Consider the following 57,671-nt stretch of genomic DNA (forward strand, 5'->3'; position numbering starts at 1 on the left):
CCAGCGTCCGCATCGCTTCATGATGGCGGTACAGGCTGCCGCCCAGAAATCGCGCTTTAAGGAGAGCCGCTTTTTTCCTGTAAGAAGCTCCATGCCTGTGATCGATCACCCGATCGAGAAGCGAGAGGATCGAATCTCCTTCGACCGGCGAATACTCCCCCTCCCTGTCATACTGATCCAATCGTGATTCAGCCGCCAGAAGCATTACCTGGGGAACCATCGGTGACTGCGGATATCTATATATGAATCCATTGAGGAATCTTCCGACGAACTCGTTATACTTCTCCGTCGGTGACCTGTCGCCGGCGTTGAAAAGGATCTGCGTAAAATATAAAGCCTCGCTGTCGGTCAGTCCCACATCTTCGATCATCGAACCGGCTTCTTCGTAATCACCATTTTCAACATGAAGCAGCGCGAGGATGATCCTGAAATACCTTCCGTTTTTTTCCGAAACGAGCGAAAGAGAATCTACGGCTGAAAAATGATCTTCCCGGCACCCCGCCCTTCTGAATGAATCGAGAAGGAAATCTATCCTTTCCGACGCCGGATCCTTGTCCGCTTCCAGCAGGGCGAGGCCATCCCTGAAAGCGGAATCATGATATTCCAGAATTGTCTCATACCTGATCAGCTTTCTCAGTGCCTGCTGAAGATATTCAGCGTGTCTGCTCCCTTCGCGCAGGGTCGCTATCGCGTTTTCGAAAAGCCCCTCTGACCATTCAAGGTCCGCGATTATTGAATAATTGACCGGGTTGGAGCTCTTTTCGCCGAGGATACCGTGCCAGACCTCGACTGCTTTTTCCCTTTGTCCCATATCAAGATAGGCTTTCCCGAGCAAGGTGACAAACCCGGTCCTTCCGGGAGTCTTTCCAAGCTCTTCTTCCAGAAGAAAAACGGCTTTTTCCGGCGCGCGTATCTCTATATATGCCCTGGCGAGAAGTTCAGCCAGGTCGTGGAACCCGGGAGCTTTTTCCCGAAGTTCCTCGAGAAGGATTATCGCGTCGTTGAAATTCCCATCCCTGATCAGTTCCCTTGCCCTGGTACGCTCACGGTTTATTGATTTCGCGTCTACCGGCACCATCGCTGCGCGGGATCTTTCCTGCCCCATCCCAACCCGGGGAATCGCCATGAAGACGATGAGAACCAGGATCATATTGATTTTTTCCAGTCTGCTCGTCATCTTCCCGCACCTTCCCTTGCCTTCCTCGAAAGCGCCCTGAAATACGCCTGTATCAATTCCTCATACTCGACAGGTCCCTTTTCCTGCATCCCCTTTCGGATCTTCTCAAGCAAAAGATCGAGGTCATCGCCGGGGCCGTCGATCTCCCCCCCTTTTTCCGCATTGATATTTTCCGCTGTCCTGCTTATACGTTCCCTCTTGTAGTCACGTCTCTTAAGCGATTTATTCGATTCGAGCATCCTGCTGAGGATCCTCTCCTCCCTGTCTATCAGGTCCCGATCAAGCTTTCCGTCTTCAAGGCTCTCAGCGACCTCTTTCATCTCATCACCGATATCGTCGAGCCTTCCGAGGACTTCTCCTGTTCCATAGCTTTCTTTTGATATCTGCCTTAACAATTCCTCCATTTTTCTCTGTTCTGCCGCCATCCTTGACATACGGGCTCTCGATTCAAGGGAAAAACTGTCTTCTCCGCCTCCGGCCATCTCCTTCAACTGCTTGTCGATCGACGTCTGGCCTCTTAACATATTCTCCATTTTCTGCCCGGTGCTTCCACCGCTTCCTCCCGATGCCGAACTGACTTTCAACAGCTCTATCACCGCCCGGTTCAGTCCGGCGGTGACCCGCGTCGATATCCCCGCCGCTTCGCCGAACCTGCGGTCCTGGGTCCGCGCGATGACACTCTCCATATCGATCAGAGCCCCGGAGAGATGGCTGAACGTATCTCTCGAGATCCCCAGCCTCATCCTTGCCGCCTTGAGGATGCCGGCAAGTATCTTTCTGATCGCGTCTCTTATCACCGCTTCTTCTTCAAGCAGATATTCCAGTCTGGCCGGCGCGTTCCTTTCTCCGAGCGCGCCGGAGAACCTTTCGGAGAGTTTCGAGACTTCGACCAGCTCCCAGGCAGCTTTTTCGACAGCTTTTACAGCTTCCGCGTCGACCGCCATATTCATGCTCATCTGGCATCGCCCGAGGCTTGTATAGAGACTGAGCATCTCGCTGATCGTCTTGTTTTCCGTCGATCGCGCTTCATTTCTCCTGTCCGATTCCATCTGGGCTGCCGCCTCCCGCATCAGCGAATCGATTTGAGACTTCTTCAGGTCATCGATCATCTCCCCGGTCGCATTCTCTTTTTCTTCAGCAGCGCTTCTGTCGCTGAACTCTTCAAGATCCTTTTCGAGCCTGTTATATTCCTCGCGCAGCTCATTCTCCTTGACGGCAAGCCTTTCGAGGTCTCCCTTTTCCGTTTCATCTCTCATCTCTTTCTGCCGCTCGATGACATCTTCCATCCTGCGCAGAAGCTCTTCCATCTTCTCTTCTCTCATTATCCTGTTGAGAAGTTCGATCGTCCTGTCGAGTCTCTCCGCCAGATCATCAGCCTGCATGTCGATTTCGTCCATCGCGTCGGAGATCTCATTGTCCGGAATATCGCGCATCATTTTCTGGAATTTTTCCATCGCTTCAAGAAGATCCTCGTTCTCTATCTTTTTAAGGAGATCCTGGATCTCCTCGATTTTTTTGCCTATTTCCATCGAGGTCATCCTGTTTTCCTCGAATTCCCGCAGCGTGTTCTCAAGGCTTCCTGCCGCTTCCTGGATCTTCTCTTTGAGTCTTTCCTGCATTTCGAGAAGTTCTTTGCCTTTTTCCCTGCTTTCCCAATCCATTTTACCTGTTGCTCTGAATTCGTCGGAAAGTTCTTTCATCCTGTCACGTATTTCCCTGCTTTCGTCGACGATCTCGTCAAAGGCCCTGTCTCTGAGTTGTTCCTCCTTCCGCGCCTCGACGTAGAGATCGGCAAGGGAAGGAACGGTCAGCACTCTCGTCTCCGTCCTGGCGTACCCCTGCTGATCCGCTGAGTTGTTATCACGAGCTTCCATATAATAAAGGATCCGGTCTCCGGGAAAGACCCTCTCTCCTTCCAGCGACCATTCATAGTCATTTTCAATCACCCTCGGAGCTTCTCCGGCACCTTTTTTAACGTCTATCGATAAGAACCTGCTGTCCCTGCCTTCTTTCATGAATCTCAGATTCAGTTCCACGATCCCGTAATCGTCCGCAGCCCTGAACAAGACCCGCGTCCTGAGGGAACGGGGGAGGACATCCGGGTCAGGGGGGGAGAATATCTCGACGGCCGGAGGCCTGTCGCTTCTGCAGATAAAAGGATAACTGATCGACGACTCGTTCGACAGCCCCGCGGAATCGATGACCGCGAGAGTCATCGTATCGCTTTTTATAACCTTGAATTCTCCGTAAAATCTTTTTCCCGCGGGTTTAAAATCGATTCTCTCGCCCGAAGAGAACTCCGCCGCGGCCACCATGACAGATTTGCTCACCTCTCCGGAAAGAAGCACTTTCGTTCCGGACAGGACTGATCTCTTTCCGGAAAGAAAAGACAGCGTGTCGGGAACCTTTCCCGTATATGGCGGATATTCCAGGACCGCTTCAACAACATTGATGACAGGCCTGTGCATGACCGCTATATGCCGGCTCGCTGACTTTTCTCCCCCCGCTTTGAAGTAATAATCGACATCTTCCCTTATCTCCCTGAACTGGTAAGTAAACGACCGGAACGTATTCCCGCCTTCCGGGCCGGCAGCAGTCATCGTCTTGAAGCTTTTCCACACACCCGGGACCGTTGAGAATCTTATTTCGACATCTCCCCGTGCCGATCCCATCCTGACCGCCCCGACCGTAACATCCTCTCCGGCAAGTACCGTCTGATCGACTTCCGTGACAATAAGATTATTAGCCGGTGATGAGGCAAAGCTCAGGCCCGGATCGAGTATAGCTCCCGCCAGCTGAGCGGCATCCCTGTTTCCAAATATGACAACGGCCAGCATCATCACACCAAGGACTGATCCGGATATCAGCCACCCCGGCTTTCCCTCGCCTCCGAAGATCTCAAGCGCTGAGACTGTCTCGAGTCTTCTTGCCCCTCTTCTTGCCGTTTCTTTCATAAGATAGGGAGAATAATTCCCGAGTCTTTTTTCTTTTCCCGTAAACTCCAGCGCAGCCGCGAAGAGGCTTCCGTTGCCCGTGCTTCTCCCGATATCTTCAGCGATATATTCGATCGGTCTGAACAGGCGCCACAATCTGAATCCGATATAGATTACAGCTATGATTGTTCCGGCCCAGAAACAGACAAAACCAGCCAGCGGCCAGTACCTCCACTGGCCCAAAACGAAACTGATGCCGAAAAGGAATAAAAACAGCCCCATCTCGGATGAGACGAGAAAGGTAAAAAGACCCCTCATAATGAAGCGTCTGCGCGAGGAAGACAGGGAACGAAGCGCGGAAAGCAGCTCGTTAAAAATATTGTCATTCAGTAAGAGCATAATAGAGAATATTCACCGCCATCCTGATCGCCGCCTCCCTTTTTCCCGGCGGATCCCCATGCACATCAGGATCTTCAAGCCCGTCGCCGATATCACTTTCATATGTATAGAATATCATAAGCCGCTCTCCGTCGAAGACTCCAAGACCCTGTGGAGGCGATCCGTTATGTTCGTGGATCTTGGGAGGGCCATCGAGATGGTAGAAAGAATGATATATGGGATGATCGAGAGATACGGCCACAAGTTCCCTTTCCGGAAAAAGCTCTCTGACCATCGAACGGAAAGATTCATCCATGCCGTAATTGTCATCGGCATAGAGGAACCCTCCGGCAAGAAGATGCCCGCGGAGATTTACAAATTCCTCACGATCCAGTGAGATATTCCCATGACCGGTCATATACAGAAAGGGGAATGAAAATAACCCGGGATCAAGCAGAGAGACGACCGTCTCATTTGCCGCCGTCCTGATACCTGTTCTTTTATTGAACTCTCTCAACAGGTTTGGTATCGACGACGGGTCCCCATACCAGTCCCCGCCCCCTCCATATTTGATCCTGCCTACGCCTGTCCTGGACCTTTCGATATTTATCCGGTCCTCTTTTCCTTCCCCGGCATCATCAGCCGCCTTTTCCGGCCTCTGATATCCCTGGCTCCTCGCCGAGACTGCCGGAAGGATCAGGATCATGAAAAGAAAGAGGTGCGTCGCAATCTTTTTCATCAGTTACTCCAGCGCGGCCGGGATCCTTACTATAGCTTCTACTCCCTGGCCGTCTTTCCTGTTCCTGATAATTATTTCTCCTTCCATCTCCCGGGCGATACTCTCGCATATCGCGAGGCCGAGGCCCGTACCGTTAGTCTTGGTGGAAAAGTACGGTTCGAAAAGTCTTTCCTCTATCTCGCCAGGGAGGCCGCATCCGTTGTCGATCACCGAGATCTCCGTCATTTCCCCGTCGCGGGCGGTACTTATCGAAAGAATGCCGGAACCTTCCATGGCGTCAAGGGCGTTCTCGATAAGATTTACCAGGATCTTGCGCAACCCCTCCCTGTCAGCTTTGACCGCGATTTCTTCAGTATCTTCAAAGCTTATCTCCACTCCCGGAGCTCCTTTATATCCCGATATTATCTTCTGAATGAAATCTCCAGCGACGATCCGCTCAGGACTGAGGTCTATCGACTTTCCAAAGCTGGAGAACTCGGAAGCGATCTTCCTGAGGATCTCCGTCTGCTGTATTACCGTCTCGGCGCCTTCTTCGAAGATCTTCCCGAACTCTTCCCTGTTTCCGCGATATGCTCTCTGCATCAACTGGACAGACAGCTTTATAGGAGTAAGCGGATTTTTCACTTCGTGCGCTATCTGTCTTGCCATCTCGACCCACGCCGATAATTTTTTCGTCTTTATCAGCTCGGTCAGGTCATCGAAGACTACTACCGTTCCGAGACTCTCATTCTCGGCTGAAAGGCTTGTTATCACCGCCTTGATTATCCTCTTGTCTTTTCCGGGAAGGGACAGTTCTTTCTCAACAGTATTTTCGGAGGAACCCGAGAACAGTTCCATGAAAGCCCTGAGGTCCTTCCTCTCCACATCTTCCGGTTTCTTTCCAGCCAGATTCTCCTCTCCCAGGTCGAGCAATCTCGCCGCGGAGGGATTGACAGTAGCTATCCGTCCGTCACGACCGGTAGAGACTACTCCGGTCGCTATATTTTCAAGTATAGCGGAAAGGTATCTCTGTCTTTCCAGCAGATCACGCCTTGCTCCCCTGAGAGCGGTCGTCATCGTGTTGAAGGAATCGACAAGGTCGCCTATTTCGTCCTGCGCTTCCGCCTCGAGCATAAACTCGAGATCGCCCCTGATTATCCTTTTTGTCCCGCCCCTCAGCACGGCTATCGGGTTTATGATCTTTCCGGCAAGAAAGACACCGAGGGTCACCGCAGCAGAAAAAAGAAGCGCCAGAAGCCCAAGGATCAGAGCGTATGATTTCAGTATCTCTTTTCTGACCAGGGCGGTACGGTAAAGCATCGGCACGGAGAGGACTCCGCTGACATCGCCAGAGATCGACGATAACGCCCTGCTCGCCACCTTGTATGAATAATCGCCCAGAGCCTGGTCCCGGACAGTGACCTTGCTTCTTCCAAACCCCGTATCGGCATATACCACGGGAGTGAGAAGCTGGTCGAGGAACCCTCCGGTAAAAAGCTCTCTCTTGCTCGTCGCGTTGATCGCCCCGTTATAATACAGATTGATATTCTGTCCGACTACGCCGGCGATCTTTTCTATAAAACTGTCATCAAGCTTTCTTCTGTAATAAAGATACCCTCCTCGAGACCCCGGAAGGGAAACAGCAATCACCGTCCCGCCGTAGAGGAAGGGATAATTGTACGTGACCGTGACAGCTCCTGTCTCACTCTGCATGATAAGCGACGCTATTTCCTCATTGCCAAAATCTTCAAGGTTCTCATCGAGCAGGATCCCTCCGTCCGCGTCAAAGAGGGTAAACCGCGTTTGCGCAAACCTTGAGATCTCACCTATCCTCGGCTCTCTTGCCCCTGACAGGACATCCCCGAGATAACGGCTTCCAGCAAAAGCCTCGGCTTCGGATCTTATCGAATGCCTGATAAAGGACTCTGCCGATTTTACCGCGGCGACCGCCTCGCGGTCTCCTTCCGCCGTGAACCTGTACCGGATATATCTGCCTGAAAATATCCCCATCAGCAGCACCGGCATTACTGAAACCGCGAGGAACGAAAGAAGAAGCTTCCGCCTGAAACTCAATCTTCCCGAAAATTCAACAGCCGGCGTCAGGCTCCCCAGGACTGGAAGCCTTCTGACTATCATCAGCACTATCAGCGAGATAAGTGTCAAAATAATATCGAGAGAGACGACCATCGCCCATTGCAGCACCCGTTCATTCAGTGCGGCCTCCCTGTACCCCACGAGAAATCCTGTCCCGTCCGCTCCATACCCCGTCAGGCAGCTGTACCTGTCGCCGTCGACTTTCAGCTGGAACCACTCCCCCGTTTTTTCGGAAAGGGTTGTACCCGAAGCAAGAACCGGCGCCGATGAACTTATCACCTTGTCATCACTGATCCTGGCAACGAGAAGATCCTCCGGTTCATCGATCCTCGGGGCAAGTTCTCCGCTCTCCAGATTCTGAAATATCTCCGGCGCCATCGGCCCGGCGCTGACAAGAAGCTCGGGGTTGTCAAAGAAGTAGGGCACCATGATCTGCACATATCCGGCGCTGACACCGCTGATATGGTAAAGCGGAGATGTCCCCGCGAGGAAATAGACCTTTCCCCCTTCCGTCTCCTTTATCATCCTCTTTACACTGGGAACCCTCGAAGCGATCAATGTGTCCGGCAAGGCCCGCATCACTTCATGAGGCATCCCGACGGAAAACCTGGAGAATCTATCTCCTCTCGCGTCGTAGACGTCGAAGACGGATGAGAATCCGAATCTGCTCAGTTCGCTCTCGGCCCAGAGTTCGAACGCCGTAGATTTTTTCCGGGATAGCGCTTTCGCGACTGCCGTGCGGCTTTCGGTGATATTCTCGCAGAGATCGGGGAGCACCACCATCAACCAGTTCCCTTCAGGATCATTGAAACTTTCCAGTTTTTCCATCACCCTTCCCCTTCTAAGCCCCTCATATTCGAGCGATGCCGTCCCGTAGACTACAAGAGACGAGATCAGGACTATGAAGAAGGAAGAAAATATAAGGGAAAGGGCCTCTTCCTTTCTGAGCATCGGAAAGATCCTGATAGAGAGAAAAAACAGCGCCGCGCAGGCTATTGTCGAGGACCAGTGAGGATCGAGGAAAAATATGACGGCTGTCATCGCCACAATACCGGCCGGAAGCCCTTCGGAAAGATTTCCTCCGCCCCAGACCAGAACGACTCTGCTACTGAAGATCGCAGCAATGAAAATACCTGTTATTGAAAACAACATCGCCATGTGGAGCGAAAGGACGGGAACCGTATAAAACTCCGTGTCAAGCCCGAGCAATCTTGGATTGGCGTTCAGAATCACCCTTGCCACGGTCCTTGACGAAAGATAGCTCGCCGCCCCGAGGATCAGAGCAAGCAGGACCGCCTTTACGATTATCCTCCACGGATCGATCCCTCCCCTTTTCTCGATCCTTCTTTCCATGAAGCCTGAGAAATAGGTCCGGAAGACCTTCACGCAGCCAAAAACGAGTATCAGAAAGAAAAGGGAAGTAATAAGATAATCTCCTGTCGTCCTGGTCAGGCCACCGGGCAGATTATCTGCGAATAGAGCTGGATCGAAGAGACTGATCCCGAAAAAGATGCTTGGAATATCCATTCGAAGGAGAATATATCTTATCAGACCAAGAAGGGAGACGAGAAATAACAGGCGCCTGGCAAGATTCCAGATCTCCCGGCGCCCAGCCCTGAGTTTCTTCGCGAAACGCCCGTAGACCCATTTGGCCAGGACAAGGGCGTTCAATATCAGCAGGGCTCCGGCCCATAGCGTCTTCTTTTTCTCCCGGGAATCGATCGCCGCCTGGAAGGTGTCTCCACTTATGTTCAACATCGCCAGTTTCTGACCTGTCCGGGAATTGACGACCCCGAAGATCCTTATCTTACCGTTTTCCTCCTCAATGACTCTCGGTCTGTTCCCGGCAGGCATGGCTTTCTTCTGTTGTATCCCGGAAGGATCGTTTCCCTCCCAGAACCTGTATTCGATCTCGCAGTGATATTGTCCCGACAGGACCTCGCCAAGTCCTGTGCTCCTGAGAAACCGGTTGCTAATGCGGTAGTTGACTTCCAGCGGAAGATCTACTACTACCCTGCCGCCCCCGATCGGGGCTTCATGTACCAGCAGCGTGTAGAGCTGCGTCGTGCTGGTAAAAATCGCCTCTTCAGCGCTTCCCGATCTTACATTACCATGATAACGGGGCACTCCGCCCCAGGCGATACGCCGGCCGTTCGCCGTGATCACCTGTATCCCCATTTCCCTGAAAGGCCTCTGTCCCCGCCCTTCGGCGACGGCAAGGGAATCGAGAGAGAGGACCAGAAGCGATAACTTTTCCCCTTCTATCTTGTCGAGATCCTTCCCTGCAACAAGCCCCGCCGCCATTCTGGCGCTTGAAATCGCTTTTTTTTCAGCCTTGAGTAACGCGGCCTCCGCCCTTTCGTATATTTCCAGGAGCCTCTCCGTCTCCTTTTTTCCTGCTCCTTTCTGATCCCTGTGAAACGGCATCGCCAGGATCACGATAAGCAACAGGAGCAAAAGAGGGATCAAAGGAACCGGCTCTATCGTTCTTGAGGGTGAAAGGATCTTTCTTTTTCCACTCTCCGGCGCCTCGGGCTGTCTCTCTACGATCTCGTCAAGATTTCTGGGATACCACCGGGATGATAGTTCCCCGCCGGGCGAGGATCCCGCCTGCTGCCTGCCGGGATGCGGCAGAAAAAGAAATATTATGAATCCAGCGTTGAGGAGCAGAAGGACAAGCCAGACCGGAGCCTTTATACTTATCCTTCCCGCCGAGATAAAAGCGATGAAAAAAACAAGCGCCACTATAAGAAATACCCAGAGCGCCGCTTGAAATATCTTTCTTTCCTTCTCTATATGCACAGGTCAAATCTCCAGGATCGATATCGACGGTCAGCGTGAAGTCTTGATCTCGGTCATCACCCAATCGTCCCCTTCTTTGCAGAGCGTAATATATACCTTATCCTGAAAGACCCTGTCACTGCGAATGTTTTTATAGCTTCTATAGGCGACGGCAAAGACTTTTCTGCCTGGCTTATCGACATTGTGATATTTAACGAATTCGAATTTCATCTGGGAATATTCCCTGAAGATCTTTTTAAGCAGATAGAAGACCTGCGAGCTGCTGTAATATCCGCTTTTCGGCCCCATCTCTCCCATCACTATATAAACCTTGCCGTCACCTACGAGACCGGCCAGATATCTCGCGTCCGATTTTCGCCACGCCCCCTCGATCCTTCTGAAGATCATCGCGGGGGAGATACTCTCTTTAAGCACGAGCGTGTCGACGCGGGCTTTTCCGGTTCGCTGAGCCAGAGCTTCCCCCCCCGGCAGATCAATAAAGGGAAGAAGCACCGCGAGCGACAGGTATATCAGGAACCTTTTCAAATCGACCTTTCTGGTCAGGGCATGGTAATACTGTCAGCCTAATATGTAATGGCAAGGCATGTGCCAGCAGTTTGATTTGAAAAATAACGAGTTACAACGATTTTCAGGGCTATGGTGTCCTGTTTTTTAGAATGGTGTCCTTAAAAGCGTACACCGGATGGTCATCGCCAGCTCTTAAATATAAAGATCCCGAGACAGACCAGCCCCAGGGCGAACTTTACAAAATAGGCTAGCAACTTGCCCAGAAAAGCAAAAAATCCTGTCCTCAGAGCCTGATCAAGGGAGTTGTAATAGATATATTCGCATATCACCGCACCCGCGAAGGCCCCGATCAGAGCAAATACCACGCTTCCCACTACAGGTATCACCGCCGTCCCGCCTATCGCTCCGGCTATCCCACCCAGAAAAGCGCCGAGGACTCCCCATTTCGTCGCCCCCTTACCGGCCACGACAACGACCCCGAGAGTCGCTTCGATTATCTCACCCACCACCAGCAGAGCGGCCATGACGATCAACGATACCCACCCGATCGATGATATTCCCGCCACCAGTGAGAAAATCACGATAGATACGAACATCGCCCATCCGCCTGGAAGGCCGACGAAAATCAGAAGATTGAGGATAAAGAGAAATATATACAGCAGGACCAGCCCGCCGCTCTGAAGTACAGCTCCCATTCGGACGCATCCTCACTGTAAGGTCAAGCCGCCAGATCACAGGTGATGTCAGACTCTGGCTTTCATACGAGCCGTTATCCTGTTCTGCCATTCTATCAGGACGGGGCTGGCAACGAAGATCGACGAATATGTTCCCACCACAATACCTACGAGCAGGGCGAAAGCGAAATCATGGATCACTTCCCCTCCGTAAAAATAGAGGAAAAGCACGACTATCAGAGTAGTAAGTGATGTTATGATCGTTCGCCCGAGAGATTCGTTGATAGAGATATTTATCATCTTCTCGTACGATTCGCGCCTTCTCAAGCTGAAATTCTCCCTGATCCTGTCGAAGACCACGATCGTGTCGTTCAGGGAATATCCGACGATAGTCATCAGCGCCGCCACGATCACAAGCGATATATCTTTTCCCAGAAGAGAGAATATACCGAGCGTGATGATAACGTCATGAGCAAGAGCGATTATCGCGCCAATGGCGAATTTGAATTCGAACCTCCAGCTGATATATACGAGGATACCGAACATCGAGATGATGATAGCCGCCCATGCCCGGTTTTTAAGCTCTTCTCCGATCTTCGGTCCGACCGTCTCGGTACGCCTGATCTCGATCTCCCTTTCAGGGAATCTTTCAAGGATAGCAGATTTGAGAGCTTCGGCCGCCTTTGATTCGATACCCAGATACGGGAGGCTGAAAGCGATCCTGTCCTCCGACTCTTTTGTCACTTCGACAAAACCGACGCCGTTCGCCCTGACGCCGTCCTTAAGCGCTTCCATTTCAGGGATCGTAGCCGCTTCGACGACGATGAGGTTACCGCCCTCGTAGTCCCGGGAAAAATCAGGTGGCATCTCTTTGGCGGACACTACAGCCCATCCCGCCTCCGGGGCGGTCATTACAAGAGCTTCGAGGAGTTTTTCCGCCGCCATCTCAGTCTCGCTTATTTTCGCGATCGTTATCAGGTATTCGTTCCGTTCGCCGAACTCCTGGATGTCCCCATCACCGTATCCCGCTTCTTCCACCACAGCCCTGAGATCGGAAACAGGCACCGCCTCATCAAACCTGAGCTGTATCAGGGTCCCCCCCTCGAAATCGATGCTCAGATCGGGGCCCCCTTTGATAACGAGAGAGACGAGGCCCGCCAGGATAAGAACAAGAGAGATGATGAAAGCCTTGTTCCTGAAATCCACAAAATTAACGTGTGTTTCGCCAAAAAACTGCATTTTTTCTCCTCTTCAGGTAGCTCTCTAGATGCTGAGCTTTTTCATCTTTCCGTTCCTGGTCCACATATCGAATAAAAGCCGGCTGAATATCAGCGCGGAGAACATACTTCCAATTATACCTATGCTGAGCGTAGTCGCGAATCCCTTGATCGGCCCCGTACCAAACTGCCACAATACGACGGCTGTGATCAGGGTCGTGAGGTTCGCGTCTACAATAGTCGTAAAGGCCCTGTCATAGCCGGCATCTATCGCCGAACGTACCGTCTTTTCTTTCCTCAGTTCCTCGCGGATCCTTTCAAAGATCAGCACATTCGCGTCAATTGCCATTCCTATCGTAAGGATGATCCCGGCGATCCCTGGCAGCGTGAGGGCAGCTCCAAGATAGGCCAGGAGCCCGAACAGTATCAGAAGGTTGAAGATCAGAGCGAGGGAGGCGATCAGCCCGGATAATTTATAGTATACGATCATAAACAATACGACCAGCGCCAACCCGAGAAGCGCCGCGCGAAGTCCCATCATGATCGAGTCGGATCCGAGGCTCGGGCCTACTGTTCTTTCTTCCCTCGGAATCAGATCGGCAGGGAGCGCTCCCGCCCTGAGGACGACGGAGAGATCCCTTGCTTCAACGTCGGTGAAGGTCCCCTCTATGACTCCGCGTCCGTCAGGGATCTTCGATCTTATCACGGGGTATGATTTTATTTTTCCATCAAGGATTATCGCGGTGAACCTGTTAATATTCTTCCCCGTGAATCTCGACAGCTCTCTAGCTCCGGCCCGATTAAACTGGAACCTGATCAGGAGCCTGTTGGGGCTGTTCGGATCGGATGCCGGTACGGCGTTCTGCAGGTTCTTCCCCGAGACCATCTCGTCACGGGCTACCAGGAAAAGGAATTTGCCTCTTCCTCCTTCGGGAAGATCGGCCCATTCATCAAGCCAGAGGAAATCTGAATCCTCGGGGATCACTTTCTGCGCTTCAGCGCTCGCGAGTAATTTTCTTACCCTTGGCACGTTACTTTCATGGACGACAAGCCAGTCCTTGTAGAAAGTCATAAGAAGGGAAGAGAACGGTTTGTCGCTTTCCGCCGCCTGAAGCGGTATCTCCGGGAGGATATCCGTCTGGGGAATCGGAAGGCCGAGCGAATCTACCGCAAAGGAATCAGGTCCCGCCTCTATTTCCCGGGTCATTCCGGCATCGTCCCCCGCTTTGAGCGGATCCGCGCCTATCGAAGTCTGCACCGGATCTTCCTGCTGCTCCGATCCCGAATCGGGCATATCCTTCAGGACCTCGTCGAGCCGCCTTACTATATCAGCGACAAGAGTCCTCTGACGCACCAGCCTCCACTCGAGCATCGCTGTCTGACCGATAAGTCTTCTCGCCCTGGCGGGATCCTGGAGCCCCGGCAACTGGACGATTATCCTTTTAGATCCCTCTCTTTTAATATCCGGTTCGGAGACACCGAACTGATCGACGCGGTTTCTTATTACTTCCAACGCCCTGTCGACGACATCGACCCTTTCATCATCGCTGAGTTTCGAGTCATCGACTTCGAGGACCAGGTGCATTCCTCCACTCAGGTCCAGCCCGCGCTTGATCGTCTTACTCTCAAGCTTGTCATATTCTTCGGGCTTCTCGATCGCCATCTGCTGCCTCTCTTCCGGACTCATCATCACGAGTCGGAAGGTCGGCAACAGGAACCATAGAGCACCCATAAGGACTATAAGTACCAGAATTGTCTTGTATCTCAGACTCTTGCTCACGTTTCCTCGCTTTATTACGGCCCTGGACCGGTCATAGTATCTTTTTCGACTACCTTTGTTCGTATCCCGCCATCGGGACACACTCGCCCATTATCGAGTAGAGAACTTAAATTATAACAATTAGGCCTTCCCAGTCAAAGAGAAAATATCGCGTTCGACGCATATCTGCATATCCTCCCGGAAGAGCGCGGAGACCCTGTTTAGAATATCCGGCGGCGGCAGATGGAAACTCTTTGAATAAATGACTGTTTTACTGTGTAATATATATCAGGAAATAAACCGATCGTGTATTGAAGGAGGGTATTAATGAAGGGACTGAAATTCACTTGCCCGAAATGTTCAAACTCAGGGTATGATATAAGCGAATTTCGCGCTACAGGGGGTTTTCTCACGAAGATCTTCGATATCCAGACTAAAAAATTCACTACCGTCACCTGTACGCGCTGCCAGTATACAGAGATATACCGCGCCGACAGCAGCATGCTCGGAAATATCTTCGATTTCTTTACCGACTAGCTTTCTTGATTGTTCTTTCGGGCAGGTCCCGGCGAGGCCCCCCGGAGCGAGATGTTGTACCGTGGCATATTCAGACCTAGCAGAACCCGAGTATCTTGGCGACAGCCCTTGAAAACTGGGTCAGGCCGAACGGTTTCTGGATGAATCCGTTCATCCCCTCATCGAGGAGTTTCTGCGCCCTCTCGTCCAGTATAAACCCGCTGGAAAGGATCGTCTTTACATCGGGATCTATCTCCTTGACCTTCCTGAAGAACTCCGCGCCGTCCATCCCGGGCATAACCAAATCTATGATCACAAGGTCTATTTCATCATGGTTGTCCTTGAAATATCCGATCGCCTCCTGGCAGTCCTGAAATATATTCACTTCATAACCGAGTTTTAGAAGCATGCCGCGTGTGACTTTCAGGACGATCTCCTCATCATCGACAACAACGATCCGGCCCCTGCCTGTCAACGGGATTATCGTTTTCGTTTCGCGTGCGTCCGAGGTGGCATTCTCGTCAACCGGAAGCAGGACCCTGAACGTCGCGCCCATTCCTTCCTCGCTTTCGACGCTTATGCTTCCTCCATGATTGACAAGAATCCCGTATACCATCGCAAGGCCCATACCTGTACCGTCTCGCTTCTGCTTCGTCGTGAAGAAAGGATCAAAGACCCGGGCCTGGATCTGTTTCGGTATCCCGTATCCCGTATCCTCCACCTCGATCACTAGATATCTTCCCGGTCCACCGGCTCCGTTCGCTTCGGCAGCACTTTTATCGAGATCGACATTCCCCGTCCTGACAAGCAGTTTTCCTCCCGATGCCATGGCGTCCCTGGCGTTCAGCGACAGGTTCAGGATCACCTGTTCAAGCTGAGTCGGATCGCCCGAAACGATCATGTGCTCCGCTTCGAATCTCATTTCCACCCTTATATTCCTGTCGAGGGTCTTTTCCATCATCGAGAGAACGTCATTTATCACTCTCTGCATATCGACCGGCTGGACAAAATGTTTCCCCTCCCTTGCGAACCCGACGAGCTGCGAAGTCAGTCTCGAAGCCCGTTCCGCCGATTTTTCTATGACCTCGACCGCCTTGAGGACCTCTTTATCATCGTGCCTGTCCATCTTGAGCATATTGGAATAACCGAGTATTCCTGTCAGAAGATTGTTAAATCCGTGCGCTATCCCCCCCGCCAGCGTTCCGATCGATTCCATCTTCTGCATCTGGAGGACTCTCTCCTCGAGCATCTTCTTCTGCGTTATATCGGAAAAAATCGCCAGGACCACTCTTTTCCCGTCTTGTTCTATCGCCGACACATGAACATTGAGAGTCCTCGAATCGGTTCTGCCCGATGGTATTATCTCAAGCTCGAAGAGGTCTTTCAGATCAGATTCCCGTATTTCTTTTATTTTTTTCCGGATGAGAGGGAGATGCCGTTTGAGAGGAAGTACAGATCCAATGTCATTTCCAATGTATTCTTTCCAGCCGACCCCGACAAGGTCCGCGGCCGCCCTGTTCGAGTCGATAAGCGTACCGTCAAACCCTATGATCGTGATTCCGTAAGGCGAGGATTCGAAAAGGTTCCTGTATTTTTCCTCGGAAAGCCCGAGCGCCCTTTCGACCTCATGCCGGTCAAGCGATTCCCTTTCGAGCTCAACCGCTTTTTCCGACAGCGCCATCCTGTTCTTTCTGGCTTTCCTGACATATACGAGACTGATCGCCGCGAAGACGAGGGTAAGAAGCGAGTATAGCAGATGCCTGACTTTGCTGTACCTGTAACCTTTTTCACTTCCCATCGTCATGTACCGTTCGATCGACTGGTGCAGGACTGACTCTGTGTCGTATATCATCTCCTTTATATGCCTGTCGAAGGTGTCCTGGAACTCTTCCGGCGCATCTTTCCTCAGAGCGACCCTCACCTCGATCGGGGAAAGTACGATAGCAGTCTCCTCGAGATCCTCCGCCTGCCAGTAGATCTTTCCAAAGACCCTGTCGACGACTCCCGCGTCAGCCTCATTCGATTCTACTTTTCTAAAGACTTCAAAATAATCCCGGCAGACGACAAAACTGCAATTCAATCCGAAATCGCTCGCCCTGGCGATCATATTCCTTGCGTATATATCATCTTCCTGTACGGCGATCACCCTGTGATCGAGATCGACCATCGATTTGATATCCGAACCCCTCTTCACATATATCCTCGCCCAGGTTATCAGCAGCGTCTCGGATGTGAATCTCAGGAGAGATTCCCTCTTCTTGTCGTAGGCGATCGCCAGCAGGATATCTATTTCTCCGGTTATTATCTTTTCGTACACTTCCGGCCAGGAACCAAGCACATATTCGATCTGCCACTTTTCCCTCGATGCTATCTCTTCGAGTATCTCAACGCAGATACCATGGGTCTTTCCACCGGAATCAACGAAGACATAAGGCTCGTTCTGGTAGATCCCTACCCTGTAACTTTCCTGCCGGGAAAATCCATTTGCCGAGAGAAGCAGAACGAAGATAGCGCCTGAAAGAAATGCGCGCCGGAAATTACTTTTCGTCAATTTTTTCGCCTGATGAATAAATATCCTCATTTTAAACAAAGCGGGGTCGCGCGCGATTCTACTGAAACGGGCATTTTCCGTCAAGAATATTTTACCTTCCAAAACATCCCTGCCTCCTGACAAAAAAGGATGTAACCTCCCTCATCGTTCTGCGTATAATAGAGGTGTTTAAAAATAAGCCGATATATGCGCCGCCTCGCGCGAGAAAGGCCCTCACGATGAAACGTCTGTTTATGCTTTTTATAATAATCGTCCTGTCATTGCCGCCTGTTCGCGCCAGATCGATCGAGATCGAGCGAAGAACAGACGACGATGATCACCACGGGGAAAGAAAAAGCCTTGATCTGGCGATAAACGGCTACGGTATCAGTTTCGGCAACTCGAAACGGATGAAGGGGATCAGGCTGAATTTCAGGGATTCGTATGTCGATGAGGTGACCGGAATAAACCTTACGCTGTGGAAACCGGGGGACAATCCCGACGCGACGATCCGAGGCCTCGCGGCAGGCCTGTACGGACCTTCCGCGTGCGACCTGGAGGCTGTCTCGATAGGACTGATCTCGATAGAGGCTGAATGCTCGATCTCCGGAATATCGATAGGAGGATTTTCCACTGTCAGCGGTGGCCCGATAAACGGCATTTCGATAAGCGGTCTCGCTACCGTGGCAAAAGAGGATGTGAACGGGATCACCGTCAGCGGGCTCTCTACCGTGACCGGCGGAAATCTCACGGGGATAAGTGTGGGTGGTCTGGCCAACGTCGTTGACGGAAATCTGGACGGGATCTCTCTCGGCGGCCTGGCAAATGTCGTCGACGGTAATATCACGGGGATATCTGCCGGCGGCCTCGCAAATGTCTGCGACGGAAACAGCTCCGGGATAACCCTCGGCGGATTCGCCAACGTCACTGAATCGAATATAGATGGGATCGCTGTGGGAGGGCTTTCCAACGTGAGCGGAGGAAACACTTCGGGGATAACGATCGGTGGGCTGGCGAACGTCGCGGGAGGGTCCGTCTCGGGGATATCGATCGGCGGACTGGCTAATGTCGCCGGTAATGAATCGGCAGGGATCACTATCGGCGGGCTGGCAAATGTGTGCGGATCGACCCAGAGCGGGCTGAGCGTCGCCGGGCTGGCAAATGTCGCCGGAGGGAAACTTGAGGGGATCGCGCTATCCGGGATAGCCAATGTCGCGGGAGACGGCCTGAACGGGATCTCGGTAAGCGGGCTTTTTACCGGCTCCGAGGAAAATATCACCGGGATCCATCTCTCCGGCGGAGCTTTAGTGACCGACTCTGATTTCTTCGGGATCGGCCTGGGCGTAATAGGTGGATTCACGACCGAATCGAGCGATTCGGACGATGAATATTTCGGATCCGATATCGAACTTTTCGGATTCAGAGCGAGGAACGCCGGTCTCCTGGTGATCCACGGCATCGACATAGATATCGACGAAAGGCTGATCGGCCTCGGCATGGGGGGGATCGACATCCGCGCGGGAGAAATATCCGGCTGCGCCATTTCGGGGATCTTCACACGGGCTGAACGCCTTAGCGGGTTTTCGGCAAGCTGCGTGAATATGGTCGAGGGGCCACAGACAGGGCTCACCATCGGGCTGGTCAACTTTGCCGAAAAGCTCCAGGGCTTTCAGATAGGCCTTCTCAATATCGCCAAAAACAACCCCGGCGGATTCAGGATACTTCCCCTGATCAACGCGCATTTCGAATGATCCCGGGCGATCAGACCGATCCAGGTCACCGGAGCAGCACCATCTTCTTCGTGCTGCTGAACTCTTCCGCGTCGATCCGGTAGAAATATATCCCGCTCGCCGCTTTCGCCCCGGCGTTGTTCGTTCCCTTCCAGTCTACCGAATGCGATCCCGCCACCCATTCCCTGTCGGTGAGGGTCTTCACAAGCTGCCCCGAGGCGTTGTAGACTGACAGATTCACATGCCCCGGCGCCGGCAGGTCGAACCTGATCCGGGTCGAAGGGTTGAACGGGTTGGGGTAGTTCTGGGCGAGGGCGTAGACCACAGGCACCGGGTCGGTACCGGTGTTCCAGTCTCCGTTCTCGAAAAAATCCTGCGTCAGTTTAAAAAGCTCCTGTCTCGCAATAGGCCCGGGCGACCCTTCGTCCCTCACATACATCAGACTGTGCCCTATCCACGAAGTGCGGGCGGTACCGCCGAAAGAGTTTATATACTGATTCCTTACACCGATATAATAATCGGTCGACTCGTACGAAGGAAGCTGCAGCGTCTTTACTCCCGTCCCTGTCGTGGTGAGCACGTCGAAATTGTTGATCACCGGACATCCGCCAAGGGCGTGGTAGGAGAGCCCCGCGTATATATCAAGTCCCGTGACAAGGGGGGCGAAAATCCCTCCGCCCGCGTTACCCCCTGTCATCTGATAGTAACTGTAATTGACATGCGTGACACCGCAGGCCGTCGCCATTAAATCGATGGCGATCTGAGCCCCTGAATTATCGAGATCGGAGGCTACGCCATCTCCCAGGATAAAGAGGTTCGCCTTCTCTCCCTCAGGTTTGAAGTCCAGCCAGTCGTAGAGAAGCTGCGCGTCGTTACTCTTGTCACTGTGGTCCGTCCCCTCGGTTATCGTCCCAGTGCTGAGATTGCCTGAATCCCAGATTATCTCTTCGTACGCCTGCAAGAGGTGATCCAGCGTGGCGCGGCTTCCCGGTCCGTTACCGACGAGCGACGAGGGACTGTTGACGTCGTAGCGGTCGGGAGTGTCATTGATAAAACTGAAGGTGTTGTCCCAGTAGACCTGGGCTGTGCCCTCGAACGTCCCTCTTCCGTCGTAATCGTCCACATAGAGGATCTCACTGCCGAGGGTCGGCAGGCACGTGAACTCGAAATGATAGCTGCCTCCCGGGTGGGGATATTCTCCAGCCGTTTCCGCCTCCGCGGGAAGGGTCGAACTCTTACCGGCGTTATCGAACGCCTTGAAGTAATACTCGATCATATACCCGCGGGTAAAAAGGGAATCGTTAAGATCAAACATATACTTATCAGGAATCAGGTGTCCGCTCCGGGTCCGGGCCGTATCGCCCTGTATCACCGTCCATGTCCCGTCATCGCTTATATATGTCCCGTATGTCCCCTCGAGGGATGGACCGGAAAGAGCCGGCTTCGGCGCTCCCGGATCCCCTATGTAAGAGCACTTAACGTGCATGAAGACCCTTGCTCCATTTCCGTCTTCCTCGATGCCGCCTCCCATCGGGGAAGTGCAATCGACGACGATCGAATCCCCCGGATCTACGACGGGATCGTCGTTTGACCTGAGATCGTTCGCAGCGTCAGCCCTGACCCAGTTCTCTATATCGCCCCCATCCGACGGAAAATTATCCTGGAAGAGATCGAGGGCGCGGTAATACCACTGCGGGCCGCTCGAATCGTAGCGCAGAATGGCTATATTGTTGAAATAGGGGGATGTCGTATGCTCCGCGCAGTTTCCGTAAAGGCCGAACCAGATGTCGCACATATCGACGACCTTCAATCTAACCTGTATCGAATCAGTCGAGACAAGATCGGAGATATCGTTGACGCTGAAGTAATAATCGTCCGACAATCCTCCGTACCCGAATCCCCGGTCGCGCCAATCCTGCGGACAGCCGCCCGAGATTCCCCGTACTGACCAGTCATAAAAGACAAGGTTGGAATATGGGAGATCGCGGTATACTGTAAATTTAAGCTTCACCCCTCCCAGGTCGGGAAGGACTGACGGCGCGATCGCCGCATCCTGCTCGCTGTCGCCACCTGTCGAATACCTTGTCATATCGATAACGGGGGATATGGCAGATTCGTCCTGGCAGACTTCAATTCCATCCGTTGTCTCGGTGCAGAAAGGGGTGACATAGAGCCCGGGGCATTCGACGCTCGGCATGCAGGTCTGGTTAAAAAAGACCATCTGATAGCCGATCTTCTCATTGCAGGGATCCTTGTCGCAGAGACCGGCGATAAGGCTTGAATAGCAACCGAAAGGTTCCCTGACATCGGCTTGCCAGAAACCGGTCGCCCTGTCCCCGACCTCCGCCGATTCGAAATCCTCGTAGTCGATTATCCCGAACCCGTCACTGATCGTGATGCTGTCGATGATCGCGGCGCCATCGGTATTGAAGAGGCCATCCTCGTCGCTCCACGCTCCGTCAGAGAGGAACCGGAACCTTATCTTCGTGCGGGAACCGGCGAATATGAAGCTCTCTGTTGCGACGGTATCGATCTCACCGGCGAAAGATGCTAATTCCGTCCAGGGATTTAGAGAATGCCCGTTGTATTCGACCACAGTCGAGTCGAATCCCGCCTCCGAGTCGAACCTTCCGTGAAACGATATTGTGACAGTTCCATGAAACTCGAAAGGTTCGGAGACAAGCCTCTGGTCCCAGCCGTTTCCATATCCCGGCGCGGAATTCCAAGAACAGAGATACTGATCGCTACCCGGCCTCGCACCGCACCATATCGACTTTGAACCTTCTATAGGCGAAAGCATTCCGTTCACTCCCGGACCGATTCCGGCAAAATCATCGACATGGAAAAAAGTGTCGACCTGCGCCGTATGGTCGAACCGGGAAAACCCGAGCCAGTCGCCATCGGAAAAATCATACTTGACTATCAGATATGTATCTACCGATGCTGGCGCCATCAGGATCCTGTCGGCTCCTGAGATCCCGGCGCTTACCTTCTCAGGCGCCCACTCCTGCATGAATTCAGGTTGTTTTTTATCTGTATCCCTGGCGAGAACGATTCCGTTTACGGTGAGAAGGATCAGGACAGTCGACAAAAACAAGACTGGTGATTTCATTTTATTCCCCCCGGTCAAATGAAAACAGATGTCGCCGGAAAACTCCGGAAACAGGTCCGTACCGCCATCCCATGATGCGGGCAGAAGCGATATTTTTTTATTGTCCGTTTTTTCCGCATCCGCCGCGCGGCCTGCCCCTGGTGGCGGCGTGAGGATCTTAACCTGCCACTTAAGGTCAATCTATCACATATTTCGGGTTTTTTCAATAATTTCCTGCCCTGAAACCACTTCTCGCGTGATGAGTCGCCGTTTAGGCTTGACATTGAAGCAAATCAGGAGTCTTATAGTAGTTACGTAGCATTTGACATGATTATATCCGGAATATATATTACGCGCCAAATGAAAGGCCGCGGCCGCCCCGAGCGGCCCCGAGGCCGGAAGTCTGTAACATGCCGGATCAGCGGCATAAAGGGGTGTGGTCAAAATGACACCTGACGAACTTAAAAACCTGCCCAAGGCCGGTCTTCTTGAACTGGCAAGGCAGAAGAAGATACCAGTCAAGACAAGGATGCTGAAAGTTGAGCTTATCGAGATAATCGGCGCTCACCTGTCTTCAGGTAAAAAACCGGCACTGAAAGCCAAAGCGAAAACAAAAACAGCAGCGAAAAAAGCGGTGAAAAAGAAACCGGCAGGAAAAAAACCTGCCGCTGGCAAGACCGCACCGGCCGCGACAGGAAGGGCGGCTTCGAAAAAACCTGCCACGAAGGCCAGGCCGCGGAAGAGACCTTCCCCGCAGAGCCCTGTCGTGAACGATGAACGGACCATCAGGCAGAAGGCGGTCGAGGAGAAATATCATCTGACCACGTCGCCGGTCTCTCTGCCCCCGGTCGATTCGATGGATATCCCTTACAGCTATAATATAACGAGGATCGTAGTGATGGTCCGCGACCCGAACTGGCTCTTCGCCTACTGGGAAGTGACCGGCGAGCGTTACCGCGAGCTGGAAAAGGAGTTCGGCGACAGGTGGTCCGACTGCAGGATCATTCTGAGGGTCTATGACCGGTCGAAGGGCCGCGAGGATTCCTTTGATATAGATCCCGGCCATGACGCTTCTAACTGGTATATAAAGGTCTCGGCCAGCGGGATCTACCAGGTGGCGATTGGCCTTCTCGACCCCGATGGAAGATTCATCGAGATAGCGATCTCGAATATCGCCGAGACCCCGAGCGACTCGATCAGCGACATCGTCGATGATAAATGGCTTGTCCCCGATGATATATACGACAGGATATTCTCCGCCTCGGGAGGGTACGAAAGACAGGATGGCTCGGCAGAGCTGCGGGCCCTTTTCGAGCAGAAGATGATAGAGGAGATGGGGTCGGAAGCGGTCTCGAGTTTCAGCAGCGGCGAACTTCAGAAATTCAAGAAGCTGAGAGGCTTCAGGCTCTGGGTCGCTACCGAGCTGATACTTTATGGAGCTACTGAACCTGACGCGCGCGTGACGATACAGGGAAAAGAGATCAAGACCCGCCCGGACGGGACTTTTTCGGCCCGTTTCGCGCTGCCTGACGGAGCGATCGACATCCCTGTCACCGCCGAATCATCTGACCGGATCGAGGAACGGACGATCGAGACAGCGGTCAGGAAAAAATCAAAGCAGAGAGATCCGGTGATAAGATGACAGACCCCGGAAAAGGTTATCTCGCGCTTGTCCTTCACGCCCATCTTCCATTCGTGAGGCATCCCGAACATGACGATTTCCTCGAGGAAGACTGGTTCTTCGAGGCATTGACGGAGACATATATCCCCCTGATAGAGATCTTCGACAGGCTCGTCGACGAGGGGATCCCGTTCAGGATAACGATGTCGCTTACTCCACCGCTACTGTCGATGATGTCCGATCCGCTCCTGCAGCTGAGATATATCAGGCACCTGAACAAACTGATCGATCTTGCCGGCAAGGAGATCGCCAGGACGAGGTGGACGCCCGACTATCACGAACTGGCGCTGATGTACCACTGGAAATTCTCCCGGGCCCGCCAGATATTCCTCGAGCAGTACGACAGCAGGCTGATAGAGGCTTTCAAAAAGCACCAGGACCTTGGCAACCTCGAGATAATCACCTGTGGCGCGACGCACGGATTCATGCCACTGATCCACAACCGCAAGGCGGCCAGGGCCCAGATACAGATCGCCGCCAACCACTACGAAAAACATTTCGGACGAAGGCCGAGAGGGATCTGGCTGGCCGAGTGCGGTTACACCCCAGGCGTCGACGAGCTGTTGAAAGAAGCGGGGATAAAATATTTCTTTACCGATACACACGGGATACTTTTCGGGGCTCCACGGCCGCGATACGGAGTCTTCGCTCCGGTATACTGCCCTTCGACCGCCGTTGCCGCCTTCGGCCGCGACAAGGAATCATCGAAACAGGTCTGGAGCGCGAAAGAAGGATACCCGGGCGATTTTGAGTACAGGGATTTCTATAGGGATATAGGGTTCGATCTCGATTATGACTATATCAGGCCATACCTCCACCCCGACGGAAACAGGATACACCTGGGGATCAAATATCACAGGATCACCGGCGCGACAGACCAGAAGGAACCTTACCGCCCGACCGCTGCCAGAGAGAAAGCGGCCGTACACGCCGGCAATTTCATGTTCAACCGTGAAAAACAGATCGAACACCTCAACGCCCTGCTCGGAATGAAGCCGCTCATAGTGTCCCCTTATGACGCGGAACTTTTCGGGCACTGGTGGTATGAAGGTCCCGAATGGATCGATTTCCTTCTGCGCAAGCTCCACTTCGACCAGGATACGATAATCCCGATCACTCCATCGGAGTATCTGGAAAGGCACCCGAAGCTGCAGGCCGTCCAACCGACGATGTCCTCGTGGGGACACAAAGGATATAACGAGGTGTGGCTTGAAGGCAGCAACGACTGGATCTATCCACATCTGCATATGATGTCGGACCGGATGGTCGAACTGACCGCGCGCTTTCCCGAATCGGACGGCGTTCTGAGACGGGCCCTGAACCAGGCCGCTCGCGAACTTCTGCTGGCCCAGAGCAGCGACTGGGCTTTCATCATGAAGACCGGAACGATGGTCGAATACGCGCACAAAAGGACCAAAGACGCGATCGGACGTTTCGACAAGCTGTATAATGATATTCTCTCGTCGAAAATAAACGACCAGTGGCTCAAGGAAGTGGAAAGCAGGGACAACCTCTTTCCTGATCTCGATTATCGCGTATACTCCTGACATCCGGTGGGATCATGGACGAGACCGGGAAAAAAAGACACCTTATAATACACGGGCATTTTTACCAGCCTCCGCGTGAGAATCCGTGGACCCAGCGAATCGACCGCCAGGAATCTGCCTCTCCCTATCACGACTGGAACGAACGGATCAGCCGCGAATGCTATCGTCCTAACGCCAGATCAAGACGCCTTGACGGTTACGGAAGGGTCACCCGCCTGGTAAATAATTATGAGGCGATCAGTTTCAATTTCGGCCCCACTCTTCTGTCATGGATCGAGGATAAAGACCCGGCCCTGATCGATCAGCTGGCCGAAGCGGACAGGGCGAGCGCCCGGCGGCTCGGGGGAAAAGGGAACGCCGTCGCGCAGGTGTACAACCATATTATCATGCCTCTGGCGAACATCCAGGATCAGAAGACCCAGATCAGGTGGGGCGTGTCAGACTTCGAAAAGCGTTTCGAACGAAGCCCCGAGGGGATCTGGCTTGCCGAAACGGCGATCAATGACCTTTCTCTTGGACTTCTTATCGATTTCGGGTTCCGGTTCGCCATCCTCTCTCCATTCCAGGCGGAGAAATTCCGTCCCCTCGGAAAAAGCGGAGGTTGGAAAACCGTTGATGACGGATCTATTCCGACAGGCCGGGCGTACAGATCATACACCAGGACAGGGAAAGGAAAACGCAGGACGGACCGGTTCATCGACATCTTCTTTTACGACGCAAGACTTTCGACCGATATAAGTTTCAATCACCTTCTTTCCAACGGAGACCGGCTTGCCGAAGCGATATCCGATTCATTCGAAAGGTGCGGCGGCGACCTTGTCACGATCGCCACAGACGGCGAGATATACGGCCACCACGAACCGTTCGGCGATATGGCCCTCGCCTATCTGATAGACGAGGGAGCCCGCAGGTATGATATCTCTTTAACCAACTTCAGCGCCTACCTCGACTCTCACGAGACGCAGTTCGAGGTCGTTTTAAAGGCAGGGAAAAACGGCGAGGGGACCGCATGGTCCTGTTCTCACGGAGTAGGAAGGTGGAAGGAAGATTGCGGTTGCAGCACCGGCGGATTGCCGGGCTGGAATCAGAAATGGAGAACCCCGCTCAGGGAAGGCCTCGACACTCTTCGAGACCGGCTCTCGGCTATCTTTGAGAAGAAAGGCGCCCTGCTTCTGACTGATCCGTGGCAGGCGCGCGACGATTACATCTCTGTCATGACCCCTCGAAGTGTCGAGAAGGTCAGCTCTTTTATCAGGGAAAAGTCACGTGTCGATCTTTCCGATGAGGACCTCTCCCTCGCCTGCAGGCTTCTCGAGGCGCAGAGAAACGCTCTTCTGATGTTTACCTCATGCGGATGGTTCTTCAACGACATTTCCGGCATCGAGACGGTCCAGCTTCTCAAATATGCCGCGCGGGCTATCGAGCTCGGCGGATGCGAGGATGCCGCAGATATAGAGAATGAGTTTCTACTCGCTCTCGAGAAGGCCAGGAGCAATACGGCCCCGGCGGGGACCGGCAGGGATCTTTACCTTGAGGCCAAAAGTTCATCATCGGTCAGACCCTCGTTTCTTGCCGGCCAGTATGTACTTGCTTCCTCTCTTTCTTCGACGGAGGCATCTCCGGAGATCTTCGGTTATAACTTTAATATCTCCGATGATACCGTGATGGAGGTTTCAGGGATCACGCTGAACATCGGCAGGGTTTCGATGACGTCACCGTATACTCTCGAAAAAAACGATTTCAAATATATACTTGTCGTTGGCACTCCGGCCCGCGTGGCCTGCATGCTTAACGAATGCGCCGGCAGTGAGGAATTCGAATCGATGAAGTCCCATTTTTCAGCCCTCCCTGCCGACACTGATTATTTCGATATAGTCGCCGATATGGCCGATTACTTCGAAGGGAATATCTTCGTTATGCGCGACCTTTTCAGCGAAGACAGGGAAAAGATCCTGGGGCTTCTGGCAAAAAAACAGATATTGGAAGTAAAAAGCATATTCGAGAAACTCTATTTCGAGAACCGCGAGATCCTCAGGCTCTTCAAGGAGACTTCCCTCACCCCGCCGGAAAGCCTCCTTGCTCCGGCGAGGGCAGTACTTGCCGAACGTCTTTCCGGCGAGATCGACAGGTGGACCGAGAGTTTCGACACGGCCGGACTCGATGGGATAAAAAAGGTGATCTCCGAATCGAACTACTACGGCATAGAACTAGACAAGAGCAGGACGCTGAAGATCTTTACCGGATTTTTCCTCGGCATGCTTTCCCCGATGCGCGAATCTCTCTCAAATAAGATCTCCGATCAACTCTTCACTTTCGCCGAATACTGCCGCGAGATCGATCTCGAACTGCCCCATCACGATATCCAGAACGAGATCTTCACTATCCTCGAGACCCGGGTCGGAGACGCCGCTGACAGGATCGCCACTGGCGCGGCCGGCTCGGGCGCCGATCTTTCAGACGTGGTGAGTTTTCTCAGGCTCGCCGAAAGATTCAATTTCAATATCGATTCGTGGCAGGAACGTCTTCCGAAATAACCATCTCCGTAGTATACTCTCTTCGTATATAAACGGGGCTCTCCGCTGAAAGGCCGGTCGATGAAACGCGCCGAAGCGAAAAACCGACTGCTCGAACTTTACGAACTTATCGACAGGTACGACCGCCTCTACTATGTCGAGGACGCACCGGTGATCTCCGACTCCGATTACGACCTTTTGCGTCGGGAGCTCGAAGATATCGAAGCAGCTTTTCCCGATCTTGCCAGTGCCGATTCACCGACGAGGAGAGTGGGAGCCGAGCCAAGAAGCGAGCTCTCGAAGGTCGATCACCTCGCCCCGATGCTCAGCCTCGATTCCACGACAGAGGCGGATGAAGCGAGAGATTTCGATTCAAGACTTAAAAAACTGATAGAGAAGGAAGAACTCCGGTATACCGCCGAACCGAAATTCGACGGTCTCTCGGTCGAACTTGTATATGAGGATGGCCGTCTTGTCAGAGGTTCCACCAGAGGGAATGGAAGTACGGGGGAGGATGTGACCTCAAATATCAGGACGATAGAAGCGATCCCGCCCGGACTTTACGGAGAAGCCATCCCTTCCCTCGTGTCGATACGCGGTGAGGTGCTTATGCCGCTCGATGGATTCCGGGATCTCAACGGCAAGATGACCGAGCGGGGAGAAGGCATTTTCGCCAATCCGAGAAACGCCGCTGCCGGATCTTTAAGACAGCTCGACCCGAAGATAACCGCTTCGAGGCCCCTGACGTTTTACGCTTACGAGATAATGCTGGCGGAAGGGTTCGAAGAGATAGCTTCGCACGGCGAAGAACTCGCTCTTCTTTCCAGCTGGGGATTTAAAATTGATGATCACTGGAAGATCTGCGACGGGATCGGTGAGGCTATCGGTTATCATGAGGAGCTTTCCCGCCTGCGTGAAGATCTGCCTTTCGAGATCGATGGAGTCGTGATCCAGCTCGATTCCAAAAAAGACCGGCGCGCCGCCGGGACGAGGACTCGATCGCCAAGGTGGGCGCTGGCGATGAAATTCGAGCCCAGAAGAGAGATCACATCGGTGGAGGATATAGTGATCCAGGTAGGCAGGACGGGAAAACTCACCCCTGTCGCCCTTTTAAAGCCTGTAGATGTCGGAGGTGTGACGGTAAGCCGCGCCACCCTGCATAACGCCGGCGAGGTGGCTCGAAAGGATATCCGCACCGGGGACAGGGTCCGGATCGAAAGGGCCGGCGATGTGATCCCCGCCGTCGTCGAAAGGATAGAAATCGCCGGCCAGAAAAGGAAAGAACCATTTGCCATGCCTTCGTCCTGCCCGGTCTGTTCCTCCGCCGTCGAAGAGGATGGCGCGTATCATTTCTGCACCGGCGGCGTTTCCTGCCCCGCGCAGCTTAAAAGAGGAATAGAGCATTTCGTCTCCCGCCAGGCACTCGATATCGACGGGATCGGCAAGAAGAAGGTCGAAGCTATGGTCGATCTTGGCATCGTCACGAGATTTTCCGATATTTTCAGGCTCGACAGGGAAGCTCTCCTGCGGCTTGAAGGGTTCGCCGAAAAATCTGCCGATAACCTCCTGTCGGCTATCGAGGCGGCGAAAAATGTAGAGCTGAGCAGGTTTATCTTCGCCCTTGGCATAAGGAACGTCGGCGAGCGCGCCGCCGTTCTCCTCGCGGAATATTTCGGATCGATTGAAAATATAAAGTCCGCCGACATCGACTCGCTGACGGCGGTCCACGAGATCGGCCCCGAAGCGGCAAGATCTGTACACAACTTTTTCCACGAAGAAAGAAATCTCGAAATCATCGAAGAGATCCTCGCTCTCGGCGTCGAGCCCAAGGCGCCGGAGACATCGGCAACTGACAGGCCGTTCGCCGGAAAAATATTCGTTCTGACCGGAAGCCTCGAGCGCCTGACAAGAGCGGAGGCAAAAAGGATCATTCAGGAGCGTGGAGGGAGAACGAGTTCGAGCGTCAGCAGGAAGACAGACTACGTGGTGACCGGATCGGAGCCTGGATCGAAATACGAAAAGGCGGTAAAACTCGATTTGATCATCCTTTCGGAGAAGGAATTTCTCGATCTGGCAGGATTACATCCATGACAGGACGATTTGGAAGAATCGATTATTTTCTTCTCGTGGCGGGAATTCTCGCGGGGCTCTTTGCCACATCGCCCCAGCTGACCGGCCAGGGAATAAGCGCCGCTTCGATCATCCTCGCCTCGCTCTTCATCATCCTCGCCGCCCGGCCGATCTATCTGCTTCTTATCAAAATGAATGAGGGCCGACGGAAGGAAAGGGCCGTTATCACGGTGGTCTTCGCTTTTCACCTGATCGCCACTCTCTTCTTCTTCCCTCCCGAAGAGATCGTAAACGCCGATCCAGTCATTACTCTCGATCATTCGATACATTATTACCAGATCGCGCGATCGAGAGATATCTTCTGGCGCGACTACCGCCTGTACACCTATGACCCGTATTTCATGGCAGGATATCCGGGAGGCGTCTTATTCGATATAGATTCGAAAGGGGTCGAGCTGTGGAGTTCACTCCTCGCCTTCTTTGATCCTGCGAGAACGTACAAGCTGTTCATCCTCATCTCGCACCTTCTGCTCGTCTTCACTATCTACGCGGGATGCCGCAACCTGCTTTACAGTTTCGAGGAATCGCTCTACGCCCTGCTGCTCTTTCTTGTTTTCTGGCACTGGGGAAGGCCATACGCCGGAGATTTCCGTTTTGTCGGGATGTTCGCCTTCCTCCTCGTCTCTCATCTTTCTCTTTATATATGCGGGCTTTTCAGAAAGTTCCTCAACGAGGAAAGGGTGATAAAGTTCTACTTCACCGGCCCTCTTGCCTTTTTCCTGCACCCTACCGCCGCGGTGATCCTTCCCGCCCCGTTCATCGCTCTCTTTTTTTCCGAACGGCGCCTCGTCATCCCTGGCATTGAACATCGCCAGTGGGAAAAGCGGATACTCCTGCGAATGCTCCTCTGGTGCCTGCTTGTAATTGTTATAAATCTCGCGTGGCTGATACCGCTCTTCAGGTATATCGATCTGAAGACACCATCAGAGACCTTCTTCCAGATACACGGCGTTGCGGGCCTCGGCAGGCTCCTTTTCAAACCGGGCAATATCCCGGCGCTTTTTCTTCTTGCCATGGCGGTCGCGGGAACTGTCCGTCTTATATCGAAAAAGCAGTATACGAAAGCTGCCGCTCCCCTGGCGGGAAGCGTATTCCTTATCCTTCTCGCCGGCTTCGGCATATATATCCCGATCTACAACCAGATGGAACCGGGGCGTTTCCTCTTTTCCGCCTTCGTCTTCCTTGCCCCGCTGGCGGGGACGGGGTTGTCGATGACATCTCGATTTTTCTTCAGAGATCTCCCCGGTGGAAAGACCGCCCCGCGACTTCGCGCCGCGATGATATTTTTTCTTCTGGCACTCATTCCTTTCTTTTCGATGATCGAATCACGCGAATATTACAGGCACACCCTGACGACCCGGCTTCCTTCGGAGATCGGGGCGATGATAGAAGCGTTGAAAAGATATACCGATCCCTCCGGCAGGTTGATGATCGAGGCTGGAGTCTCCGCTTCCTACCGCTATAGTTATCTCCCATCGATCATTCCTCTTTATACCGGCGTCGAACAGATCGGCGGCCCCCATCCCCACTTCTTTATAAAGCACAACTTTGCTTCTTTCAGGGCGGAGGACCTCTTCGGAAGCTCCCTCGAGAAGATCGACCGGGAGAGGCTGGGCGATTATATAAGGCTCTACAACGTACGCTGGTTGCTTACGGTTTCTACCGGCAGCACGGGATATTTCAGGAACTATCCACAAGTCTCCCCGCTCTGGTCATACCGCGACATCGTTCTCTGGAACGTCTCGAGCTCCCTTTATCCTGAATACCCTTCCGGGATGACTGTCAGGGCCGATTATGGTAAAATCATTGTCCGCTTCGAAACCGGCCGGTCCATCCCTGAGAAAGTGCTTCTTCCATATCATTACGACAGGGGACTGATCGTCGATCGGCCGGCAGAGATATCAGGAAAACTTCAACTCGACGACCCCGTGCCGTTCATCCTGCTGGAGCCAGGGGGCGAAAGGGAGATCGAGATCAGATACAGGTAAACGATAATTGTATCTTTATCGGTGCCGGCGAAGTGGGCGATCCACCAGATCTATACCTTGCCTCCCTTATGATCCAACGGTGGCAGTCTCAAATGAGGGCGGCGGGCCGATCAGAGACCGCCCGGAAATACAGATCCCTGTGACGGAATAAACCCTTACCGCACCTGCCCTTGAAATCTCTCCCGATTTATGATAGAATAGGCGCCTGAGGCGGCATTTTAACCTCGTTACAAATTTTCGCCTGCCATCTCCGGCAATCGGTACGGCAGGAATCCTGATTCAGAGCGTTTACCCTGGCGGGGCGCCCTTTATCGTGGAATTGTTTTTTCCCCGACCCTTGGAAGGGGGTTCGAAATGAATCACAGGGGCATCGCGTTCCTTACAATCCTGCTTGTTCTTTCCTTTTCTTCCACACCTGCCGGCGCCTTATGGCATCAGGGGGGGAATCTGATCTGCGACGAAGTCTCTACCCAACGCTATATTCAGTCGGCTCCCGACGGAGCGGGAAATATCTATCTCGTTTGGGAAGATTACCGCTCGGGGAGCGGGCCCGACATCTACGCGCAGATGATCGACAATCGCGGCAACGAACTGTGGACTTCAGGGGGGATCGCCATCGCCACAGGGACGCCGAACCAGTGGGAACCGCTCATAACAGGTGACGGGGCTGGCGGAGCGATCATCGTATGGGAAGATTTCGAGACAGGTCCCGTTTATGGCATCAAAGCCCAGAAAATCGATGCCGATGGAACTCCGCAGTGGACTGCCGGCGGGGTGACTCTCCTTAGCGGTTCATCGGGCTATACCGACCTTAAGCTCATCTCAGACCTGACAGGCGGTGTCATCGTCGCGTGGTACAGCTCCGTATCGGGAAATTACGATATCTACGCGCAGAGGGCCGACTCGGACGGCACGGTGATGTGGGGAGCGAGCGGCACTTCTCCATGCACCGAGACATCTATACAGCAACAGCCAGAACTCTGCCCCGACGGAACAGGCGGAGCGATCATCGCCTGGATGGACAGCCGCAACGGCAATCTCGACGTATACGCGAGAAGGATCGGGCCTTCAGGTTCAATCTACTGGACATCGAACGGCGTGCCGATATGCACGCAGACCGCTTCACAGTCCGTCAATTCCGTGGTCGGGGATGGAGGCGGCGGGGCGATAATCATCTGGCAGGACTTAAGAAACGGAACGAGTGATATCTTCGCCCAGCGCGTCTCAAGTGGCGGAGTGGCGCAGTGGTCGTCTAACGGACTCCCTGTCTGCCTCGCCTCCGGGAATCAGAATAACCCTGGCGGAGTGTCTGACGGAAGCGGCGGCGCCGTAATCGCCTGGTCGGACGACCGGACGACCAATACAGATATCTACGCGCAGAGGATCGACCCTGACGGTACGGGGCTATGGACTTCGGACGGAGTAGCCGTATGCACTGAAAGGCACATGCAAACCGGCCCGAAGCTCATCATTTCCGAGAACGGGAATATAATCATAGGATGGACAGATTGCAGGCTTATCGAATATACACATTACGCACAGATGCTCGACCTTTCCGGCTCGGCGCATTGGGCGACGAACGGAGTCCACGCCGGGCACACCACATACAGGACATCGGCCTTCGACATGTCCCCAGACGGCGAAGGGGGAGTTATCTTTTCGTGGGATTCCTATTATTCAAGCACTTACGACTTAATGGCCCAGAGGGTCGAGCGCAATGGATACTGGGGATACCCCTCCCCCGTGATCGCCGACATCCGCGACATACCGGGAGATCAGGGGGGCTCGGTCGATCTCGCCTGGTACGCCAGCAGGCTCGATCCCTGGCCGGCAATGGCGATATCGCATTATACCGTCTGGAGGGCGATAAGCCACCCCGACGCGATCCTTCTTGCGAGCCGCGGAGCAACGATCATCGAATCGATATCGGAGATAGCCCCGCAGAAGGATCGGGACTTTTCCGCGGAAGAGTTGAGCAGATCAACATCTCTCCCCTCCCCGCCGGATATCATAAGAAGCGAAATGGCCGGCAGTACGACGATTTTCTGGAAGATGATCTCGATGATTGACGCGTACTACCTCGATTCCTATTCGGAGGTCGCAGCCACCCTCTTCGACTCTACCTCGGCGTCGGATGAGAACCATTACTTCCAGGTGATCGCGCATTCCGGCGTCCCGTCGGAATTCTGGATCTCCGAAACAGACAGCGGGTACTCTGTCGATAACCTCGCGCCGGTAGTCCCCCTCGGCCTGGCCGGAGAACAGTCGTATTCTCCCGAAGGGATCGTACTCACCTGGGACCCCAATACCGAAACGGATCTCTCAGGATACAGGATATATAGAGGACTCACCGATGATTTCGAGCCGGGACCGGGAAACCTGGTGGCAAGCATCCCCGATACTGTATATATGGATGATGGCTGGTCATGGGAAGATGAATGGTTCTACAAGCTTGCCGCCGTCGATATACACGGGAACGAAAGCGGCTATGCCCTGCTCGCTCCTTCGGGGATAACCGGAGAAGATATCCCCGACGCCCCGCTGGCGACATTCCTCGCTCAGAACTACCCCAACCCCTTCAATCCGACGACGACCATCAGGTTCGGGTTGAAAAAAGCGGGGCATGTCTCGCTGAGGGTCTACGACGCGGCAGGAAGGCTCGTCCGGGAGATGATAGACAGGGAGATGCCGGCAGGAGACCACGCTGAACCATGGGATGGCCTGGCTGATGACGGCAGTGTCGCCGCGAGCGGGATGTATTTCTACCGCCTTGTGACATCGTCATTTGCGGAAACAAGAAAAATGGTGATGCTGAGATGATCGAAGAGCGGATGAGATAGACCGGCCAAAGCCAGGCATGAAGAAGCTCGCGTACCGGCGATCCGTCAAGAGCCGTTGACATCGGCGGCTGTATAGTGTATACTGGTCTTCTGATTGTAAATGAGAGGAACCTGTATAGTACACTGCAGTAGAACTGGCGCGATCAATGTCTAAAAACCTTTCAACGGCGCTGGGCGCGTGCCTTTTGCTCGTCGTTCTGTCGTTTCATATATCCATCGCCTGGCAGGATTTCGGCACGCTTGCCGCAAACGGGTATCTCTATGACGACAGCTTCTATGCCTTTCAGATCGCGAGGAACATAGCTGGCGGAAACGGCATCTCCTTTGACAGCATTCATTCTACGACCGGGTTCCAGCCCCTTTATGTATTCATGCTCGTCCCAGTCTATATGCTCTGCGGAACGAGCTGCACAATCCCGATCCATGTCGCCCTTTCACTTCTGTCGATTTTTACAACATTTACGGCGCTTCTGATCTACAGGATCGCGAGAAGGTATGTCGCCCGCGCCGCGTCACTGGCAGCCGCGGGGCTCTGGGCGATCTCGCCTATCGTGACCAAACAGACGGCAAACGGACTTGAGACGGCGATCACGACTTTCATGATAGCCCTGAGCATCTACTATTATCTTTCCCGAGTGCGTCCCGCGACCCGCCCCATATCCATCCGATTCTTCATTCTCGGCATATTTTTAGGCCTGACCGTTCTAAGCCGGATAGACAGCGTCTTCCTGGTCCTGACGATCCTTCTCGACTACCTTCTTCTGCTCAGGAAAAGAAAAAGTCCTGTTTCGGTGCTGCTCAGCCTTTCCCTCATCCCTCTTGGCGTGATCGTTCTCTACGGGCCCTGGCTTATCTTCAACTTCATGCAGAGCGGAAGCGCGCTTCAGGACAGCGGCACCGCCACGCGCTACCTTTCCCTTGCCTACGCGTCATATTTCGGGCAGGGCTCGAAGGATCTTTCCTCCGTCGGCCCCGATCCTTCATTTGTATGGTCGCAGGTGGTCCATTCAGTCTCGGCGATGAAGGTGATCCCGCCGCTTCATATCCTTTTCAGAATCATCGACAAGGCGGGCGGGGCGATCGATTCCTACAAGACTTTCCATTCGGCCGGTAATATCCTTGGATTCATTCTTCTTTTCGCCGGCATAATCAGCATTGCCAGATGGCGCAGGGAGAGAGGAAAAGCGCTCAGGCGGGAACTCGATTTTCTTGTGCTCTTTTCGTTGCTCCTTCTCGCCTCGTATTCTTTTTACATATTCGGCACCTTTTTCTTCCTGCGATATTATTACCCGCTCTATTTTCTCGCTTCGATCTATTCAGCCTTTTTTATCCAGGACTTATTCGACTGGGTCGGATCAAAGAAGCTTCTCGTCCGCAGGCTCTCTTTTTCTTCGGGGCTTGCCTATCTCCTTCTTTTCGTGGCTTTTTCCCTTTCCCAGGCGTACAGGTCCCGCCCCGTATATCCCTTTTACGATATAGCCGGCTGGATAGAGGAGAACACGTCGGCAGAAGACAGGATAGGAGTCTTTCAGGCGGGGACAATAGGTTATCTCTGCGACAGGGAGGTCATAAACCTCGACGGCAAAGTCAACAGGGAAGCGCTGGCCGCCATGAAAACAGGCTGCCTCAGGGATTATATCATCAAGGAAGGTATAGACCTGGTCGTCGATCATTCCCAGATACTCGAGATCTTCCTCGCGCTGCCCTCCGGTGACGATTCCCCGATCCCGATCCTCAATGAGAGCGAAGAAAATTCGTCAGGCTGGATCGCCGTCCGCGCGGACAGATGCGGCAACCACATTCCTTCTGCCGGAACTGAGACCTCGAGCTCGCTGCTTCACCTCTGGAAATGACCCGGGGAAATCTCTTTCATCTTCCGGGGCCACCCGCTGCTGCCAGTTAAAGATTGCGCTTCCAGTATCACGCGGCCCAGTCATCCTCTTCGACTTTCCTTACCTGGAGCCACAGCACGCTGCGGGAAATGACGCCGGAGAGCAAATAAGCCGTCGCTATCCCCGCAAAGATCCCCGTCAGGCCAAAAAATCTTGCCCCCACCCACGCCAGGGGCACTGTCAGAATAAAGACCTGCGCCGCGCCAAGGGCGGCCGCCTGCAAAGGCCTGTTCAGTACGTTTAGGACTCCCGTTACGAGATGGAAAATTCCGAGTGAAAAATACGCCGCCGGAACGACCCTCAGGTAAAGGACGATCCCTTCTACGACTTCCTGGTCTTTAGTGAATATCATGGCGATCGGCCTGGCGAAAAGGGCGAGAAGGGCGAATGCTCCAGCCCCCCACATAACGGCAAAACGGTTGCTCAGGATTATACCTCTTCTCAGCCTGTCGAATCTGCCTGCTCCCCAGTTCTGCCCGACGAAAGGGGCAAGGACCGAGGAGAGGGCCATTATGATCGCGATGGCGAAAAATTCTATCCTGTTGGCGACGCCGAGCGCGGCAACCGCTTTAGGACCGAAGACGGCGATTATCCCCGTAATGATCCCCAACCCGATCGGCACTACCATTCTCGTCCCGGCAGCTGGAAGAGCTATGTAGAGGATCCTCTTCCATGAATCGAGCAACACCGGCAGGGATGGCCTCTCGAAGGTAATCATCTTTTTCTTTTTATAGATCACCAGGAAAGAGACGATAAAGGTCGTCATTCTGGCTATGACGGTGGCGAGCGCCGCGCCTTTCAGACCGAGCCGTGGGAATATCCACGGGCCGAATATAAGGAGCGGGTCGAGGACGACATTGACAGCGACCGCGGTGAGCATGATCTTCATCGGGGTCCTGGTATCCCCCGTAGCCCTGATCGAGTTGTTGCTGACCATAGGAAAGACTACGAATATGAGGCCGAAATACCAGATCAGCATATATTCCCTGACCATCGTGAGGACCTCTCCACTGGCCCCGAGCCTGCCGAAGACAAAGTCTATCGTGAGAAATCCCGCCACCGTAAGCACGGCGACGCTTGCCAGCGAGAGTATCAGGCCGTCGGTCGTCAGCCGCTGGACCTGTTTCCAGTCCCCTTCTCCTATAGCTTTGGATATTACCGATGCCGATCCTATCCCGATCCCCAGAGCGAAGCGCGTGAGCACGAGCACTACGGGGAGTGTGAAGCCGAGAGCGGCGAGCTGCATTGTTCCAAGGCGGGCAATAAAAAAGGTGTCGGTGAGATTGAACGCCACCATCGCCACTATCCCCACAGTCATCGGCATGGTGAGCCTGGCAAGAGTCCTCCCTATAGCTCCTTCAGTCAGAACTGCCCTTACGATCCCTCTCCCCCCTCTTCCGTCCTGTATTTCGCCTTTTTGCTGCCGCTGTAAATATCGTATCTCTGGTAGCGGCATTCGATCGGTCCGTTGAAGAGCTTTATCTTCTTTGACGCGCGAAGCCCCACTGATTTGAGAGCTTCGAGATTGGAACTGATGATCCACGCCTCGTACCCTTCATATCGGGATTTGAGCGTATCGCCGATACTTTTGTAGAAAAGAGCTATCTGTTCTGCTCCGAGTCGTTTGCCGTACGGTGGATTGGAGACCAATATTCCCGGCCCCTCCGGCGGCTCGATATCAGTGACGCCGCCCTGGCGAAGTTCGATGAGCCCGGAAAGCCCGGCGCGCTCGATATTGTTTCTCGCCATCTTTAAAACGCCTTTCGAGATATCCGATCCGACGACCGCGCGGCGCGTCTTTCCAGCTACTTTAGACGCAAGTTCCTTCATGATCTTTTTATACAGCGCGCTGTCGAAATCTTTCCATCTTTGAAACCCGAATTTTTTTCTCGACAACCCTGGCGCTATCGAAGCGGAGATCATCGCCGCTTCGATCACGATCGTTCCCGATCCGCATAGAGGATCGATAAAACTTCTCGAACCGTCATACCCGGCAAGCATCACCATCCCTGCGGCGAGCACTTCGTTTATCGGCGCCGCCGACCCCTCGAGCCGGTATCCCCTCCGGTGGAGAGGGGCCCCTGAACTGTCCAGCGATATCGCGCATTCGTCGGCGTCGATGTGCAGGTTGATCCTCAAATCGGGATCTTCCCTGTCGACCGAGGGACGTCTTCCATAGCGATCCCTGAACTGATCGACGACAGCATCCTTGATCCTGAGCGCGGCGAATTTTGAATGGGTGAAATATTTCGAGTGGACTACGGAATCTACCGCCAGAGTACCGTTTTTGTCCAGATGTTCCTTCCAGTCTATGTCGCGGGCGATCTCGTAGAGTCTCTTTTCATCGCGTACCTTGAAGCTTTTCACCGGAATGAGAAGCCTTGAACAGGTCCGAAGGGAAAGATTGGCCCTGTAAAGAAGCTCTTTGTCCCCCATGAAAGAAACGGCCCGGTTAAGAAGCTTTATTTCTTTGGCGCCAATACTTTCGAGTTCTCCCGCGAGAATGGGCTCAAGCCCGAAAAGGGTCGTTGCCGTTATTTCATTATTCATTTATCACCGGTCGATCCTGCCATCGCCGCCCCTAGCGGCGTAAAAGTCCGACCATCTCCCTGACGGCATTCTCTATGCCGACGAAGACAGCTCTTGAGATGATACTGTGGCCGATATTAAGCTCCTCTATTTTTTCGATCTTCACGATCGGGTGGATATTATGATAGGTCAGACCGTGCCCCGCGTGGATATGAAGCCCGTATTTCGCCCCGGCAGAGGCAGCATCGACTATATCTTTCAGGGCGGCCTCGACAGTTCCCCTCGTCGCGTTGGCGTATTCGCCGGTATGTATCTCGATAGCGTCGAAACCCAGCCTCGAAGCTTCCTTTATCTGGTCCCTGTCAGGCCCTATAAAAGCGGCCGTTTTGATCCCTCCTTCTTTCAGCGCCCTTACGATCCCGGCATATTTCTCCGCCCCGCGGATCAGGTCCAGCCCCCCTTCTGTCGTCACCTCTTCGCGCCTTTCCGGCACCAGGGTGACCGAGTCCGGGTGCAGCGCCAGAGCGATCTCCTGCATCTCCGCGCTCGCCGCCATCTCAAGATTTACCAGGGTCTGGGCCATCTCGCTGACCAGCCTGGCATCGCGGTTCTGGAAATGCCGCCTGTCTTCGCGCAGATGAAAGGTGATCTGGTCGGCCCCTCCCATCTCCGCCATCATCGCGGCGGTGACGGGATCAGGCTCCGTAGTCTTCCTCGCTTCGCGAAGCGTCGCGACATGATCGATATTCACTCCGAGCCTTATTCTTTTCAACGTTCCTCCCCTTTCGGCCTTTTATTTCCCATCTTCGAGCATTTCCGACAAATATACCATTTTTATCCCCCGCTTGCGCGATTCTTCGATCAACCAGACGAGTTCTTTCAGGCTGTCTCTTCTCACGTGCATTATAGCGGCTACCTTCCCCTTTCGAACAGCCATTGAAAGAAGTTTTTTCATGTTTTCCCTGGTGTTTTCCTTTTTGTTATCGAGAAAGAGATCATTTCTGCCACTTCTCACCCCGACATCGACGGCAACTTCGGCGACTACCGATCCTGGCGAAGTCAGGCTGTCGAAAAAGAAAAGCCTCTCCCTGCGGCAGACTCTGAGCACAGCCTCCATCACCCTCCGGTCGGCAGTGGCCCTTGAACCCATGTGGTTGTTTATTCCGGATACGCCCGGCGTATCTCTCAGGGCCCTGGCGACTATATCCTCTATCTGCGCCTCTCCCATGGAGACCCGGACAAGCGGTATGTCGCCGACATCGTCAGCGTCCTTCTCCGGTTCCATCGGTAGATGGCAGAGGACCTGCTTTCCCGCTTCCCTGGCGAGCCTGCATATCTTTGAGGAATGCTTCAGCCCCGGGATGACTGTGACCGTCAACGGCGCCTTCAGCGCGAGGAAGTCCCTTACCAGGTTGTTGTTGAAAAAACCGAAATCGTCGACGACCACGGCTATCATCGGTCCGGCGCTCTCCGGCAGCGTATCTGCCTTCCTTGCTCTTTCCCGGCTGATATAGCACCTGTGGGTGACATGGCGCTTTGTCCCCACCACGATCTCTATCGAATAGTCCCTTTTAACTTCCCTGCCTGAACGTATAAAAGCTCCCGTCGATTCGACCGCCCTGTCGATCGCGGCGTTGACCTGGACGAGCGATGCTTCCCCGGGGATCTCGATCTGGACTGCGCTGGCGCAAAAAGGTTTTTTCCTTCCGTCCTCTTTTACTATCCTGATCTGTTCCCCGGCGATCCCGAGCCGGCTGGCCTGGTACCTTATCCTCTTGTCTATTTCCTCCCGGACAGATTCAAAACGCGTGTTCAATGTTTTTTCGGGAACGACGAGATCGAGGTAATCAAGGATGAATACATTCCCTCTCGGTTCCTGAAAAAACCTGTAGAGGGCGAATATTATTATTGCAAGGGCGGCGAGGGAACAGGCAAACCTCCGGTCGAAGGCCCACGACGGCGACTGTCGTTTTTTTTTCGATTTTTTCCCAGCCATCCCGGTCCCCCGTTATCTGTTCCTCGTGTCGGTTCCTGTTTCCGCGGGGCTGCCTTGCCGCAACCGCCGCGCAAGGCAGGACTACTATAGTTGCCAGAAGCAAGCTGTGTCAAGGGTTCGGGCGAAGATGGCAGGCGGGTAGAACAAAGCCCCCGCTGCCAGGGCGGAGGCTTTAAACCCGTATCGTTTCCGATCGTCCGTCGACAGGGTATTAACCTGCCGGCCTGTCATAGACTATGAATATCGCCCATTTGTCCGGATCATCATGATGCGGCCTGATTATAAAGTCGACATACATCCCCACCCCGGAGAGGGGAACAAGCTCTCCATGATGGTCGATCGTCGTCGTTATCGTATACTGCCTCGTTGTCAGGTAGCATTCGTCGCATATATCAGTGTAAGGCTGCCAGCTCCCGGGAGAGGGATCGAGGGAAAGGACGAGGGCGGTGGCGTTGTTCCATACGTACATCGACCCCTCGACATCCTCGGCGAGAGTCATGAAGGGATCACCGCCGACCGGCACGTCGTCGGGCTGGTAATAGAATACGTACTCCTCTCCTTCGCCCTGGTAGAGGATGTTGGTGTACTTTTCCTCCAGTTCGATCTTGCTCACCCTGTTGTAATACTTGTAGCAGAGGCTGATCGTCTCGATCACATCCTCTTTCTCGTAAAGCTCGGGCCAATCGATTTCGACCGGCGGGGGTGGTTTCTTGTCCGTTTCGGGGTTAAGTATGCACCCCTCTATAAAAAAGAGCGCGGCTGAAAGATAAGCCGCTGCCAGCAGGCGATTGGATATTCTACTCATAATTACTCCTCCTGTAGTGGATTTTAACATATTTTCTCTGTTATCGCAAGGTATCAAATAATGAATTGCGGTATATCTTACTTTCGCCTTCCTACAGGGGGCCTGGTCACTGCAGCGTTTTTCTCAGGTAACTTGACGTGGTATATTCATCTGAATAGATATCCGTATCCTCCCATCTGACAAGGACCCATCCCACCGAGCCTTTCTCTACGAAGAACTTCGCTATCCCGGCGTATATGACAGGCTCGACCGAACCCTCCGCCTCGAGGGTTATCACATACATCCCCTCGAACTCCGCCTTTCCCACCCCGATATTCTCGCGCTCGAAGATCCCGTCCTCGTCGCCGAACTGTATCTTCCTCTCCCCGGTATAATCTCCTTTCAGCCTGTCGAGAAAGTTGATCTCGTTCTGCTTGTTCCAGCTTGTGAATTCCGGCCAGTCCTGGACCCTGGCGACAAACTCGAACTTCTCGTCGAGGCTTCTTTCATAATTGGAATTCGTCACCGCGTGAAACCCCGAACTGAGGTTGAGAAAGACATCTTTCGGAGAATTCGGTATCGCCCAGGGATCGCTGTCCTCGCCGGGCTGCTGCGGGACTCTGGCGTCGAAGAGACACCCTGAAAAGACGACAGCCGTCGCGACGAGTACTACTGAAAATATTCTTTTTTTCATACTGACCACCTAAAAATCAAGCGTGAAATTCGCGTTTATCTCCCAGAACTGCCTTCTGTCCTCCGAGAGGAAGGGACCGTATCTTTTTACATACGCTATATTGAGATCGAGCCTGCCGCTATCGGTAAACTCCGTCTTGTTCTCCATCCCTATCCTGAAATCTCCCGATTCGCTCGGAGAAGAAGTCCTCACGACCCTTTTTCCGTCGACGAACCCGAGAGAGTTGCTAACCTGGTCCTTGAACTGCGTCTCGACAAAGAACGCCATATCCTCTTTCGGGGTATAGTTGAGATTCATCCTCAGCCTATGCTCGAGGTTTTCGTTCGTCGGCCCGTACAGCCTCGCCCCCCCGTCCCTCGAAGTATAACTGCCAGTATCCTTCATCTGATACCTGTGGTTGAATCCGAACCTGAGTGGCCGCCATATCATGAAGGTCGCGTCGGTAGTAAGAACTGTGTTCCTGTTGAGATAGTTCCTGTCAGGGTCGAAGGAAAATTCCGTATAGTCCACCTTGATCTCGTACCCCTGTTTGATCGTGACCCATTTCGCCGGGGATATCGAGAGTTCGGGAACGAACTTGTACTGAGAGTCGATCCTGTTGTCTCCGGAAAGCGTCGCGTCGATATTTATCGTCTCCCGCCGGTTCACGCTCCCGGTGATGCTGGTCCTTATGACTCTGAAGAGGTACGTATCGATCGTTCCCGCAAGCGACGAATAGAGATAATCAGCGTCCCTTGGATTCTGTTCCTTTTTCTTGAAGAATTTCTGCTTGAGGGTCATCGAACCTTTAAGCGACACCCTGAGAGAATCATGGATCGCGTGGTTGAGCGATCCGTTCATCTCGTAATCCTTGACCCGATAGCTCGCCACCGATGTCGGGCCGAACTCGGTATCGGATTCTCCCCTGAGCATCGAGACCGACAGCGCGCCGTCGTCCGAGTATCTGTACGCGACGCTCGCCTTGAGATCGTTCGTCTCCAGTTCTTTGTTTCTCCGGTCTTCTATGAGAAAACGCTCGTCGGAATAGTTATGATCAAACTCTATTTCGACCGACAGGTCTTCAAAAGGTTCGATAGCCGTCTCCACCCGGAGGATCTCCCCCTTTATCCGGTTCTCTTCCCTTTGCGCGTCCTCCGGCCTGTCGAGGGCCTGCATCGAGTTTCCGAGCGGCGGATCTACCCTTCTCATCACGCCGATCTTTTTCGAATATTTGACCTTTAGAAAGCTCTCGTCATCACCGGTGATTTCGAACGCCGCCCTGAAAGTGTCGACCCTGCTTGTGATGCCGTTGAATTCTATCGGTCCGACATCACTCGCTTCCCTCTTGAAATTCGTTCCGAATCCGCCCCCTATCCCTATCCTGTCGCCGAGAGTGTAATTCTGGTACCCTCCCGTCTCAGCGGCGAAAGTCTTGTTGTACTTGAAGTCCTGCTGACCCTTCGAGCCCCTGCTCTTGAGAAAGAACTTTGTCTTTGAAGCTCCAAGCCTCGGATTCATATAATCAAAGTCGGCACCAACCGACTCGTCTTCCATTATGATCTCTTTCCCGTAGAGAGAAAGCCCGAGGCTCTTCTGTCTGGAGTAAGTCTCCCCGATCGAGATATTCAGGGTGTATTTCCCCGGATCGGTTTTCAGCGCCGACGCGAGGAAATTCTCCATGATCATTGTCATGTCCCTGCCACGGAATTTTTTCTCCGTGACTGTGAGGTTGCCGTTATATATCCAGCCATCTGCCGCCTGGTAGAGGGAAGACCCCCCCGTTTCTCCGAGGTAGTATGTCTCTGTGAATTGAAGTTTCGAAGTCGATTTTATCGACAGCCTGTCGATCCTGACGGTGTCTGCCACTGCCGGACTGGCAGCTACCGGCGAGGGATTGGGGGAACCCTGACCGCTTTCATCCGCCGTGGCAGGATTCGCCGTGGCAGCGGCGATATAGAATGCCGCCATCGATATTATCGTCTTTCCACAAAAGCTCATTGCTGCCTCATCAACTCAAGATATCTTTCAAAGAGAATGAACCATTGGCCGAGAGAAAGCTCTTCCGCTCTGCTCCCGAGATCGACTCCCGTTTTTTTTTCGAGCTCAAAAGAAAAACCCTTTTTGTCGACGCCCCGGGGCCCTTCAATAAGATTTGAAATTTTTTTCCGCCTCTGCGAAAAAGCCATTTTCAGAAAGAGGAGGAAAGATCTCCTCTCCTCCGGGGCTCCCGGGATCTGTTTCGGCTCGAACTTCAGAACGACGCTGTCTATCTTCGGTCTCGGCCGGAACGATCCGGCTTTTACAGCGGCGACCTTTTCAATCCCGAAATACGCCTGCATAAAGACAGAAAGGATACCACAATCGCGTTTTCCCGGCGAAGCAAGAATCCTCTCGCCCACTTCTTTCTGCATCATTATCACCGAACGCGTGCTTCTGACCGCTTCAGGCAGTTTGAGCAATATCGAACTCGTCAGCATATAAGGGATGTTGCCCGCGATGACATATTCAGCCCATCCTCTTTTTTCCCCTTCTAGATCGAAATCGATATCGATGATATCGGCGTCGACGATCTCGACGCTGCCGTACGAATGGCAAACCTCCCGCAGCTGGCGCGCCAGACCGGCGTCCACCTCGAACGCGGCAAGACGCGCTCCCGCTTCGGCAAGGGGTATTGTGAGAGCTCCCTTTCCCGGGCCTATCTCGAAGACAGGTACAGGTCCACCCTGCATCACCGCGCCGACTATCCGGCCGATAACCGCTTTTGAGATCAGAAAATTCTGACCGAGGCTTTTCCTTGGCCTCTGACCTGACTTTTCTATCAATCCTTGCCTCCGGCTAGATCGAAAATATTTCTGTTTTCCCAGGGGAATCGCGTCGGAGCCTTTCCACGCTCAGCGGAAGGCTTATTCGCCTCTCGTTCCGCAACGCGGGCAGAAACCCTCGTTCGCCTTATATTCGATGTTGCATACAGGACAGAAAAACGAGGAGTCGAGATGTTTTTCTATCACTTTCTGCGCTTTTTCCCATTCTTCCGCCTGTACGAGTAATATCATACCAGAAGGATCGAGCGATTTCAATAAAAGAGACTTTATCCCGTTTTCACGAAGGATCTTTTCGCGATGCCCGGCAATGAAACCGCGCCTGAAAAACCCTATTCCCTGCCACTTAACTCTGCCGGCCTCCTCGAAGTGCCTGTCGCAGACCGCTACTCCATCGATCAAAAAATCAACGCTGTCGGTCTCTTCTCCGCATATCGCGCATCGCCTCGTCTTATTCACCCCTGATATCCTGTCCTGCCGCTCCCGATCCATTCCTGGATCAGAATATTCCCGAAGCGGGAGCTATGTGGTATTTTCGAATTTTAAACTCCGCGCCCTTTATCTTTCCGACCAGTTTTCGCGCTTCCCCGATATCTACCCCCGGGTAATCAAGGACCGTCACGATAGTATCAATCCTTGAAGCAGCCGCCTTTCGAATAAAATCAAGGACCGCGTCGAAGGCTTTTCCACCGGCGTCGGGCCTGCAGAGCCTCAGATACGAATCCCTGTCGGGAGCATTGAGGCTTATCGATACCGACGAGAAACTCTCTTCAAGTTCGGGGATTATATCGCGCCGGTTTATCATGTTTCCCTGCCCGTTCGTATTGAGCCTGACCGGAAGACCGGCCCTTTTCACCATGCTTGCGACCTCCACGATCTCCTTCACTCTCGTCGCAGGTTCCCCGTAACCGCAGAAGACGATCTCTTTGAATTTTCCTTCGTCAAGATACTTCCCCGCTGCCGCTGTCATATCCGCGGGCGAAGGATCGACGGCGAGATCGAGGTTGTAACCGTATAGTGTCTTCCCCGGCTGTTCGCGTGAGCAGAAGAGACAGCTGTTCGTGCAGCTTGAAGTTGGATTTATATAGAGCCTGTCGCCGATCGAATACGCCACGCTTGCAGGCAGATCTCGCTCTCCATGCATCAGTCTGCGATAGTTCACCTCCGCGGCCCGTTCGATGTCGGAGACCCCCACGCTCCTGAGCCCGGCGAATTTTTCGGCGATGATCTTTACGTAGGCCGGTTCGTTCCTTTTTCCCCTGTACGGGACGGGCGTAAGGTAGGGACAATCCGTTTCGAGGACGAATCCAGAGGAAGGGAGCCTCTCGACGATATCGGGAAGCTTCGAATTCTTGTACGTCAGCGGTCCGCCTATTCCCACAATAAACCCGAGTTCAAGTATCTTTGCCAGTTCGTCAGGCCCTCCCGAGAACGCGTGGAATATCCCACCCGCTCGCGAAGCGCCCTCTTCCTCAAGTATCCTTACAAGATCCTCGAAAGCGTCCCTGCAATGGATGACTATCGGTTTCGAAAACCGCAGCGCCAGCCCGATCTGCCTTCTCAACACATCCTGCTGGACATCTCTCGGGGAAAGGTCCCTGTAGTAATCGAGGCCGATCTCCCCCACGGCGAGGACTTTCTTTTTGAGAAGAAGAGGTTTGATCTTTTCCTCGAGAGAGGGAGACCAGTCGGTCGCGTGATGAGGATGTATGCCCGCGGCAGCGTATATTCCCGGATATTTTTCCGCCAGCGCGATCGTGGCGTCGATAGAGGAAGGATCATATCCAACGTTGAGGATCTCCCCTATCCCGGCCTTCCCGGCTCTTTCCATCACTTCACCGAAGTCGTCCCTGAACTCGGACATATTGAGATGAGCGTGAGAATCAATCAGCATATCTCTGTCAATCCTTGAAAATATCTTCCGGATCTTCCTGTATTCTCGGAAAAAGAGGGGAGGGCTGACTTATCTTTACCGCCGCGCAGCTTTTCGGAGGAAGATCGTCCAGCGAAAGGCCATCCTGACCGAGCTGCCCTGACAGCTCTTTCATGCGCTCCGGCATAAAGGGGGAAAGGACGACGGCCGAGCTCCTGAGCACGGCAAGCAGTTCCCTGAAAACCGCTTTCAACTCCTCCTTTTTTGATTCGTCTTTCGCCAGAACCCATGGGCTTTTTTCCTCTATATACCTGTTCGCTCTCTGTATGACAGTCCAGAAAGCCCCTAGCGCCCTGGAGAATTCAAGGTTTTCCATATTCTCCCGGTATCCATCGAGAGCGGTGGCAAGATCTTCGTAAAGATCGTTGCGCGAATCGAAAGGCGCCTCGTCGATATTCCCGCCAAGATATTTCGAGATCATCGCGAGGGTCCTGCTGGAAAGATTCCCGAGTTCGTTCGCCAGGTCGGCATTATATCTGTTTACCAAAATATCGACAGATATATCCCCGTCCTTGTCGAACGGGACTTCCCTCATGAGAAGATACCGGAGAGGATCAGCTCCGAAGACTGCCGCCATCTTTGCCGGATCCAGAATATTTCCCCGCGATTTGCTCATCTTCTCCCCGGCGAGCGATATGAATCCGTGAGCAAAGACGCTTTTCGGCAGTTCTACTCCCGCGGCCATAAGCATCGAGGGCCATATTACGCAGTGGAACCTTGTTATATCCTTGCCGATCACATGAAAATCGGCGGGCCAGTACTTTTCGAATGCGCCGCTTTCTTCCCCGCCGTAATCGAGAGCTGAGATATAGTTGGTCAGAGCGTCGAACCATACATAGACGACATGACCGGGATCGATCGGGAGAGGGATCCCCCACGCTACTCCCGCTCTTGATATCGAGACGTCATGAAGTCCGCTCTTTATCACGTTAAGCACTTCGTTCGCCCTCGTCTTCGGCCTGATGAAACCTGGATTCTTCTCGATATGATCGAGAAGCGGTTTCTCGAATTTAGACAGGGCGAAGAAATAGTTCTCCTCGCTGATACTTTTCGGCGCCTGCTTGTGGCTGGGGCATAGCCCGTCGACCAGGTCTTTCTCGCTGATGAATTCCTCGCACGATTCGCAGTAGAGTCCTTCGTATTTTCCCTTATAGATATATCCATTCTCGTGGATCCTGGTGAACAGGCAGCTGACTGCCTTTTCGTGCCGCTTCTCCGTCGTATGTATGAAATCGTCGTACGAGATATTCAGTTTTTTCCAGGTCCCGGTGAATTCTTCCGACATGATCCTGCAATAATCGAGCGGTTCCATATCTCTTTTTCGAGCTTCGCGTTCGACATTTGTGCTGTGCTCGTCGTTGCCCATCACAAAATGCGTCTCGAACCCGCAGAGCCTTTTGTACCTTGCCATACAATCGGCCCCGATCTTTTCATACGCCGTCCCAAGGTGGGGTTTCTGGTTCACGTAGTCGATCGCAGTCGTGATATAGAACCTCTTTTTACTCATCCTTCTCCCGATCGTCATTCGTCAAGATCTTCATCCTTGAATTTCTTGAGCAGTTCTTCCTCGTCAATGATCTCATCCTCGGGTTCTTCCTCGATCTCGCATATCCCGAGTTCTTCCCTGAATTTATCAAGAGATATCTCTATCGTATTGGCATCCTCGTCAGTAAGAGAGATCGTCTCGTTGAACAGGTTGATCTTGTCCAGCCTGTGTCTCGATCCGAAACATTTTATCTTGCTCCCGACTTTCGGGATGTCCTTCATCAGTTCCATATAATCAGACAGTTCGTACGCGAGGCAGCACATGAGCCTCCCGCAGGCGCCGGATATCTTTGCCGGTGTCAGCGGCAGGTTCTGATCTTTCGCCATTTTGAGCGTCACCGGTTCGAAGTCCTTGAGAAAAGTCGAGCAGCACAGCCTGCGGCCGCACATCCCCATGCCGTCGAATCTTCGCGCTTCGTCCCTTACGCCGATCTGCCGCAGATCGATCCTCGTCCTGAAAACAGAGGCGAGGTCCTTGACGAGTTCCCTGAAATCGATCCTGCCGTCCGAAGTAAAGTAGAAGGTGATCTTGTTTCCGTCGAACTGGTACTCAACGTCGACGAGTTTCATGTCGAGTTTATGGCTTTCCGCTTTTTCCTGGCATATCGAGAGAGCTTCCTTTTCCTTCTCCCTCACCTCTTTCATCATCTCGAGATCTTTATCGGTAGCGTGCCGGACGACTTCTTTCGCGTTTACCGGGATATCCCTGGCATGTACCTGCGCGAGCGAGATTATAAGACCCATATCTTCACCGCGGTCAGCCTGAACTATGCAATAGTTACCTTTTCTGAGATAAAGGGCTCTTGAGTTTTTGAAATATTCTTTTCTTTGAGCTTTGAACTGGATCTCTACGATTTCCATGAGAGCATCTCACCCCAGTCGATGTTATTGTTGAAAAGGGCAGCAGCAATCTGCTTTCTGTCCCTTCATCACCTGCTTTACGGTGTAAAAGGAATCTAATACCACTTCCCTGCCAAATCAAGGAGGAGTTGGTCCCACATAAGTTCGACGTCGATGTTCCTTCTCAATCCCTGCGAGGCCAGATTCACTTTTCTGATGTCGGCACTGATATCCCTTCCCGCGGCAATATCGATCAAGTCTTTTCCCAATTCCTTCCCCAGCGCCACTGCTTCGCGCGGCGGAAGAGCCCCGGCGTTGAAAAGCAGTACCTGCCGCAGAAGGGATGTCATTTCTTTCAGAAGCGCGGCGGTTTCTTCGCGCGTATATTCATCGGCCATGACCTCCGCCTCGCCAGGAATCTGGCGCGCCTTGCCTTCAATGACGAGCTTCAGCGCCTGGACGGCGTCATTTCGAAGCCTCAGAAACCTTTCGTCAAGAAAATCAGTCCCCCGGCGAAGATTTCCACCAGCCCGCAGAGCCAGTTCTCCCGCCTCTTTCTTTTCGACAGAATAGAATTTTTCAAGAAACTTCGCCGTCGTGCTCTCCGGAAGGTGATCGAATCTGATCTCCTGGCACCTGGAAAGGATCGTCGGAAGAAGCCGTTCGGGAAATTCGGTCACCAGAATAAGAACGGCCGACGAAGGAGGCTCTTCCAGAAGCTTGAGAAAAGCATTTTGCGCCTCGATTGTCGCCATGTGCGCCTCAAAAAGTATTACCGGAGAATATTTTCCCTCGAAAGGATGTTTCGACAGCGTCTCGACAAGCATCCTTATAATATCGATCCCGATGCTCCTCGCCTTGCTTCCGAACTCTCCCTTTTCGAAAAAATTCTCCCTTCTGCTTTCGATGATCACCGGAAGGGTCTTCTCGACCGGTCCGGACGGAAGCGGATAGACAAGATGGAGATCGGGATACTCCAGCCTTCCCGCTTTCAGGCATGCCGGGCATCTTTCTGCGGGGCACCTGTCCGGCGCGAGGCAGTTGAGTCTCGACGCGAGGGAAAAGGCGGCAAGTTCTTTTCCGGAACCTTCCGGTCCGGTAAAGAGAAGCGAAGACGGGATCTTTCCCGTCTCAAGCATCGTTGATATTATCTCCGCCTGCCTTTGCTGACCTTTCGCGATCAGCGAAGCTGCACCAAGGATATCGATCACTTTCCCCCTTTCTCAAGCCATTCTCCCGGATCAAGCGCCTTTTTTGATTTTCTTATCTCGAAATGCAGCGCGCTTTTCGCCACATCTCCCGGTCCGAGAGTCTCGGCGATCAACCCTCCCCTCTCGACCTGCGTCCCCTGTCTGGCGAAGATCTCGGCTATATGCGCGTAAAGAGTATAATAGCCGTCGCCGTGATTTAGTATTATGCAGTTTCCATATCCGGGCAGGACACCTGAAAAATCCACACGCCCCCTTCCGACCGCCAGGACCGGCTCACCCGGCCTTGTCTCAATGTCTATCCCGGTATTATAGGTGACCGTCCCGAATTCAGGATGCTTGAACCTGCCGAACCTCTTTACAATATTTCCCGTTACCGGCCTGCTCAACCTGCCCTTTAACGAGGCAAAATCCTTTTCCCCGTATTCCCCCCATGCCTGGGCCTGTTCGATCCTTGCCTTTTCAAGTTCCTCTATGAAATTCTGCATCTTCTTCTCGGCTTCGGCAAGCTCGGCGACTTTTTTCTCGTATCCCTTTTTGTCAGATTGTATTTTCCCGACGATATCTTTCTGTTTTTTCTCATTCTGTCTCAGTTTCCCGAGTTCTTCCCTTTTTTCTTTGCTGGATATCGAGACTTCAAAAAGGACCTGGGTAATCTGCGATTCCTGCTCCCTGATCTCTTCCCTGCGTTTCCTGACGTCCTCGACCAGGTCGGCATCCCTTTCGGCGATCAGCGAGATAAATTTATATCTTTGAAGCAGATCGGCAAAATTCTCCGCTTCGAGGATCTCCGCCCACGTGTGCCTCGGCCCGTTTTTATATATCTCTCTCAACCGCCTGGAAAGGACTTCCCGCCTTTGCCAGTATATCTGTTCGTTCATTTCGAGGTCGACCCTGAGGCTTTCCGAGCTTTCTTCAAGCATCGCCTTTTTCTCTTCGAGCCCATCGAGGAGCTTACCGGTCAGCGCGGCTTCTTCCCTGAGTTTTTTCAGATATTCCGATTCGTTTTTTTCCCGTTTCTCAAGATCTTTTATCTTCTTTCTCTGCTGTTCGATCTGGCTGCGAAGGTCCTGCAATTCGTTTTCTTTCTTTGTTATCTTTCCACTCAGATCGTTTTCCTGGGCGTGCCCCGGCTCCACGAGAAGCGCCGCCGCGAGTGCAAGGTGGCAGATGATTATTTTTGCAAGGTATCTCATTAGACTATAGAACGGTTTATGATCTTAAAAATCTCCTCAGGGCGGCATAACTTCCTACCGCGCCGAGCAGGGCGCAGAGAAAGACGAAGAGCGCTATAGCGTCCAGTCGAATAAAGACGAGGTCATGGATATATCGACTGGCAAACGCGTGGATGACTCCGAGCAGCCCCACGGCCAGGATCGAAGATACGATTCCCTGCAAAGCCCCCTCTATTATGAAGGGGATCTCAATATATCTGTTTGTCGCCCCGACGAGCTTGAGGATATCTATCGTTGCCCTGCTGTTGAATATCGTCAACCTGACAGTATTCGAAATCACGAATATCACGGAAAGAAAGACTATAAGGCCAAGGACAAGGTCTATTATGTAAAAGCTTCTCACCAGCCTCTCGCCCTTTTCGAACCACCGCTTTCCGAACCTTACTTCTTCGACTCCTTCCCAGGCGGCGATCCTTCCGGCAATCGCGTCCATCATACCACTACTTACATACCCTTCCTTCAGCTTGAGCCTGTATGCGTCAGGCAGCGGGTTGGAGTCAAGGGCATCGAGAAGCTCGTTCCCTTCTCCGAGAGTCTCCCGAAAATCTACGAGCGCTTCCTCCCTGGAGATAAAGACGACTTCCTCGACGCCTGTCTCCGATAACAATTTCACCTGGATCTCCCTGGACCGTTCTTCGTCAAGACCCTCGTCGAGATAAACGTACATCCTCGTCTCTTTGCTTGTTTTGTCTATGAAACCGGCGATATTGAGGGTCACCATCAGAAAAACGACCAGTATCAGCAGAGACAGCCCCATGATGATCACTGAGATCAGATTCGCAGTCTTGCGTCTCCAGAGCATGCTGACTGATTCGTCGAGTATGTACCTGAATTCGTTTATCTTCATTCTTCGTCCCCGCCGGTTATTTCATGCCCCGAAAGTCTTTCGGCGCTTTCGCTGACGCTTGATTCGTCTATCCTGTCTCTGATGTCACCTATATAGATTTTTTCGCTGTCCCTTACTATCGTGCCGTTTTCAAGATATATGATCCTCTGTCCGAAACTTCTGACAAGGTTTATGTCATGAGTAGCCATCAGGACGGCAGTGCCGCCGGCATTTATTTTAAACAGAAGCTCAAGTATATTCTTTGTCGCGACAGGATCGAGATTTCCGGTCGGTTCGTCGGCGAGAAGGATCGACGGTCTGTTCGCCACGGCCCTTGCTATCGCCACTCGCTGCTGTTCTCCACCGGATAGAGTCCGGGGATATTCGTACCGTTTGTGATAAAGTCCTACCCGCGTGAGAATGTCAGTCATCTGGCGCTTGATCTCACCCATCCGCAGACCTGTCACCTTCATCGCCAGCGCTATATTCTCAAAGACCGTGCGATCGTCCAGGAGCCGGAAATCCTGAAAGATGATCCCCATTCTTCGTCGAAGGTCCGGGATTGTCTTTCTTTTCATCCTCGATGAGACGTACGGGCCAACGACGACTTCTCCCGAGGCGGGAATATCATCCATATACAGCATCTTCAGGAGTGTGCTCTTTCCGGCGCCGCTCGGACCGACAAGAAAGACGATCTCTCCATTCGAGATCTGGAGATTGACGTCTGTCAGGCTGAAATGCCTGCCCAGATCCTTTGAAAGGTGATAGACCCCCGCGATTATCCTTTTTTCCTGCGTCATCCCGATATCAGACCCCTGTTTTTTCCTTCCTCTTCGAGAGACACTGCTCGGCAAGAGTGAGAGCCGCTTCGAGGCTTCCGGTCGAGGCGACAGACTTTCCCGCGATATCGTAGGCTGTTCCGTGACAGACCGAAGTCCTGATAATCGGAAGCCCTATCGTCATATTAACTCCGCCGGTGAATCCGTTGATCTTGAAAGGTATCATGCCCTGATCATGATAAAGGGCGATAAAAGCGTCTGCTTTTTTATTCTCCCGGGAACAGAAAAGAGTGTCGGCGGGGACGGGGCCGTCCGCGTCTATCCCTTCGGCCCTTAACTTTTCAATGGCAGGCGCTATTATATCGATCTCTTCCCTTCCGTTTATCCCTCCATCGCCGGCATGCGGATTGAGCGCGGCGACCCTGATCACGGGGGCCTTAATCCCGAAATCCCTGACAAGGGAATCCCTCGTGACCCTCACTCCCGTAATTATGAGATCTTCCGTTATCTGAGCGGAGACGCCGGCGAGAGGAATATCTCTCGTCAATATCAGTATCCTCAGCTTTCCCGAGACCATCAGCATCTGGCAATCGGGCGCGTCCATCAATTCCGACAACATCGCCGTATGGCCGTTATAATGATAGCCCCCGAGATGAAGCGCTTCTTTCGATGCCGGACCCGTCACTATCCCATCGATGAGTCCCTGTTTCGCCATATTTATCGCCAGTTCGACCGAACGGCCCGAGATCAGGCCGCTTTCAGCGGAGGGACATCCCTGTTCGACGTCAAGACCCCCGGTAAGATCGATGAACGCGGGAAATGCCACCGGTCTCTTTCCCGAAAGAGCCTCTTCCGCCGTAACCGCCTCTGCCGCGACCGACACTTCCTCTCCGAGTTCCTTGTTCATCGGCCCGAGACTACCTATGATCCATAGATCCGATCGGTCCAGCCGGCCCCTTCCGAGTAATGTCGTGACGATCTCGGGACCTATTCCCGCCGGGTCGCCGATCGTGAGCGCGATCCTCCGCCTTGTCTCACGCATTCCAGCCTCCACTGTCTCCTTCAAGAGGAGTCTCCCGGATGACTCTGAAGTATTCCGCTCTGTCCTTCCTTGAAATCTGCCCGGTGGGGATCCGCGTAAGTTCGATCACCGTCAGCCGTTCAGGAAACCTTATTTCCACTCTGTCTCCGATCGAGACGATGCTGGAAGGTTTTACGGCCCTTCCATTGAGCTTTATGCTCCCCGCTTCGCATCCTTTTCTCGCAAGGGTGCGCGTCTTGATCAGACATAGCGCTTTGAGCAGCAGGTCGATCCTCATCGCTCCTCTTCGCTCTTTATGTCGACGTGATATATTTCCTTGAGGTTCGCCACGTAATCCTCGAACGTCTTCATAAAGCTCTCTCTCTGGATCAGATCCCTTATCCTTTCTCTCGCTTCATCAAGGTTGAACGGCCTCTCTTCGGTCCATCCATTGACCTTGATGATCCTGAAACCCTTTTCCTCCTCGACCAGAGGGGCTATCTCCCCCGCTTTCAGCCCCTGGATCGATTCAAGAAAAAACGCGGGAAGCCTGTTCACGGCGATCTCTCCTATATTTCCGCCGTCTTCTTTCGTACTCCAGTCTTCAGAGTAGAGCCTTGCCATCTCGGCAAAATCGGCGCCATTGATGATATCCTCCCTGATCTTTTCCGCCATGGCACGCGTCGCGTCGACATCGGTATCTATCTTGATCAGTATATGCCGCAATTTTATTTCATCGCCGCTGACCTCTTCCAGTTTTATCAGGTGAATTCCATGCTCTGTCATCACGGGACCGCTGACCTCGGAGACTGTCAATTTCCGGACCGCTTCCTCGAACCGGGGATTGTCGAGATCCTCGAGTTTTAAAAACCCCAGGCTTCCACCGTATTTGGCGCTTGGCCCCTCGGAAAATGATTTTGCCGTTTCAGCGAAATCGGCTCCTTCCTCAAGCCTTTTCTGTATTTCCGCGATCTTCGCCATCGCGGCTTCCTCCGCGCTTTTCTCGGCCTTCATATAGATAAGTATCTGGGCAAGAGAGACCGTTCCGGGGCGCTTCTCGAACTCGTTATAATGCTCCCTGTAATATTTCCGGATGTCATCTTCCGTCACTTTTTCATTCATCAGCCCTTCACGGTATTTCAGGCTTTCTATCAACGCATTCGCCCTGATCTTCTCCCTCCACTGGGATTCAAGCTGTTCAAGGGTGATGCCCGCCTTCGCCAGTTCGACATCAAGCGCGTCTCTGCCGCCTATCGCTCGAATATTCTCGTTAAGTATCCGGTCGACCTCGGACTCAATCCTCTCCTCAGCCACTTCGATCCCCAGCTTTTCGGCGTGCACGACCAGAAGAAGATGTGACACCAGTCCGTCAAGGATCTCCTCCCTTTTCTGTTTTTCCTCGGAAGCCGGCAGGCTTGTCTTCTGAAGCTGCATGAGCAGCTGCTGGTATTCCATCTCTATGTCACTTGCAAGCAAAGCCCTGTCCTGGACTATAGCGACGACCCTGTCGATGACTTCCCGATCTTTTTCTTCCCCTTCGGCCGGCAATGACAACGCGGCTGACAACGCAACGAAAAATGCCGCGAAAACGACTCTCTTCAATCCCTTCACAACTGTTCCTCCCTTTCCGGAACCGTGTCTCCGCTCACCGGATTTTCAGCCGGGACATCTGCCAGCGGCACGTAATTCTTTTCGAAATATTCTATGTCGGTTGAATTTCTCAACGCCCCGGTGAACTCCTTGAATGCTTTTTCCCGTTTCTCCATGATCAGCCGGCTCATGATCCCTCCCCTGATCTCATCGAGGGAGACTTTCACCCGGGCTTCGCGCATACCGACCATCTTTATTATGTGAAATCCGAAGTCAGATTCTACGATCCCGCTGACCTCGTCCGGTTTAAGGTCGAAGATCACAGTCTCGAATTCAGGGATCATATTCCCTTTTGTCAGATACCCGAGATCTCCCCCGCGTTTGGCGACCGGATCGACAGAATACCTGTTCGCGACCCACGCGAACTGTTTTGTCTTCAGAAGCTCCTGGACTTCCTCGGCCTCTTCCAGGGTATTTACCAGAATATGCCTGACCCTGTACTCGTATTTATACTCATCTCCATGACGGATGAAGTAATCCTCGATCTCTTCCTCGCTCACCTGGATCCGTTCTCGCAGTTCGAGAAAGATCAGGTGATCGGCCAGAAATTCTTTTTCAAGCCCCTTTATCCTCGCCCTTACGCGTGGATCGTTCTGAAGCCCTCTGCGAAGAGCTTCCCGGTAGAGGATCTCCAATTCTACCCAGTGCTGTATGAACCTGCTTTTTTCCTCGACGGAAAAGGGGATCTTTTCGCTTTCCGGCAGCAGGTTCTCAAGCTTATCGTCAGTCAGCACGATATCGCCGACTCTTACTATCGCTCCCGCCGGGATCGCGCGCGCGTTATTTTTTTCCGTTTCCGCGCAGCCGGTTATCGCCGCCACCACCAGAAAAAAAGCGATCGGCAATCCGGCCTGTCTCCCGTTTTTCAATTAGCCACCAGCCTTTTACAGTCTGGTCCTGTTCATCTTCGCTTTTTCCAGATTCTTTTCGTAGATCTCTATTACATACGTTTCGCGCCAGTCTTCCATCTTTTTATCAAGAAGCTCCGATCCCTTTTTCTCCATCAGTTGTTTTTTGATCGCGGACTCGGCTTCCTCAAAGGTGGGGATCCCGCCCGGCTCTATCTCGAGCACCTTGATGACAGCCCACCCTCTTGACATTTCGAAAGGGTCTGAT

General features: G+C 53.0%; 40 protein-coding genes (2 of these 40 cut by a window edge). 9 read left to right on the forward strand and 31 right to left on the reverse strand.

Features of this window, described 5'->3' with window-relative positions:
- The 8 genes from JW814_04705 to secD form a co-directional block, all read right to left on the reverse strand.
- Positions 1-1,177: the 5' portion of a tetratricopeptide repeat protein gene (locus JW814_04705; GenBank protein MBN2070738.1), read on the reverse strand. Its footprint begins 716 nt before the window's first position; the window shows 1,177 of its 1,893 coding nt (coding positions 1-1,177); the start codon lies at positions 1,175-1,177; its stop codon lies beyond the left edge, outside the window.
- Positions 1,174-4,428 carry a hypothetical protein gene (locus tag JW814_04710; GenBank protein MBN2070739.1) on the reverse strand — a complete coding sequence of 1,085 codons (3,255 nt, stop codon included), beginning with the start codon at positions 4,426-4,428 and terminating at the stop codon, positions 1,174-1,176. Before JW814_04710 ends, JW814_04705 begins: the two co-directional genes overlap by 4 nt.
- A gap of 64 nt (positions 4,429-4,492) precedes the next feature.
- The gene (locus JW814_04715; GenBank protein ID MBN2070740.1) at positions 4,493-5,227 is read right to left on the reverse strand and encodes a DUF4159 domain-containing protein; all 735 of its coding nucleotides are present in this window, start codon (positions 5,225-5,227) and stop codon (positions 4,493-4,495) included.
- A 3-nt stretch (positions 5,228-5,230) separates the two neighbouring features.
- Entirely contained in the window at positions 5,231-10,102 is a 4,872-nt protein-coding gene (locus tag JW814_04720) for a PAS domain S-box protein (protein MBN2070741.1), read from the reverse strand.
- A gap of 30 nt (positions 10,103-10,132) precedes the next feature.
- On the reverse strand, positions 10,133-10,627 hold the full coding sequence (locus JW814_04725; protein MBN2070742.1) for a hypothetical protein: 495 nt from the start codon (positions 10,625-10,627) through the stop codon (positions 10,133-10,135).
- A 161-nt stretch (positions 10,628-10,788) separates the two neighbouring features.
- Entirely contained in the window at positions 10,789-11,304 is a 516-nt protein-coding gene (locus JW814_04730) for a DUF456 domain-containing protein (protein MBN2070743.1), read from the reverse strand.
- 48 nt (positions 11,305-11,352) lie between these two features.
- Positions 11,353-12,522 carry a protein translocase subunit SecF gene (secF, locus tag JW814_04735; GenBank protein ID MBN2070744.1) on the reverse strand — a complete coding sequence of 390 codons (1,170 nt, stop codon included), beginning with the start codon at positions 12,520-12,522 and terminating at the stop codon, positions 11,353-11,355.
- Between the two features lie 24 nt (positions 12,523-12,546).
- Positions 12,547-14,280, reverse strand: coding sequence for a protein translocase subunit SecD (gene secD, locus JW814_04740; GenBank protein MBN2070745.1), 1,734 nt, complete (start codon positions 14,278-14,280; stop codon positions 12,547-12,549).
- Between the two features lie 306 nt (positions 14,281-14,586).
- Here secD and JW814_04745 point away from each other — a divergent pair, with 306 nt between their 5' ends.
- Complete coding sequence (locus tag JW814_04745) at positions 14,587-14,796, forward strand: zinc ribbon domain-containing protein (protein MBN2070746.1); 210 nt, start codon at positions 14,587-14,589, stop codon at positions 14,794-14,796.
- A gap of 76 nt (positions 14,797-14,872) precedes the next feature.
- Here the strand turns inward: JW814_04745 and JW814_04750 are convergent, their stop codons facing one another.
- Positions 14,873-17,428 (reverse strand): transporter substrate-binding domain-containing protein, encoded by a 2,556-nt coding sequence (locus tag JW814_04750; GenBank protein MBN2070747.1) that lies wholly within the window; start codon positions 17,426-17,428, stop codon positions 14,873-14,875.
- A 116-nt stretch (positions 17,429-17,544) separates the two neighbouring features.
- On the opposite strand from JW814_04750, the gene JW814_04755 reads away from it, so the two are divergent.
- Entirely contained in the window at positions 17,545-19,056 is a 1,512-nt protein-coding gene (locus tag JW814_04755) for a hypothetical protein (GenBank protein ID MBN2070748.1), read from the forward strand.
- Positions 19,057-19,081: 25 nt separating this feature from the next.
- Here the strand turns inward: JW814_04755 and JW814_04760 are convergent, their stop codons facing one another.
- Positions 19,082-22,147, reverse strand: coding sequence for a T9SS type A sorting domain-containing protein (locus JW814_04760; protein MBN2070749.1), 3,066 nt, complete (start codon positions 22,145-22,147; stop codon positions 19,082-19,084).
- A 424-nt stretch (positions 22,148-22,571) separates the two neighbouring features.
- On the opposite strand from JW814_04760, the gene JW814_04765 reads away from it, so the two are divergent.
- The 7 genes from JW814_04765 to JW814_04795 all read left to right on the forward strand — a co-directional run bounded on the left by JW814_04765 (position 22,572) and on the right by JW814_04795 (position 36,678).
- Positions 22,572-23,768, forward strand: a complete 1,197-nt coding sequence (locus tag JW814_04765) for a DUF4912 domain-containing protein (protein ID MBN2070750.1) — start codon at positions 22,572-22,574, stop codon at positions 23,766-23,768.
- Entirely contained in the window at positions 23,765-25,354 is a 1,590-nt protein-coding gene (locus tag JW814_04770; GenBank protein MBN2070751.1) for a DUF1957 domain-containing protein, read from the forward strand. The genes JW814_04765 and JW814_04770 overlap by 4 nt, the downstream gene beginning before the upstream one ends.
- Positions 25,355-25,368: 14 nt before the next feature.
- A complete protein-coding gene (locus tag JW814_04775; protein ID MBN2070752.1) occupies positions 25,369-27,888 on the forward strand; it encodes a DUF3536 domain-containing protein in 2,520 nt (839 codons plus the stop codon).
- Positions 27,889-27,948: 60 nt separating this feature from the next.
- The gene (gene ligA / locus JW814_04780) at positions 27,949-29,958 is read left to right on the forward strand and encodes an NAD-dependent DNA ligase LigA (GenBank protein ID MBN2070753.1); all 2,010 of its coding nucleotides are present in this window, start codon (positions 27,949-27,951) and stop codon (positions 29,956-29,958) included.
- Positions 29,955-31,985, forward strand: a complete 2,031-nt coding sequence (locus tag JW814_04785) for a hypothetical protein (protein ID MBN2070754.1) — start codon at positions 29,955-29,957, stop codon at positions 31,983-31,985. The genes ligA and JW814_04785 overlap by 4 nt, the downstream gene beginning before the upstream one ends.
- Before the next feature lie 354 nt (positions 31,986-32,339).
- Positions 32,340-34,805, forward strand: a complete 2,466-nt coding sequence (locus JW814_04790; GenBank protein MBN2070755.1) for a T9SS type A sorting domain-containing protein — start codon at positions 32,340-32,342, stop codon at positions 34,803-34,805.
- Between the two features lie 166 nt (positions 34,806-34,971).
- A complete protein-coding gene (locus JW814_04795) occupies positions 34,972-36,678 on the forward strand; it encodes a glycosyltransferase family 39 protein (GenBank protein MBN2070756.1) in 1,707 nt (568 codons plus the stop codon).
- A gap of 67 nt (positions 36,679-36,745) precedes the next feature.
- Here JW814_04795 and JW814_04800 read toward each other — a convergent pair whose 3' ends face one another.
- From JW814_04800 to JW814_04900, 21 genes are all read right to left on the reverse strand, one after another.
- Positions 36,746-38,173, reverse strand: coding sequence for an MATE family efflux transporter (locus JW814_04800; GenBank protein MBN2070757.1), 1,428 nt, complete (start codon positions 38,171-38,173; stop codon positions 36,746-36,748).
- The gene (locus JW814_04805; GenBank protein MBN2070758.1) at positions 38,092-39,267 is read right to left on the reverse strand and encodes a class I SAM-dependent RNA methyltransferase; all 1,176 of its coding nucleotides are present in this window, start codon (positions 39,265-39,267) and stop codon (positions 38,092-38,094) included. Before JW814_04805 ends, JW814_04800 begins: the two co-directional genes overlap by 82 nt.
- 31 nt (positions 39,268-39,298) lie before the next feature.
- On the reverse strand, positions 39,299-40,009 hold the full coding sequence (locus JW814_04810) for a pyridoxine 5'-phosphate synthase (protein MBN2070759.1): 711 nt from the start codon (positions 40,007-40,009) through the stop codon (positions 39,299-39,301).
- Positions 40,010-40,039: 30 nt separating this feature from the next.
- The gene (locus tag JW814_04815) at positions 40,040-41,242 is read right to left on the reverse strand and encodes a divergent polysaccharide deacetylase family protein (GenBank protein MBN2070760.1); all 1,203 of its coding nucleotides are present in this window, start codon (positions 41,240-41,242) and stop codon (positions 40,040-40,042) included.
- 211 nt (positions 41,243-41,453) lie between these two features.
- Positions 41,454-42,047 carry a hypothetical protein gene (locus tag JW814_04820; GenBank protein MBN2070761.1) on the reverse strand — a complete coding sequence of 198 codons (594 nt, stop codon included), beginning with the start codon at positions 42,045-42,047 and terminating at the stop codon, positions 41,454-41,456.
- 106 nt (positions 42,048-42,153) lie between these two features.
- Complete coding sequence (locus JW814_04825; GenBank protein ID MBN2070762.1) at positions 42,154-42,720, reverse strand: hypothetical protein; 567 nt, start codon at positions 42,718-42,720, stop codon at positions 42,154-42,156.
- A gap of 9 nt (positions 42,721-42,729) precedes the next feature.
- Positions 42,730-44,697 (reverse strand): hypothetical protein, encoded by a 1,968-nt coding sequence (locus JW814_04830; protein MBN2070763.1) that lies wholly within the window; start codon positions 44,695-44,697, stop codon positions 42,730-42,732.
- Complete coding sequence (gene rsmA / locus JW814_04835) at positions 44,694-45,521, reverse strand: ribosomal RNA small subunit methyltransferase A (protein MBN2070764.1); 828 nt, start codon at positions 45,519-45,521, stop codon at positions 44,694-44,696. Before rsmA ends, JW814_04830 begins: the two co-directional genes overlap by 4 nt.
- Positions 45,522-45,602: 81 nt before the next feature.
- A complete protein-coding gene (locus tag JW814_04840; protein ID MBN2070765.1) occupies positions 45,603-45,977 on the reverse strand; it encodes a hypothetical protein in 375 nt (124 codons plus the stop codon).
- 40 nt (positions 45,978-46,017) lie between these two features.
- Positions 46,018-47,412, reverse strand: a complete 1,395-nt coding sequence (locus JW814_04845) for a YchF/TatD family DNA exonuclease (protein MBN2070766.1) — start codon at positions 47,410-47,412, stop codon at positions 46,018-46,020.
- Positions 47,413-47,419: 7 nt separating this feature from the next.
- Positions 47,420-48,958: a methionine--tRNA ligase gene (gene metG / locus JW814_04850; protein MBN2070767.1), complete on the reverse strand. Its 1,539-nt coding sequence runs from the start codon at positions 48,956-48,958 to the stop codon at positions 47,420-47,422.
- 14 nt (positions 48,959-48,972) lie between these two features.
- Positions 48,973-49,857 carry a stage 0 sporulation family protein gene (locus JW814_04855; protein MBN2070768.1) on the reverse strand — a complete coding sequence of 295 codons (885 nt, stop codon included), beginning with the start codon at positions 49,855-49,857 and terminating at the stop codon, positions 48,973-48,975.
- Positions 49,858-49,952: 95 nt separating this feature from the next.
- Entirely contained in the window at positions 49,953-51,047 is a 1,095-nt protein-coding gene (locus tag JW814_04860) for a DNA polymerase III subunit (GenBank protein MBN2070769.1), read from the reverse strand.
- Positions 51,044-52,240 (reverse strand): peptidoglycan DD-metalloendopeptidase family protein, encoded by a 1,197-nt coding sequence (locus JW814_04865; GenBank protein MBN2070770.1) that lies wholly within the window; start codon positions 52,238-52,240, stop codon positions 51,044-51,046. Before JW814_04865 ends, JW814_04860 begins: the two co-directional genes overlap by 4 nt.
- Before the next feature lie 16 nt (positions 52,241-52,256).
- Positions 52,257-53,126 carry an ABC transporter permease gene (locus JW814_04870; GenBank protein ID MBN2070771.1) on the reverse strand — a complete coding sequence of 290 codons (870 nt, stop codon included), beginning with the start codon at positions 53,124-53,126 and terminating at the stop codon, positions 52,257-52,259.
- Positions 53,123-53,905, reverse strand: coding sequence for an ATP-binding cassette domain-containing protein (locus tag JW814_04875; protein ID MBN2070772.1), 783 nt, complete (start codon positions 53,903-53,905; stop codon positions 53,123-53,125). The genes JW814_04870 and JW814_04875 overlap by 4 nt, the downstream gene beginning before the upstream one ends.
- Positions 53,906-53,912: 7 nt before the next feature.
- On the reverse strand, positions 53,913-54,950 hold the full coding sequence (gene pdxA / locus JW814_04880) for a 4-hydroxythreonine-4-phosphate dehydrogenase PdxA (protein ID MBN2070773.1): 1,038 nt from the start codon (positions 54,948-54,950) through the stop codon (positions 53,913-53,915).
- A complete protein-coding gene (locus JW814_04885; protein ID MBN2070774.1) occupies positions 54,919-55,203 on the reverse strand; it encodes a hypothetical protein in 285 nt (94 codons plus the stop codon). The genes pdxA and JW814_04885 overlap by 32 nt, the downstream gene beginning before the upstream one ends.
- Positions 55,200-56,516: a peptidylprolyl isomerase gene (locus JW814_04890; GenBank protein MBN2070775.1), complete on the reverse strand. Its 1,317-nt coding sequence runs from the start codon at positions 56,514-56,516 to the stop codon at positions 55,200-55,202. Before JW814_04890 ends, JW814_04885 begins: the two co-directional genes overlap by 4 nt.
- A complete protein-coding gene (locus tag JW814_04895) occupies positions 56,513-57,424 on the reverse strand; it encodes a peptidylprolyl isomerase (GenBank protein ID MBN2070776.1) in 912 nt (303 codons plus the stop codon). Before JW814_04895 ends, JW814_04890 begins: the two co-directional genes overlap by 4 nt.
- Before the next feature lie 15 nt (positions 57,425-57,439).
- Positions 57,440-57,671: the end of a peptidyl-prolyl cis-trans isomerase gene (locus tag JW814_04900; GenBank protein MBN2070777.1), read on the reverse strand. 1,469 nt of this gene lie beyond the right edge of the window; 232 of the gene's 1,701 nt are visible here — the last part of the coding sequence; the start codon falls outside the window, past its right edge; its stop codon occupies positions 57,440-57,442.

This window comes from Candidatus Krumholzibacteriota bacterium (assembly GCA_016932415.1).
Lineage (GTDB): Bacteria > Krumholzibacteriota > Krumholzibacteriia > Krumholzibacteriales > Krumholzibacteriaceae > Krumholzibacterium.

Coding starts and splice junctions, on each gene's coding strand:
- JW814_04795 (MBN2070756.1), top strand. CDS start 34,972: ATGTCTAAAAACCTTTCAACGGCGCTGGGCGCGTGCCTTTTGCTCGTC.
- JW814_04815 (MBN2070760.1), bottom strand. CDS start 41,242: ATGGCTGGGAAAAAATCGAAAAAAAAACGACAGTCGCCGTCGTGGGCC.
- JW814_04770 (MBN2070751.1), top strand. CDS start 23,765: ATGACAGACCCCGGAAAAGGTTATCTCGCGCTTGTCCTTCACGCCCAT.
- metG (MBN2070767.1), bottom strand. CDS start 48,958: ATGAGTAAAAAGAGGTTCTATATCACGACTGCGATCGACTACGTGAAC.
- JW814_04830 (MBN2070763.1), bottom strand. CDS start 44,697: ATGAGCTTTTGTGGAAAGACGATAATATCGATGGCGGCATTCTATATC.
- JW814_04710 (MBN2070739.1), bottom strand. CDS start 4,428: ATGAGGGGTCTTTTTACCTTTCTCGTCTCATCCGAGATGGGGCTGTTT.
- JW814_04790 (MBN2070755.1), top strand. CDS start 32,340: ATGAATCACAGGGGCATCGCGTTCCTTACAATCCTGCTTGTTCTTTCC.
- JW814_04825 (MBN2070762.1), bottom strand. CDS start 42,720: ATGAAAAAAAGAATATTTTCAGTAGTACTCGTCGCGACGGCTGTCGTC.
- JW814_04730 (MBN2070743.1), bottom strand. CDS start 11,304: ATGGGAGCTGTACTTCAGAGCGGCGGGCTGGTCCTGCTGTATATATTT.
- JW814_04760 (MBN2070749.1), bottom strand. CDS start 22,147: ATGAAATCACCAGTCTTGTTTTTGTCGACTGTCCTGATCCTTCTCACC.
- JW814_04865 (MBN2070770.1), bottom strand. CDS start 52,240: ATGAGATACCTTGCAAAAATAATCATCTGCCACCTTGCACTCGCGGCG.
- JW814_04765 (MBN2070750.1), top strand. CDS start 22,572: ATGACACCTGACGAACTTAAAAACCTGCCCAAGGCCGGTCTTCTTGAA.
- JW814_04775 (MBN2070752.1), top strand. CDS start 25,369: ATGGACGAGACCGGGAAAAAAAGACACCTTATAATACACGGGCATTTT.
- JW814_04785 (MBN2070754.1), top strand. CDS start 29,955: ATGACAGGACGATTTGGAAGAATCGATTATTTTCTTCTCGTGGCGGGA.
- JW814_04745 (MBN2070746.1), top strand. CDS start 14,587: ATGAAGGGACTGAAATTCACTTGCCCGAAATGTTCAAACTCAGGGTAT.
- JW814_04870 (MBN2070771.1), bottom strand. CDS start 53,126: ATGAAGATAAACGAATTCAGGTACATACTCGACGAATCAGTCAGCATG.
- JW814_04855 (MBN2070768.1), bottom strand. CDS start 49,857: ATGGAAATCGTAGAGATCCAGTTCAAAGCTCAAAGAAAAGAATATTTC.
- JW814_04715 (MBN2070740.1), bottom strand. CDS start 5,227: ATGAAAAAGATTGCGACGCACCTCTTTCTTTTCATGATCCTGATCCTT.
- JW814_04885 (MBN2070774.1), bottom strand. CDS start 55,203: ATGAGGATCGACCTGCTGCTCAAAGCGCTATGTCTGATCAAGACGCGC.
- JW814_04875 (MBN2070772.1), bottom strand. CDS start 53,905: ATGACGCAGGAAAAAAGGATAATCGCGGGGGTCTATCACCTTTCAAAG.
- JW814_04800 (MBN2070757.1), bottom strand. CDS start 38,173: ATGCCGCTACCAGAGATACGATATTTACAGCGGCAGCAAAAAGGCGAA.
- ligA (MBN2070753.1), top strand. CDS start 27,949: ATGAAACGCGCCGAAGCGAAAAACCGACTGCTCGAACTTTACGAACTT.
- secF (MBN2070744.1), bottom strand. CDS start 12,522: ATGCAGTTTTTTGGCGAAACACACGTTAATTTTGTGGATTTCAGGAAC.
- JW814_04755 (MBN2070748.1), top strand. CDS start 17,545: ATGAAACGTCTGTTTATGCTTTTTATAATAATCGTCCTGTCATTGCCG.
- JW814_04845 (MBN2070766.1), bottom strand. CDS start 47,412: ATGCTGATTGATTCTCACGCTCATCTCAATATGTCCGAGTTCAGGGAC.
- JW814_04820 (MBN2070761.1), bottom strand. CDS start 42,047: ATGAGTAGAATATCCAATCGCCTGCTGGCAGCGGCTTATCTTTCAGCC.
- JW814_04805 (MBN2070758.1), bottom strand. CDS start 39,267: ATGAATAATGAAATAACGGCAACGACCCTTTTCGGGCTTGAGCCCATT.